Source organism: Streptomyces sp. NPDC033174, from assembly GCF_055577795.1.
Map to the genome: position 1 here is coordinate 370,214 of NZ_JBVIPQ010000006.1, position 55,370 is coordinate 425,583.

Here is a 55,370-nt window from a genome sequence, read left to right on the forward strand (position 1 = left end):
CCGCGGGCGCCCCGGGCCGCTCGCTCCATCTGGAGGTCGAGGGCTCGGGCGGCGGCCACTGGTACATCGCTCTGGACTCGCCCGCCGCCCTGGGCTCACCGGACCGGGCGGTGGCCCAGGTGGCGATGGACGGCGTGGAGTTCTGTCAGCTCGTGGCGGGCCATGTCTCCCCGGAGGAGGCGGCCGCCGGCCAGGACGGCGACCGGGAGGCGATCAGGGACGTCCTGTTCGCGGCCGCGTCCCTCAGCAGGCTGTAGGCCCCCGTGTTCGCCGAGGGGGCCGGGCATGGGTGAAGGGGCCTAGGTGAAGACGACCGTGCGGCGGCCGTTGAGCAGGATGCGGCGCTCCGCGTGCCACTTCACCGCGCGCGCGAGCGCCTGGCACTCCACGTCCCGGCCGACCGCGACCAGCTGGTCCGGGGTGACGTCATGGCCCACCCGCTCGACCTCCTGCTCGATGATCGGGCCCTCGTCGAGGTCGGCCGTCACATAGTGCGCGGTCGCGCCGATCAGCTTCACACCGCGGGCGTGCGCCTGGTGGTAGGGCTTGGCGCCCTTGAAGCTCGGCAGGAAGGAGTGGTGGATGTTGATGATCCGGCCGCTGAGCTGCTTGCACAGATCGTCCGAGAGCACCTGCATGTAGCGGGCCAGGACGACCAGTTCCACGTTCTCGGCCCGGACCAGTTCGAGCAGCTCGGCCTCGGCCTGCTCCTTGGTGTCCTTGGTGACCGGGATGTGGTGGAAGGGCACGTCGTACGAGGCGACGAGCTCGGCGAAGTCGGTGTGGTTGGACACCACGGCCACGATCTCGACCGGCAGCGCGCCGATCCGGTGGCGGAAGAGGAGATCGTTCAGGCAGTGCCCGAACTTCGACACCATCAGCACGACGCGCATCCGCTCGTCGGCCCGGTGGATCTGCCAGTCCATCTGGAAGGAGTCGCCGACGGCGGCGAAGCTGGCGCGCAGCTTCTCCACGGTCACCGGTGCCTCGGCCGAGAAGTGGACGCGCATGAAGAACAGACCGGTGTCCCGGTCTCCGAACTGCTGACTGTCCTCGATGTTGCATCCCGTGATGAACAGATAGCTCGACACGGCGTGCACAATGCCCTGCTTGTCAGGGCTGGAAAGCGTGAGGACGTACTGGTCGGTCATCCTCGCAGGATGCCACATCCCGCCGCGCACGGCGGACGCCGGTCCGTCAGGCGGACCTGTTCATGATCCGCAGGATGTCCAGGGAACGCGGCGGCGCGTCCGGGTCGTCCCCGTCGCTCGCCGCCAGCCGCACGTGCGCCTCGCGGGCCGCCCGTACCGCCTCCGGCCAGCCGTGGTGCTCCATGTACGCGGAGACGGGGGCGTCCGGGCCGACCTGGTGCATGATCCGGAGCACCCGCAGCACGGCGACGTCGACGAGCGCGGCCTCGCCGGAGTCGCGGAAGATCGTCCCGACGTACTTCTCGGCCGACCAGTTGTCGAGCCAGGTGTCCTCCACCAGCCGGTAGACGGCGTCGGTCACGTCGCCGTACCCCTCGTGGCCCGCCAGCCAGGTGTCCTGGTGGAAGACGGGATCGGAAAGCATGTGCAGCGCCGAGCGCACGTTGCTGCGCCAGCGCCACCACGGCATGTCGTTGAGCGGCATGCCGCCCATGGTGGAGGAGCGACGGCCGCGACGGGAAGAGTTCACCGAACTGGACACGTTTCGATCGTACGTTCCCCCCTCGCACCTGCTGACCAGCCCCCGCAATTCACCTTCCTGTCACCCACCGTTGAACCATGCTCACTGCTGCGTTACCCGTGGGGCGGAATTGTGCATGACCATGACCGGTAGGCGACGCCCCTCCACTTCCCGCTCCTCCAGGCCCGTGACCTCACTGCTCGCGTGTACGGCGGCGATGGCGGCCGGCGCGGCTCTCCTCACCGCCTGCGGCGCACTCCCTGGGGCCACGGGGGGCTCCAGGGAGCCCGTCACCGTGATGACCTGGGCCCCCGATGGCACAAAAGCAACCAATATGCCGGGTATGCCCGCCATGGCCCAGGCGTACGCGCGCTGGGTGAACGCCAACGGCGGCATCGACGGCCACGAGCTGCGCGTGCTCACGTGCAACGAGGGGAACACCACCGCCGGGGCGGCCGCGTGCGCACGGCGCGCGGTGAGGGAGAACGTCACCGCCGTCGTCGGCTCGTACAGCCAGAACGGCCGCGCCTTCATGACACCCCTGGAAGTCGCCGGCATCCCCTACATCGGCGGTTACGGCACCACCGACGAGGAGTTCACCAGCTACCTCTCCTACCCGGTCAACGGCGGCCAGGCCGCCCTCATCGCCGGCCACGGCATGCAGCTGGCCGACCAGTGCCGCCGGGTCTCGCTCGTCCGGCCCGACACCATCACCGGCGACAAGATGCCCGACCTCCTCAACTCGGGCCTGCGCCACGGCAGTCACCGCACCGCCGTCGACATCCCGGCCGTCGAGGACGCCGACGAGTACATCGAGCAGGCCCGCCGGGCCCGCAGCCGGGCCGGCAATGAGGACGGCTGCGTCACCGCCGTACTGGGCGAGCACACCCAGAGCTTCTTCGACTCCTTCCGCCGGCTCCCCTCGGACGGGCGGAAGGTCCGCGTCTCCTCGGTCCTCGGCAGCGTCGGTCAGCAGCTCGTGGACCGCACGGGCGGGGCGAACAGCCTCTACGAGGGGGCGTACGTCACCGGTTGGTACCCCGACGCGGGGGACGTGCGCTGGGAGCCGATGCGCAAGGTGATCCGCAAGCACGCCTTCGGCGACAACCGGATCGACCCGGCCGACGCCGGGGTGCAGACCACATGGATCGCGTACACGGTGTTCAAGCGGGTCGTCGAGTCGCTCGACACCGAGACCGTCACTCCGGCCAAGGTCACCCGCGCCCTCGACAAGGGCGTCCGGGTCGACACCGGCGGCCTCACCCCGCCGCTGCGCTGGCGCTATGCGGACATGCTCGGCACCGCCGGGATGCCGAGGCTCGTCAACCACCAGGTGACGTTCCAAGTCGTGCGCCAGGGCCAACTGGTGGCGCAGAAGCCGGGCTTCGTGGACGTCGCCGAGACGGTGGGCGGAACGCCGTAGCGGCGGCCCGCCGCCGCGTCCCGCAAACGCGTCGTCCAGCTGCGTCCTACAACTGCGTCGAGCCGCGCTTGGTCAGGCCGTACCGCTCGGCGATCGCGTTCCACCGCGTCGACGCGTCCTTCTTCGCCGCCGTCGCCTCACCACTCGCCCTGGTGGCCAGCCCCGTCTGCGGCGTGGTGCGCGCCTTGCCGTCCTTGCAGCCCTTCTTGCCCTTCACCTGGCCCGCCCAGGCGGCGTAGTGGTCGTCGGCGGAGGCCGACGCCTGCCAGGCCTTGGTGAGCGCTGCCGTCAGCTCCGCGTTCTGCGGGAGCTTGTCGACGGTGATGCCTTCGAGCCGGGTGACCAGGCTGCGGCGCTGCGCGGCCGCGCCCCGCAGATCGCTTGCCGCCTGGTCGAGGTTGTCGCACTTCTTGATGTTCTCCACCGAACGGATCACCGCCGCACGGCTGTTGTTGCTGTCGGCAAGGAGCTTGTCGAGCTCCTTCGCCTGCTGCTCGGCCGGGTCGACGGCCTTCTTCGTGGGGTCGCCGGACGGCGCCTGGGAGCTGGACGCCACGGTCTGGCCGGCGCCCTTGTCCTTGTCGTCGCCGCCGCTGAGCAGGGCGCCCGCGCCGAGGCCCACGACCGTGCAGCCGATGACGACGGCGGCGATCAGCGCGACGGGCGACTTACGGCGGCCCTCGTCGGGCTCGGAGTCGTAGGGCTGCGGCTCGTACGGCGCGCGCTGGTACTGCTGCTGCGGCGCCTGCTGCTGGTACGCGGGCGGCGGCTGCCGGAACTGCGGCTGCTGCGGAGCCGGCTGCGGCATCTGCTGGGTCGAGTCGCTGCGGAAGAGGCTGTCGAACTCGGCCGGGGGCTGACGCTCGTCGGGCGTGCCGGGCCGGATGCCGTACGGCGCTCCGGGGGGCGGAGTGGGGATGCCCTGTGCCGGTATGGGGGCTATGTACTGGGTGGCTTCGGAGTCGGCGTTCGAGGCGGCGGGCGGCACGAGCGGACCGGTGCCCAGGAACTGGGTGGATTCCGTGGGCCGTTCCTCCGGGGTGCCGCCCGGCATGGGACCCGGCATGGGACCCGGCATGGGACCCGGCATCGGGCCCCCGGCCGGCGGCATCGCGCCGGGGCCGACCGGCGGCAGGTACTGGGTCGCCTCCGCGCCGGACGGCTCGGGCGGGGACGCGGACGCCTGCGGAGGCAGCGGCGACGCGCCCGCCCCGTACGCACCGGACGGCACCGGCGGCAGGTACTGCGTCGCGTCGGCCCCCGTCACCCCGGGAACGGCCTCCGGCGGCAACGGCTGCGCTCCGTAGGGCTGGGCGGGCTGCTGGGCCGGGGGCTGCGCGGGCGGTCCCTGCTGCTCTCCCGGGCCCCACGCGCCGCCCCAGGGCAGGCCGCCGGCCGGCGCGGCACGGTCACCCGCGCCACCGGCCACCCAGGGCTCGCTGCCGTCGGACGGCAGCACGACACCTTCGCGCGCGGGCCGCACCGCCGGAAGCTGCGGCTCCTGGCCCTGTCCGCTTTGCGTCACCGGGACTCCTACCCATCAACCTACGGAATCGTCGGCTCACGCTACCGGGTGCATCCAGGGCTCCGCACACGCGTGTGACCCCGGTAACAAGAACCCCGGGAAGGGCGCTGTTATCAACCCTGCCTGTGCCCCGCGCTCGCGAGCCGGCGCATGCCGCCGCCACCGTGCAGCCACTCCACCGCGTCGTGGAGATCGTCGTCGGACATTGCCGACAGCATCACGTTGCGTGCCACCGCCTCCGCGCCGGCCGGGTGGTACAGCTGACGCCCCAGCTCACGGGCGAGGTGCTGGGTGCGGGCCGTCCGTTCGCGCCGCTCGGCGACGTACTTCTCCAGACGCTGCGGCACCGTGTGGTCGCAGTCGAGGAGCTCGCCGAGGACGACGGCGTCCTCCAGCGCCATGCAGGCGCCCTGGGCGGCGTATTGGAGCATCGGGTGCGCGGCGTCACCGAGGAGCGCGACCCTGCCGTCGGACCAGTCCTCGACCGGGTCCCGGTCGCACAGCACCCATGAACGCCACGACTCGCCGAGCTCCAGGAGCGCCCGGGCCCGCTCGCTCATCCCCGCGAACTCGCCGAGGACGTGGTCGCGGGCGGCCGGCCGGGCCACGACCGCCTCGGTGGCGCCGTCGTCGCGGGTCGCCGCGAGGTTGAGGGAACGGCCGCCGTCGATGGCGTAGTGGACGAAGTGCCACCTGGGCCCGGCCCAGAGGGTGACCGCGTTGGTGCGCAGCTCCGCGGGGACGTTCTCCATGGGGATCACCGACCGGTGGATGGTGTGTCCCGAGACGCGCGGCTCGCCGTCGCCGATCATCCGGCGGCGGATCGCCGAGCGGATGCCGTCGGCGCCGATGACGGCGGCTCCGCCGTGGCGGGCGCCGTCGTCGGTGACCGCCCAGGCGCGCTCGTGGTCCTGCTCGTAGCCGACGACACCGCTGCCGGTGCGCAGCTCGATCCGGTCGCAGGCCCGGGCGGCGTCCAGCAGCGGCTGGTAGAGATCGCCCCGGTGCACGACCGCGTACGGATTGCCGAACCGCTCCCGGTACGCCGCGGTCAGCGGGAGCCGGACCACGCGTTCGCCCGTGGTGCCGTCCATGAGCTGGAGCGCGTCGATGAAGACGGCGCGGGCACGGACGGCGTCCCCGACCCCGAGACGGTCCAGGGCGTGGAAGGCGTTGGGTCCCAGTTGGATGCCGGCGCCGTATTCGGAGAACTCCTCGCGGCGTTCGAGGACGGTCACCCGGTGGCCGCGTCCGGCGAGGCCCACCGCCGCTGCCAGCCCGCCGATCCCTCCGCCGGCGACGATTATCTTCGACATGTTCTGCTGCGTCCCTTCGAACCTGGTGGGCGACGGCATGGCGCGCCGTCGCACGGGGAGCCGGCCCGGGGAGCGGGCCGGCGGTGGGCGGGGGCGCCGGGACGGCAGCGCCTCCGCTCAGGTGTGCGTCGCGGTCGGGCTCAGTCGGCCCGGACCGCGCGCGGGGCACCGATGCGGCTGACCACGACGGCGATCAGGCCGACGGCTCCGCAGCCGGCCAGCAGCCACGGAAAGGAGAAGGCGCTGATCACGGCGCCGCCGATGCCCGCGGCGACCGAGATGCCGAGGAACAGCGCGGCGCTGTTCCACGCCAGTACGGCACTGACCTGCCGCGGGAAGAGCTGGACGAGACGGCTCTGCTGGGCCGGGAAGGCGGCGAACGCGGCGAAGGCGAAGACGAGCAGCGCCAGGCCGACGCCGACGGAGGTCTCGGCGCCGAACGCCAGCGCGACGACGAACTCCAGCACGGAGAGCCCGAGAAGCGCGGCGGTCAGGGTGCGGCCGGCGCCCTTGGTGTCTGCCCAGCGGCCGCCGAGGAAGATGCCGGCGATGGCCCCGACGCCGTAGCAGCCGAGCAGCCACGGAGTGGCGCCGTCCATCGGGGAGGTGTCGAGTGCGACACCGAGGAAGGTGTAGAGGCCGTAGACGGCGGCGGCCCACAGCCCGCACACGGAGACGGCGACGATCGCGAAGCCCTTGGAGAAGGCACCCTCCTCGGCGCCCTCGGGTGCGGGAACGACGGCCGGCCAGGCCTTCAGGTTCACCGCGACCAGGACGACCGCGATGACGCCCATCGCGCCGAAGATGGCGCGCCAGCCGACGTGGTCGACGAGCGCGGCGCCGATCGGGGCGCCCGCCCACAGCGCGGAGAGCAGCCCGGAGACGGTCACGGCCATCCAGCGGGCGCGCCGTTCCGGCGGGGCCATCAGGCTGGTGAGGGCGTACAGCGTGGGGCTGGCCGCGCCGGCCGCCGCGCCGGAGACGACCCGGGTGATGACGACCCAGGTGTAGTCGGGGGCCAGGGCGGTGCCCAGGTTGGCGAGAGCGAAGACGGCCATGGCGAGGACCAGCATGCGGCGCTGTCCGATGCGGCCGGCGAGGCTGCCGAGGAGCAGCGCGGCGAGGAAGTAGGCCACGGAGAAGCTGGTGGCCATGAGGCCCATGCCGTTGGGGGTGAGGCCGTAGTCGTCGCCGATGCTCGGCATCAGCGGCGTGACCATGTAGAGCGCCAGCCCGATCATGAAGTTGGTCGCCCATGCGACGGCCAGGCGTACGCCGCCTCTGGGCGTACCGCCAGTTTCCGTCCCGGCGCTGCCGCTCTTCGTACCGGTGGATGCTGTGTTGCCGGTCATGCCGGATTGCCTTTCTTCGGTGAGGTGGGGGGCGCCGCGCCCCGGGGGCGTCCCGCGGTGGGGCGGGGTGGGCGCGGCGACCCGGTCAGGCGACGGCCGCGGGGGACGGCCGGTCCTCGCCGGAGCCGAGCCGCGCGGCCAGCTCCAGGCGCCGGATCTTCGAGGTCGCCGTACGGGGCAGGTCCGCGAGCCGCAGCTGTACGGGCGGTGCCAGGTCCGCGGGCAGGTCGGCGACGGCGGCGCGCCACCGGTCGAGGTCCAGCGGAAGGTCGTCGCGGGTGCAGAGCACCGGCACCGGCTCCTTCCCGGCGCCCGGGACGAAGACCAGCTCGGTCAGTTCGGGCAGCCGGCCGAGGACGGTGTCCTCGGCCTCCAGCGTCGAGCGCAGGGACGGGATCAGATCGACTTCGCGGTCCAGGAGATGGACGCAGCCCTTGGGGCTGAGGTAGCCGACGTCGCCCGTCCGCCACCACTCGCCGTCGACCTGCCTCCGGTAGCGCTCGTCCTCGCCGTGGTAGGTCAGGGCCCGTCCGGGGGTGCGTACTTCGATGTGGCCCGGGGTGTCCGGTCCCGGCTCGGCGCCGTCGCGGGCGACCACCCGGATCCGCGAGGTCCCCGGCAGCGGGCGGCCCAGGCAGCGGCCGTCGATGTCCGCGGCGCCGCGACGGGTGTAGGGGCGCCCGGCGACGGGCCCGCACTCGCTCTGCCCGTACAGCTGGTGGAAGAGCGGGAAGCGGCGTTCGGAGGCGGCGAGGAGCCGCTGGATCGTGCCGGGGTGGATGGCGTCGAAGGTCGAGCTGAAGTACTTGACCGTCGCGAAGGGTTTGCGCGGGTCGTCGGCCAGGTGCTCCCACTCCATGAAGCTGTTGGGGTGGGTCTCCAGGAGGCCGGGCTCGGTCTTGGCGCAGAGCGCGGCGACGTGCTCCGGGTCGCCCTCGCGCAGCACGATGGCGGGGTTTCCGCGCGGCAGCAGGACGGCGAGCGCCAGGAAGAGCCGCGAGTGCACGAACGAGACGTGGATCAGGGCACGTTCGTCCTCACGGATGGCGGAGGCGAGCCGTTCCTGCGGGCGCAGCCGCCCGAGCAGGGAGCGGGCCGTGTGCACCACGAGCTTGGGAATGCCGGTGGTGCCCGAGGTGTGGGTCATCAGCGCCGGACTCTCGGGCCCGGTGCGCACGGCGTCGACGGCGGGCGCGCCGGCGAGGTCCGCCAGGGACACCGCGCCGGGGTGCCGTCCGGCCGGGACAATCACCGTGCAGGCGAGGTCCGTGAGGTCGGTTCCGGCCAGGTCGCCGGTGAGCTTGGCCGTGTCGGTCAGCAGGTGCGGGCGGCCGAGGCGGCGCAGCAGTACGGCGACGGTGTCGCGGTCGAGCGCGGGCGACAGCATCGCGGGCACGGCCCCGATGCGGGCGGCGGCGCAGGCCAGGATGCAGAGGTCGAAGTTGGCCGACTTGTGCAGCGCGATGTGGTCACCGGGGCGCACGCCCGCCGCCCACAGCCGGGCGGACATGTCGGCGACGAATCCGGCGAGTTCGGCCACGGACATCTTGCGGCGCGCGTCGGGCAGGGCGTCGAGCTGGTGGTCGATCACGACGATCCCGTCGGGACGCCGGACCACTGCCTCGTCGAGGAGGCTGCCCAGCCACAGGCCGGTGCGCTCGTCGCCGCTCACGCGCCGGCCTTGTCGGACAGCCGCTGGGCGAGGGCGGGGAAGAGCCGCAGCGCGTTCCCGCGCTCGACCAGTGCGCGCTGTTCGCCGGTCCAGCCGGTGTGCGCCTCGATGCCCGCCCGGGACTCGGCCACCTCGGGCTGCTTCATGAAGGGGAAGTCGGTGCCGAAGAGGACGTGCGTCGGGTCGACGAGCCGGTCCAGGGTGGGCAGCGCGAACTCGTTCGCCGACATCGCCGTGTCGTAGTACAGCCGGCGCAGCGACCCGATGAGGTCGGCGGGCTGGCGGTCCTTGAGGTGGGCGCCGATGGTGGGCCCGTAGGTGAGGCGCTTGGCCAGGAAGGGCACGGTGCCACCGGCGTGGGACAGGATCAGCTTCAGGTCGGGGAGCCGGTCGAGGACACCGTTGAAGAGCAGGCCGGCGACGGTACGGGTGGTCTCGAAGACGAAGTCGTAGAGCGAAGGCGGCAGATCGAAGGAGCGGACGTCCTTGGCGGGCGGGCTCATCGGGTGGACGTGCACGGGGACCCCTCGCTCGGCGAGCTCGGCGAGGACCGGCTCGAACTCGGGGTCGCCGAGGTAGCGGTCGCCGTAGCTGGAGAAGAGGCCGACGCCGTCGAGCTTCAGCTCGTCGAGGGCGTAGGCGAGTTCTTCCTTGGACGCGGCGGCGTCGGGCAGCGGAAGGACGGCGAACGCGCCGAAGCGGGTGGGCCGTTCGCGGACGATCTCGGCGAACGACTCGTTGACCTCGCGGGCGGCGCGGCGCGTGGCCCCGGCGTCGCCGAAGTGGATGCCGGGCGCGGTGATGGACAGGACGGACGCCTCGATGGCGTTGTCGTCCATGATTTCGAGGCTGCGCTCGGCGGTCCAGGCCGGGTAGTCGACACCGGGCAGCGGCACACCGCTCGGCAGCGCCCGCACGAAGGCCTCGGGCATGGCGTGGTGGTGGATGTCGATCAACCAGGGGCGGGCGCTCATCGTGTGTCCTATCAGCAAGCCGGTACGGATTTCGGAAACTAACTTCCATTTCCGAGGCGCGCCCAGGCTGCTGATAGTTGTAAGCGACAGCAATGATCGATTCAACAATTTGTCAAGTATGGGGGGCCGTTGGCGGCCCCCCACCCCTACGCCGCCTGGATCTCCAGACGGGCCGAGAACTCACGCACCGACGGCTCCCTCCCGTACGGCTCCAACCGCAGCTGCAGATCCTCCAGATACTCCGCACCCCGCATCGACCGCAGCGTGCCGAGCAGCTCCAGCGCCCTCGTGCCGGTGTGGCACGCCTGCTCCACCTCACGCTGCTGCACCTGCGCCGAAGCCAGCAGGATCAGACCGATCGCCCGGCGCCTGGCCCGCGACTCGGGGTGCCCGTCGAGCGAGTCCGCCGCCGCCCGGGCCGCCGCGTCGGGCTGCCCCAGGTCCCGGTGGCAGTGCGCCAGTTCGTCCGAGAGATACGCGTGGTCGAAGTGGGCGATCCACACCGGGTCGTCCCCCGCGTCCGGATCGGCCCGGTCCAGCGCCGCCAGCGCCCTCCCCGCCACCTCCTGGCAGGTCCGGGCGTCACCCAGCAGCGCGTGCCCGCGCGCCTCCGCCGCCAGGAACATCGCCTCCGCACGAGGCGTCACCTGCCCGCGCGCCCCCTCCTGCGCAGCCCTCGCCAACTGCGCGATCTCCCGCGGGTTCCCGAGCTGCGCCGCGAGATGACTCATCGACGCGGCCAGCACATAGCCGCCGTACCCCCGGTCCCCCGCCGCCTGCGCGAGCCGCAGCGCCTGGATGTAGTACCGCTGCGCCAGACCCGGCTGACCGGTGTCCACCGCCATGTACCCGGCCAGCTCCGTCAGCCGCGCCACCGCCGCGAACAGCCGTCGTCCCACCGACTCCCGGTACGACCCCGAAAGCAGCCCCGACACCACACTGTTGAGGTAGTGCACGACCACCGGACGCACATGCCCGCTGCCGAAACGATGGTCGAGATCCACCAGCGCCTGGGTCATCGCGAGCACCGCCTCCACGTCCGAGACGCCCACCCGCGCCCCGGCCGCCCCGGCCGACCGCGCCACCTGCGCGTCCGCGCCCGTGATCAGCCAGTCCCGGCTCGGCTCCACCAGCGCCGACGCGGCGACCGTCGACCCCGACAGGAAGTCCCGCCGGCCCACGTCACTGCGCCACAACTCGCAGACCTGCTCGATCGCGCCCAGCACGGTCGGTGAGAACTGCAGCCCCACGCCCGACGCGAGGTTCTTGCCGTTGGCCATTCCGATCTCGTCGATCGTGACCGTACGCCCCAGCTTCCGCCCGAGCGCCTCCGCGATGATGCCCGGCGCCCGGCCGCGCGGCTGCTGTCCGCGCAGCCAACGGGCCACCGATGTCTTGTCGTACCGCAGATCGAGGCCGCGCTCCGCGCCGACCATGTTGACCCGCCGGGCGAGCCCTGCGTTGGAGCACCCGGCTTCCTGAATGAGCGCCTGCAGCCGTTCATTGGGCTGACGAGCGACGAGAGGCCTGGCTGCCATGACTACCCCCTGAGGCCGTGAGCGATCACTGGCGTGATCACTGCCCGGCGAATATGCGGTCAATGCAGATGTGTACGCACCAATGCCGAAAGTTCGCCCGATCCAGAAAGTTCATAAAACATCGGGCACTACGGGTGGTTCCGGTGGTTCCGGTGGTTCCGGTCGTTCTGGCGGTACGGATGATCAACGACGCGGCGGCCGCATCGACGCCTCACCGGTTCTGGCTACCCGCCCACCGCTCCCCACCCGCACGCGCGCCCCCGCCCGTGCACCCATGCGCCCCATATGCAGGATCGATGCACCGACCCCCGGCGCGCCGCGCCCGTAACCCGAGGTGGTGGCGGGAGTTGTGCTCTTCGTGGAAGAGACCATCGGAGTCACGGAAGCCGCACAGATCCCCAAGCAGCGAGGTGAACAGCTGCTGGACAGCGCCGTGCGGTACGCGGAAGAGCGGCACTGGGACGTGTTCCCCGGCACCTGGCTGGAGGCGGTGGACGGGGCGGAGAAGTGCTCGTGCGGCGCGGACGCCTGCCCCGCCCCCGGCGCCCACCCGGCCAGGCCGGACTGGGCGACGCAGGCCACCGGCAGCGCCGTGGCGGCCCGCCGGCTGTGGGGCAAGACCCCCAAGGCGTCGATCCTGCTGCCGACCGGACGGACCTTCGACGCGCTCGACGTGCCCGAGTCGGCCGGGTTCCTGGCGCTCGCCAGGATGGAGCGGATGGACCTCACCCTCGGCCCGGTCACCTGCACCCCCGACCGCCGGATGCTGTTCTTCGTCCTGCCGGGCGCGGCCGCCAAGGTCCCGGACCTGGTCCGCAAGCTCGGCTGGAGCGCCAGTGCCATCGATCTGATCGGTCGCGGCGAAGGGCACTACGTCGCGGCGCCGCCGACCCGGGTCGGCGGCCACGGTGCTGTCCAGTGGGCCCGCCGCCCCACCCCCGCCAACCGGTGGCTGCCGGACGCGGAGGAGCTGATCAGCCCCCTGGCCTACGCCTGCGGACGCGAGGCAGCAGCGGCGCGCGCTCGCCGACCGTAAGGTTGCCCCCGGGCGAACGGGGACGATCGAAGGGCTGAGCACATGCCTGACGGGACAGTTGGCAAAGAGGCGGAAGAGGCTACGGAAGAGGCGGGCGAAGCGTCGGAAACGACGCCGCCCGCCGTTCGCGTCGAAGGGCTCTGGAAACGGTTCGGGCCACAGATCGCCGTGGCCGGCATCGATCTCGTCCTGCCCTCGGGCCAGTTCATCGGCCTCGTCGGGCCGAACGGCGCGGGCAAGACCACCACCCTGTCGATGGTGACCGGTCTGCTCCGGCCGGACCAGGGCACGGTCGAGGTCGGCGGGCACGACGTCTGGCGCGACCCCGTCGCCGTGAAGTCCAGGATCGGCGTCCTCCCCGAGGGGCTGCGGCTCTTCGACCGGCTGTCGGGCCGCGAACTCCTCGCGTACACCGGGCGGCTGCGGGGGCTGCCCGGCGCCGAGGTCGACAAACGGGCCGCCCAGCTCCTGGACGTACTCGACCTGTCGGGGGCGCAGCACAAGCTGGTCGTGGACTACTCCACCGGTATGCGCAAGAAGATCGGCCTCGCGGCGGCCCTGCTGCACAACCCCCAGGTCCTCTTCCTCGACGAGCCCTTCGAAGGGGTCGATCCGGTCTCCGCACAGACCATCCGGGGCGTCCTGGAGCGTTACACCGCCTCCGGCGCGACCGTCGTCTTCTCCAGCCATGTGATGGAGCTGGTGGAGTCCCTGTGCGACTGGGTCGCGGTCATGGCGGCCGGGCAGATCCGCGCGCAGGGCACGCTGGAACAGGTACGCGGCTCGGCCCCGTCCCTGCAGAGCGCGTTCCTCGAACTCGTCGGAGCGCAGGGCCGCGACGCGGGGGAGTCCCTCGACTGGCTGGGCGGTCCGGCGCGATGAGTACCCGCACCGTCTCCCCCCAGGCGCCCGTCCCGCCCACCACGGCCTCCCTCACCCCCCTCTTCGTCCGGCTGAAGCTGTCGCTGCTGCGCAACGGTCTGCGCCAGTCCTCCAGCCGTACCGCCGCTTACGTCACGTCCGTCGTCCTCACCCTGCTCGCCGCCGCCGGACTGCTCCTCGGACTGGTCCTGCTGCGCGGCAACGCGCACGCCGGAGCGCTCGCCGTGCTGCTCACCGGAGTTCTCGCGGTCGGCTGGGCGGTGATGCCGCTGTTCTTCCCCAGCGGCGACGAGACGCTGGACCCCACACGCCTGGTGATGCTGCCGTTGCGGCCGGGGCAGCTGGTACGGGCGTTGCTGGTGTCGTCCCTGGTGGGCGTCGGCCCGCTGTTCACCCTGAGCGCGGCGGTGGGCTCGGGGGTCGCCCTGGCGCGGGGCGCCCTCGCCGTGACGGTCGCGGTCCTGGCCGTACCCCTGGTCCTGCTGGTCTGCGTGGCGTTGGCGAGGGCCGTCGCCGCGGCCAACATCCGGCTGCTGACCTCCCGCAAGGGCCGTGACCTCGCCGTCCTGAGCGGCCTGATCGTCGCCGTGGGGATCCAGGTAGTCAACTTCGGCGCACAGCGGCTCGGCAGCGGCGACGGGGGCGGCCTGGCGGCCCTCGACCCGGTGGCGGATGTCGTGCAGTGGCTCCCGCCGGCGTCGGCGGTCGGCGCGGTGCGCGCGGCGAGCGAGGGCGCGTACACCACCGCGGCCACCCAGCTCCTGCTCACCGTCGCCGCGTTGGGACTGCTGCTGTACGTGTGGCAGCGCAGCCTCGTCAAGCTCATGACCGCGCCGGACGGCTCGACCCTGCAAGGCGCCGGACCGGCGCGCAAGGAGTCGGCGTCCGGCGTCGGGCGGCTGCTGCCCGAGGGCCGTACGGGCACGGTGATGCAGCGCAGTCTGCGCTACGCGTGGCGCGATCCGAAGACCAAGGCGGCCTGGGTCGCCTCGCTCGCGATCGGGCTGATCGTCCCGCTGTTCAACGCCCTTCAGGGCTCCGGGTCCGTCTACCTCGGCTGCTTCGCCTCCGGGATGCTCGGCATCCTGATGTACAACCAGTTCGGCCAGGACACCTCGGCCTTCTGGATGGTGGCGCAGACGATCTCCACACCGCAGGACGCGTACGTCGAGTTGCGGGCGCGGGCGCTCGCGCTGCTGGCGATCACTCTGCCGTTCACGGCGCTGGTCATGGGCGCGACCGCCGCGGTCCTGGGCGACTGGCGGTCCCTGCCGGACGCGCTCGGCGTCGCCCTGGCGCTGCTCGGCGCGATGCTGGCCACCGGGGCGGTGGCCTCGGCGCGATTCCCGTACTCCATCCCGCAGGACAGCGGCTACAAGAACGTGGCACCGGGGCAGGCCGGGCTGGCCTGGATCTCCATCATGGGCGGGATGGTCGCGGCGGGGCTGCTGTGTGCGCCGGTGATCGCCGTGACGGTCTGGCTGCACGCGGCGGACCTGGAGGCGTGGCTGTGGCTGCTCCTGCCGGCGGGCACCGCGTACGGCGCGGTCATCGCCTGGGCGGGGCTGCGGATCGCGGCGCCGCAGGTGTCGGCGCGGTTGCCGGAAATCCTGACGGCAGTAAGCAAGGGTTGAGCCCGACAGACGGCTGAGGGGCGTGGGTTTCCGGTCGACCGGCTCCCATCTTCACTCTTTCAACACACAATCAATTCTGAATACGCGCAGGTCAGCAGCTCGTACGAGATTGAACCAAGCCGGAGAGTCCACATGCTGGACGCCCCTCCTTGGCCCCTGAAGCCGCCTCTCAACTGCCCGAACGACCAGTCGGTCGGGCATCCGGAACGTATGCGGCCGGAAACCGGCGCTCGATGTGCGATCACCCTCCGCGCCAGCAAGACTCCTGTCCGCAATCGCACCCACACTCGAAAGGGAAAAACTCGTGCGTTACCTCCGCAACACAATCGGCGCCACCACTGCCGCCACCGTGACCGGCCTCGCGCTCCTCAGCACGGCCACAGCGGGCATCGCACACGCCGAGCCCGTGCGGCCGGCCTCCCTCTACGCCCCTTCGGCGCTCGTCCTCACGATCGCCAAGGGCGAGAAGGCCTCGACGGCCACGGTCCAGCGAGCCGTCACTCTGAACTGCGCCCCCACCCCGAGCGGCACCCACCCCGCGCCCGAGCAGGCCTGCGCGGAACTGGCCGCGGTCGACGGCAGCTTCACCCAGCTGACCGCGGGACCGAGCAACGTCCGCTGTACGCGCATCTGGGACCCGGTCACGGTCACCAGCGACGGCGTGTGGCAGGGCAAGCGGGTCCGCTGGTCGGCCACGTACGGCAACCCGTGCGAGATGGTGGGCACCATGGCGGGCGGCACGGTCTTCTCGTTCTGACGCCCTAAGTGGTCCCCGCGGCTTCCGCCACGAGTGCCCGCCAGGACGCCCTGGCCAGGTGCTCGGCCGGACGGCCGGCTCCACGACCGGCAGCCTGCGACCGGCAGCGAGGGCAGTGCGTCTCGTCGCCGACAGGCCGGAAGACATGGTCGTCACCGGGTCCCTCGCAGGCGACCAGAGCTCCCGGAGCGGGCCCCGCCGGACGCGGCGGGGCGATGGGCAGCTTCTGGATCAGGCGATGCCGCAGGAAGCCCACCGCCGAACGGACCCCGTCGCGGGGCAGCGAGGATGTCAGGGCGTGCCGCAGATCGGCGGCACTGACTCCCGCTCGCAGCCACTCCGCAGCCAGCTCGGCAAGACCCCGGACCTCGCGGAAACCCAGCAGGAGTTCCCGGTGGCTGTGCCGCAGCGTCAGCAACACCCTCTCGGCCTCGGCCACTTCCGGTTCCACGGGAGCGGCCGGGGCCGTGACCTGTTCCGGGGCCGGTTCCGGGGCCGCTTGCGGCTCTGGTGCCGGTGCCGGTGCCGGTGCCGGTGCCGGTGCTTCGGGGGGTGGGTGGGGAGTGTTCTTCTCACCGTCTTTGTCTTCCGGAGGAGAACCGCCGAGTTTCCGGCCCGCCGTTTTACCGACCGTCCGTTTACCGGCAGTCGGAGACTCGGACGGTGCGGGATCGAGGGGTACTCCGCTCCTCAGCCGGTTCGCCTCCTCACTCGTGAGAGGGACGTTCGCGAGCAGCTGACCGGTGAGCCAACGCCCGCGCGTCGTCTGCCACTTCCACTCGTGAAGGAACCCGCACGCCACCAGCGCTTCCTTCGCCCGCTGGTACGCCCGGGGCTTCATGCCCAGGTCGGCGGCGTGCTCGCCGAGCGGCTTGGCGCCGGAGCCTTCGGGGAGCCCCTGGACGTGGACGATCAGGATCTTCGCGTCGCTGTTGAGACGTGGATGCCGTACGACATCGTGGGAGATCTGGGTGAAGCGCCGAACCGGCGCGATAACATGCCGAAGCATTTCTGGTGGAAGTCCGTCCACTAGTGGTGAAGGTCCTCGGACGGTGTTGGCGCACCCCCGGGGACCGCTCCTTTTAACGGAGCGTGATGTCGCGGTTACCGTACAGCATGTAGGACCATTTCATGCAACAAGTCCGGTTCCACGAACGGCACTTCCTCCGTCGGCCGCGATCTCCAGTCCAGCGGCCACGTCAGCCCGTCGTACGCGGGCACCCCCACGAAGGCCGCACCCCGCCCGTCCCGGCTCAACGCCCGCGCGGGCGCCGGCCAGGCGAGCGCGGACGCGCTCTGCGGCGGCAGCAGGAAGTAGAGGTACCGCTCCCCCGTCAGCTCACGGACGATCGGGCCGGCCTGGAAGTCGGTGAAGTCCATGAGCCGGTACGCGACGTCCTCGCCGAGAACACCGGGGATACGTACGGCGTCGAAGTGAACGCCCGCATGACGGAGCGAATGCCCGGAGGCGGGAACCCAGGACGGCACCCTGTCAAGTGACTTGCGCTGATTCATGCGGCCAGCTTTGCGGCGCGGCTTTACTGTGACCAGCGCCACACGGTGTTTGTGCGCGGTTGTGCACTTGGGGAGGCTGGGTGTGAACATCGGGAACAACGGGAGTCCGGGGGCGGCGAAGGCCTTCGGACGGCTGCTGAAGTTCCACCGCGAGCGGGCGAAGGTATCGCAGCAGGTGGTGGGCCAGCACACGGGATATTCCAAGTCCCAGGTAGCGATGATCGAGCGCGGGGAGCGGCGCCCGAGGGGCAACTTCGTCGAGGTGGTGGATGAGTTGCTGGGTGCACAAGGTGCACTGTTGGAGGTCGCGGAGGAGGTCACGGCGAGCGGGGTGGCGGCGTGGTTCGAGGATTATCTGGTGGAGGAGGCGAAGGCGGTCGGCGTCCATACGTACGAGACCCACCTGATCCCCGGTCTGCTCCAGGTGGAGGAGTACATGCGGGGCGTCTTCCACAGCGCCGTACCGGCCCTTGACGACGACGAGATCGAAGCGATGGTTTCGGCGCGGTTGGACCGACGCCAGGTGTTCTTCCGCAAGCCCGCGCCGCGCATGACTTTCGTCTTGGAGAAGGCAGCACTCATCAAGCCCATCGCCGGCCGGGCCGCACTCAGGAAGAACCTGCTGCACATCCTCGACATCGGGGAGCTGCGGAACGTCGAGACTCAGGTGATGCCGGAGGGTCGGCAGACCCATGCAGGGCTGAACGGCCCCTTCGTCCTGCTGGAAACCGCCGAGCCCCACAGCCAACTCGTCTATGTCGAGGGGCAGGGCGGCCGGTACTTTCTCAGCGAACAGCCGGACGTCGGTGATGCCTTCGCACGGTATGGCACCTTGCGGGCGCAGGCCCTCGACCCGGAAGACTCCGCGAGACTGATCGAACAGGTGGCACGAGAGCTATGAGCACCGACCTCAACTGGTTCAAGAGCAGCTACAGCGGCGACCAGGGCGGCAATTGCGTCGAGGTCGCCGTCTCCTGGACCAAGTCCTCTTACAGCGGCCCCCAGGGCGGCGACTGCGTCGAGGTCGCCACCTGCCCCCACACCGTCCACGTCCGTGACTCCAAGGACCTCACCCGCCCCGCCCTCACCATGGCCCCCGCCGCCTGGGCCGCCTTCGTCCGTACGGTCGACGCCCGATGACCGGGATCGCGCCCGCCCCCGTACAGGCGCTGATCGTCGTCGACATGCAGACCGCCTTCCTCACCGGAGGGGGCGCCGTGCCCGAGGCGGGCCGGGTGCTCAAGCACACCGAGGACCTGATCGCCCGGGCGCGGGCGGCCGGGGCGGTGATCGTGCAGTTGCAGAACGACGGGCCGCCCGGCGCGGACGACGAGGCCGGGACGCCCGGCTGGGAGCTCCACATCGCTCCCGAGGCGGGTGACTCGGTGATCCGGAAGACCGTGGACGACGGGTTCCACGAGACGCCGCTGCGGGAGCTGCTCGACGCGGCGGGCGTACGGGAGTTGGCCCTCTGTGGCGTGATGTCGGAGATGTGCGTCAGCGCCACCGCGCGGACGGCCCTGGACCTGGACTACCGGGTCGTTCTGCCGCATGACGCCCACGCCACGCAGGACATCCCGGCGGCGCCCGGCATCAGTGACATGGTGCCGGCGCCGGTGGTGTCGCGGGTGGCGGAGTGGGCGTTGGGGGACGAGGTGGAGGTCGTCGCGCGGGCGGCGGACGTGTCCTTCGTGCGCCCCTGATCAGGGGGTGAGGACGCCGTCCAGGAACGGTTCGATCGCCAGGCGCCACGCCTCCGGTCGGTCGTAGTGGACGAGGTGGCCCGCGTCGGGCACCTCCGCGTACTGGCCGTGGGGCAGGACGCGGACCATCTCCTGGGCCTCCGCCCGGCCCAGTTCGCCGTCCAGGCCGCGCACCACCAGGGTCGGGCAGTGGACTTGGGCCAGTGACTCCCAGTGGGCGTCGTGCACCCACGTCTCGCGGGACTTCAGCATCTGGGCGCGGGAGAAGACCGGGCGCCAGCCGTCCGCCCGCTCGGCCATGACCTCGGCGAAGAAGGCGCCGCGCGCCGGATTGGGCCGCTCCACCCAGGGATCGTCCTCACCGAACCACTTGCGGACGTCGGAGAGCGTGGCGAACGGGAGCGGCCACGACCGGAACCAGTCCTCCCACTCCCGCTGGGACGCGGCGCCCAGCGCCGAGGCCCGCATGTCGCAGATGACCAGGGCGCGGACGAGGTCCGGACGCTCGGCGGCGAGCTGCCAGGCCGTGAGGGCGCCCATGGAGTGGCCGATGAGCGTCACCGGGCCGAGGCCGAGCTGCTCGACGGCGGCCGCCGCGTCGGCCACGTACGCCTCGCGGGTGTAGGGGCCTTCGGCCGGCTTGTCACTGCGGCCGTGGCCCCGCTGGTCCAGGGCGACCGCGCGATGGCGCTCGGCCAGCCAGCGGGCGGTGGGCGCCCAGTGCGAGGCGCGGCCCATGAGCCCGTGGAGCAGTAAGACGCCGGGGAGCGCGTCCCCCTCGCCGTACCCCTTGGGTGGCTCGGCGAACTCCCAGGCAGCCAGGCGTACGCCGTCGGTTCCGGTTACGTCGATACGTCGCACCATGTGTCCCTGGCACCCCCTCTTCCGTCCGCGTCGTGCAGCGTCGTCAGACTATCGAACCCGCATTCGAAAATAGGGTCTCGGCGCATAACACCGCTCGTTCGAGTGACCGTCCTCAGGGATTGACGCCCATCGCCGGGGGGAGATCTTCAGCGGGAGGCGGACCGCTCGGGGAAAACGGTCCGAAGGAGCCGACCCTGGGAGCTCGGGGCTCCGGGTCGGCATGGGGGAGGACAGGCCCCGGCGCCCATGGGCGCCGGGGCCCTCCACATCTGCGTACCTGCGCGTGGACCGCTGTCCGTACGACGGGCGCATCGCACCGCTCCCTCCCCGGAGGCGGACCCGACTGGCAAGTCTTGGACCAGCGTGGCACGCGATACGCCCGGCCGCTGCCATTACGGCCGAAACCGCGACTTCCGCGGTACGGCCCAAGGGCTCCGGCCCGCTTCCGGGTGCGGCCCGCGCCAAGGCGGCGGCGTGGGCCCTCGCGCCGGCCTGCCGCCGTCAGCGCTTGGCGACGAAGACGTGCGACGCCACATCGGCCCCCAGCTCCGCGGCCTCGCCGCTGCTGCCGACCAGGACACCGCCGGGCGACTCCGTCACGCTCACCACGGAACCGGGCTGCACGCCCGCGCGCCGCAGCGTGTACATCAGCTGGGCGTCCGTCTGGATCGGCTCGCCGATCCGGCGGACCACCACGGTCTTGCCCTCGGATCCCGCGTCCAGGTCCGCCAGGCTCACCATGCTGTCGTCCAGGAACGACTGGGCCTCCGCCTTCTCGCCCAGCTCCTCCAGGCCCGGGATCGGATTGCCGTACGGCGACTCCGTCGGGTGGCGCAGCAGCTCCAGCACGCGCCGCTCCACCGCCTCGCTCATCACGTGCTCCCAGCGGCACGCCTCGGCGTGGACCTGCTCCCACTCCAGGCCGATCACATCGACCAGCAGGCACTCGGCCAGCCGGTGCTTGCGCATCACGCGGGTGGCCAGCCTGCGGCCCTCGTCGGTGAACTCCAGGTGGCGGTCTCCCGCGACCGTCACCAGACCGTCGCGTTCCATCCGCGCCACCGTCTGGCTCACCGTCGGGCCGCTCTGGTCGAGCCGCTCGGCGATCCGGGCGCGCATGGGGACCACACCTTCTTCTTCGAGCTCGAGGATGGTGCGGAGATACATCTCCGTGGTGTCGATCAGTCCGGACATACGTGCCCCTCGATGCTGTGACATGAAAATCGTCGTGCGATGGCCCTGCCTCAATTCTGACGCATGGCGCTGACAACCGTGCCTCGCCGTGTGCTCGCCGGTGGGATCGCCCGCCGTGAGTACCCCGGAAGACACCGCGGACCGGGGCAGCCGGTATTGACAGAGCAATGGTCCAGACCGCAACGTGATCCGCGACACTGGAGAGACCGAGGAGAAGGAGCTCCAGGCCATGAGCGAGAGCAAGCTGGCCGATCAGTTCTTCGATGCCGCGATCGGCCTGCTCCAGCGCGTGCGGGACGAGGAGTCCGGCGGGATCGCCGCCGCGGGCGCCGCCATCGCCGACGCCGTCGCCTCGGGGGGCCGTCTCTTCGCCTTCGGCGCCGGGCACTCGTCGCTGGCCGCCCAGGACGTCGTCTACCGGGCGGGCGGTCTCGCCCTGATGAACCTGCTCGCCGTGCCCGGTGTGGTCGGCGTGGACGTCATGCCCGCGACCCTCGGCTCCGCGCTGGAGCGGGTCGACGGCCTGGCGGGCGCGGTCCTCGACTCCTCGCCGGCCACCGCCGGCGACGTCCTGATCATCATCTCCCTGTCCGGGCGCAACGCCCTGCCCGTCGAGATGGCGATGAACGCGCGGGCGCTGGGTCTGACCGTCATCGGCGTCACCTCGGTGGCGTACGCGACGGAGACCAGGTCACGGCACGCCTCGGGGACGTACCTCAAGGACCACTGCGACATCGTGCTCGACTCCAAGATCGCCATCGGCGACGCGGAGCTCACCCACGAGGGCATCGAGGCGCCCTTCGCGCCGGCGTCCACCGTGGTCACCAGCGCTCTGATGCAGGCGACGATGGCGGCCGCGGCCGAGGAGATGGTGGCGCGCGGGATCGAGCCGCCGCTGCTCAGGTCCGGGAACGTGGACGGCGGGCACGAGTGGAACGGCCGCGTGATGACCGAGTACCGCGACCGGATCTTCTTCCGCCACTGAGCGCGCCCCTTCACCGGCGGCCCGTCCGTCACCGCGCGCCGGGGCCGTACGGGAAGCGCACCCGGACCGTCAGGCCGCCGCCCTCCTCGTTGGGCGTCGCCGTGGTCGTCGCGTCGTGCGCGCGGGCGATCGAGTCGACGATCGACAGGCCGAGACCGGTCCCCTCGCCGGGGCCGTGGGTGCGGGCCGTCAGGCGCCGGAACGGCTCGAAGAGCAGCGGGACCGTGTCCGGAGGAATGACCGGACCGGTGTTCGTGACCTCGATGCCGCCCGGGCCCGTACGGATCTCCACGCGGCCGTCCGGGACGTTGTGGCGGATCGCGTTCGCGACCAGATTGTGGACGAGCCGGTCCAGAAGGACCGCGTCCCCGGCGACCGTCAGCGGCCCCGCGTGGACCGAGACGCTCACGCCGCGTTCCTGCGCCTCGCCCTCCAGGGCTTCGGCGGCCGCCCGCGCGACCTGGTGCACCGCGACCGGCCGCCTCTCCCGCAGCCCCTGGTCGGACGCGGCCAGCAGCAGCAGCCCGTCGATGATCCGTTCACTGCCGTCGGCGACGTCGATCAGCTTGCTCCGGATCCGGGCCACCCGCTCCTGGTCGGGTGCGCCCGCGAGGCCGATCTCGGCGGCCGCCCGCTGCACGGCCACCGGCGTGCGCAGCTCGTGGGCGGCGTTGGCGGCGAAGCGCTGCTGGGCGGACACCAGCTGTTCCATCCGGCCCAGCATCCCGTCGAAGGTGTCCGCGAGCCGCTTCAGCTCACCGGGCGGCCCGTCGAGCGCGATCCTCTCGTGGAGGTTCTCGCCGGAAAGCCTGCGGGCCGTCTCCGTGATCACTGCGACCGGGCGGAGCACCCGGCCCGCCATCCACCAGGCGAGCGCGACGGACAGGACCGCGTAGACGGCGAGGACGATCACGGAGACCATCAGCAGCCGGTTCAGCGCGGCGCTCTCCACCGCGTCGCTCACCGTCCTCGTGACCGCGAGCGCGTCACCCTTGATCACCCCGGGCGGCAGTGGCCCGGGGCTGGCCGGCTCGGCGGACGGCCAACGGGGTGTGGCCGAGGGCAGGTCCTCCAGCCGCTTGGCCGGCACCGCCGTGGTCACGGCCAGGCTGATCGTCGAGTACAGCCCCTGCTTCACCAGCAGATACACCAGCCCCGTCAGCAGCCCGCCCGCCAGGACGAGCAGCCCGCCGTACAGCGCCGTCAGGCGCCCCCGCTCACTGGTCATCACCCGGCGCACGGCACCACCACCGCCGCCGCCACTGCCGCCATGACGGCCACCACCGACGCCGCCATGGCTCATGACGCGATCCGGTAGCCCTCGCCGGGCACCGTCTCCACCACCGGTGGCTCGCCGAGCTTGCCGCGCAGCTTGCTCAGCGCCACCCGCACCGCGTTGGTGCGGTAGCTGGTGTGCTCCTCCCACACCTGCTCGATCAGGTCCTCGCCGCTGACCACCGCCCCCTCGGCCCGCAGCAGCGCCTCCAGCACGGCGAACTCCTTGCGGGACAGATGCAGGTGCCGGCCGTCGCGGCTGGCCTGGCGGCGGGCGGTGTCCAGCACGATCCCGGCCCGCTCCAGCACGGGCGGCAGCGCGGGCCGGGCACGCCGGCCCAGGGCCAGGACCCGGGCGAGCAGCTCGTCGTACGCGAACGGCTTGGCCAGATAGTCGTCGGCGCCGAGACCGAGGCCCTCCACCCGGTCCCGTACCGTGCCTGCCGCCGTCAGCATCAGCACCCGGGTCATCAGCCGCTGCTCCACCACCCGGCGGCACACGTCGTCGCCGTGCATCCCGGGCAGGTCCCGGTCCAGGACGAGGACGTCGTAGGCCCCGAACTGCATCTTCCGCAACGCCTCGAGACCGTCGGCCGCGACGTCCACGGCGAGCGCGTCGCGGCGCAGCCCCTCGGCGATCATCTCGGCGAGAAACGCCTCGTCCTCCACCACCAGTACGCGCATGGGCCCTGTGTATACGAAGGGGGGCTTTCGCCGGTGTAAGCGAATCCGCTGAGGGAAGCGAAACACCCCCGCACGGCACGCTCCCGCCCATGACGACTCGACAGCGACACCTCAGGCTCGTGGCCGCCACCGCCGTGGCCGCCCTCTCCCTGCTCACCACGGCCTGCGGCGGCGAGAAGACGGCCGGGGGCAAGGAGACCGTGAGCGACGAGGGCAAGCAGGCCGACCAGGCCTTCGAACACCGCAAGTGCCTGCGGGAGCAGGGGCTCGACGTGCCCGAGCCCAAGCCCGGCGAGAAGGGTGTCGGGCTCACCATCGGCGGCGACGGCATGTCCAAGGAGAAGATGGAGAAGGCCTTCAAGGCCTGCAAGGACAAGGCCGGCACGAGCGCCGGCAAGGAGCTGACGCAGGCCGACAAGGACAAGATGATCAAGTACGCGCAGTGCATGCGCAAGAACGGCTTCAACATGCCCGACCCGAAGTTCGAGGGCGGCGGCATGACGGCGGCCCAGCCGATACCGCAGGGCGCGGCGAAGCAGAAGTTCGACCAGGCCAACAAGGCGTGCGAGAGCGTGTCGCGATGACCCGGCGCAGGCTCGTGGTCGCCCTGGTGGCGATCGTCGTGGTCGCGGGCGGCGGGGCGGCCGTCACCGCGCTCACCGCCCCCGGGGAACAGCGGGTGGAGGAGGACTCGGGCCTTCCCCGCGCTACCGCGCCCGTGATCCGCGGCGACCTCAGCAACAGCACCCAGCAGGACGGCACCCTCGGCCACCTCGGCGAGCGGAAGATCAACGCGGGTCCCGCGGGGACGCTCAACTGGATCGCCGGCGGCGGGTCCGTCGTCGAGCGGGACGAGCGGCTGTACGAGGTGGACGGCAGGCCCGTCCGGCTCATGTACGGCGCCGAGCCCATGTACCGGACCCTCAAGACCGGCGACCAGGGCAAGGACGTCCGCCAGGTCGAGGAGAACCTGGCCGCCCTCGGCCTCACCGGCTTCACCGTCGACGACGAGTACAGCGCGAAGACGGCCGCCGCCGTCAAGCGGTGGCAGAAGTCCCACGACCTCAAGCAGACCGGGACGATCGGCCCTGACCAGATCGCCTTCGCCGGCAGCGCCGTACGGATCAAGGAGGCGGGCGCCGCGCCGGGTGATCAGGTGGCACCCGGCAGGCCGGTGCTCACCGTCACCGGATCGGAGCGGATCGTGCGCTTCAAGATCCCTGTCGCCGACGGGGCGTTGGGCAAGGCCGGCACCCCTGTCTCCGTACAGCTGCCGGACGGCACCGAAGCGCCGGGGAAGGTGTCCTCGGTCGGGAGGACCGCGTCGGCGGGCAGCGACCCCCAGGACAGGACCCCCAAGATCGACATCACCGTCGCCTTCGACGATCCCGACAAGGTCAAGGGGTTCGACCAGTCCCCCGTCACCGTGAACCTCACCGGCGAGACCCGGAAGAACGTCCTGTCCGTGCCGGTCAACGCGCTGCTCGCGCTGCCCGGCGGCGGCTTCGGCGTCCAGGTCGTCGAGAACGGCACGGCCCGTGACGTGAAGGTCGAACTCGGCATGTTCGGGCAGGGCCGGGTCGAGATCAGCGGCCCCGGCCTGCGCGAGGGCATGAAGGTCGGGGTGCCGTCCGCATGAGTACCCCCAGCAGTACGGTCGTACGGCTCCGCGGGGTCACCAAGGAGTACGCGGGCGGCGTCCGCGCCCTCGACGGGGTCGATCTCACCGTCGGGGAGGGCGAGTTGCTCGGCATCGTCGGTCCGTCCGGCTCCGGCAAGTCCACCCTGCTGCACCTCGTCGGCACCCTCGACCGGCCCAGCGCCGGGACGGTGGAGATCGCGGGCCATGACGTGGCCTCGCTGACGGACCGCCGGCTCTCCGCGCTGCGCTCCCGGCACATCGGCTTCGTCTTCCAGGCCTTCCATCTCGTGCCCGGAGTCGGCGCGTTGGAGAACGTCGCGGAGGGGCTGCTGTACTCGGGTCTGCCGAGGGCGCGGCGGCGGGCGATGGCCGCGGAGGCGCTCGCCCGGGTCGGTCTCGCGGACCGGATGAAGCACCGCCCCCACGAACTGTCCGGCGGGCAGAAACAGCGCGTCGCCATCGCCCGGGCGGTGGTCGGCAGCCCCGACCTGCTGCTGGCGGACGAGCCGACCGGGGCGCTGGACTCGGCGTCCGGGGAGGCGGTGATGGGGCTGCTGCACGATCTCCACACGGAGGGCGCGACGATCGCGGTCATCACGCACGACACGGAGATCGCGGGGAGCCTGCCCCGGCAGGTGAGGATCCGCGACGGGCGCGTGGTGGCGGACCTCCGGAGCGGGGGCGACGGCGTCCCCCGGGCGGGACTCGGGCCCGGGGCCGGGGAGGTCGCTGTCTGATGGCTCGTACGCGTACAGAACGCACGCATCTGCGGGCGGCCCGGCTCGGGCCCCGCGACATCGTCCATGTCGGCTCGGCCGGGCTGCGCAGCCGGCCTGTGCGGGTCGTCCTGTCGGCGCTGGGGATCGCCATCGGCATCGCCACGATGATCGCGGTCGTGGGCATCTCGGCGTCCAGCCAGGCGCAGCTGCTGCGCCGGCTCGACGCGCTCGGGACCAACATGCTGGTGGCGAAGCCGGGCGAGGGGATGTTCAGCGGCCAGGAGGTCAAACTCCCCAAGGACGCCCCCGGCATGGTGGGCCGGATCAAGGGGGTCGAGGAGGTCGGCGCGACCGGCGACCTCAAGCACTCCGTGCGGCGCTCCGAGAAGATCCCCGAGGCGGAGACCGGCGGTATCGCCGTGAACGCGGCCACGGAGGGCCTGCTGAAGGTCCTGCGGGGCGAGGCGGCGGCGGGCACCTGGCTGAACGGCGCGAACGGCCGGTACCCGGCGGTGGTCCTCGGCGGCGTGGCGGCCGAGCGGCTCGGCATCACCAGGCCGGGGCAGCAGGTGTGGATCGGCGGCCGGTACTTCACCGTCGTCGGCATCCTCGCCCCCCTGCCGCTCGCACCGGACATCGAGCGCTCCGCGCTGGTGGGCTGGGAAGGGGCGCAGAAGCTGCTGGGCTTCGACGGACACCCGACGGCGGTCTACGAGCGGTCGACGGACGCGTCCGTACGCACCGTCCAGAAGCTCCTCGCCCCGACGATCGACCCGCGGAACCCGCAGAACGTGGCGGTCGGCGACCCGTCGGCGGCGCTCAAGGCGAAGGCGGCGACGGAGGGGGCGTTCTCGTCGCTGCTCCTGGGGCTGGGCGGGATCGCGCTGCTGGTGGGCGGGGTGGGCGTGGCCAACACCATGATCATCTCGGTCCTGGAGCGGCGCCATGAGATCGGGCTGCGGCGGTCGTTGGGGGCGACGCGCGGTCAGATCCGGATCCAGTTCGTCACCGAATCCCTGATGCTGTCGGGTCTCGGCGGCCTGGCGGGCGTGGCCCTCGGCGGCGCGGCGACGGGCGTGTACGCGTCCACGGGCGGGCTGCCGTGGGTGGTCCCGCCGTGGGCGGTCGGCGGCGGCTTCGCGGCGACCCTCCTGATCGGCACCGTGGCGGGTCTCTACCCGGCGGTCCGCGCGTCCCGGCTGTCCCCCACGCTGGCCCTCCAGGCGGCGTGACCGCCGGAGGCGGGGCGGGGGTCACCGGCGAGCCGGCCCCCGCCCTCTCCCCGTTTCCCGTTCCCTACTTCCCCGCCAGGTCCAGGCTCGCCGCCACCCTGACCGCGACCGTTTCCGCGTAGGACGCGTCCGGGCGTTCGAAAGGGGGACGGGAGGCGGAGCGGAGGAAGGTCAGGACCCCCAGGGTGCGGGCGCGGCTGCGGAGCACCACGCACAGGGCGTGGACCGCGTCGCGCGGCCATTGGCGGGTGGCCGCCCAGTCCTCGGCCGCCTGGGCGGACGAGGCGCCCGCGCTCGCGCGGACCGGGCCGATGCGGTCCACGGCCTGCACGGCGGGGTGGCCCGACCGGTAGCGCGCCGGGATCCCGCCGCCGGACACCACCGTCACCGGCCCCGGCGCACCCGTCGGCGTCGCGGCGGCACGGACCAGCCGCTCACCCGCGCACAGATCCACCAGCACATGGTCCGCGAAGCCCGCCAGGGCGAAGTCCAGATACGACGTCGCCGCCTCCATCGGATCCTCGCACTCCGCCGCCGCGACCCCCGCCCGGTGCAGCTGACTGGAGCGGAACCGCAACCGGTCCGCCTCCTGCTGCGCCAGCTTCGCCTCGGTCACGTCCTGGAACATCCAGCCCACGCCGAGCGGCACCGGCTCCTCCGCCAGCGGCGACGCCAGCCGCAGGAACCCGCTCCGCCAGCACCGGCGCCGCTCACCGTCACCCGTCCGCAGCGTCACCCACACCTCGGCCGGCTCGCGCGGCGCGCCCTCGGCCAGTACGTACTGCAGGGCGCACTCCAGCTCCTCCACGCCCTGGACGAGGAACTCCCCGAGGGGTCGGCCGAGCAGCGAGGTCCGCCCGGCACCGAGCGCGCGGGCGGCGTGCCCGTTCACCACGGTGGGCCGCAGGTCCACGTCGACGAGGACGACCCCCCAGGAGGCATCCGCGAACAGCGCCTCGCTCAGCGCGATGGACCGCTCCAGGTCGATCTGGGCGTGCACCTCACTGAACGCGCAGTACACCCCGGCGGGCTTCCCGTCCGCCGCCCGCACCCCCGCCGACTGCGTCCGTACGAGCACCCGCCCGCCGTCCTTGCGCAACAGCGCGAACTCGTGCACCTGCCGCCCGGGCGCGTGCATCGCCCCCATCAGCCGTCCCTGCACGTCCTCGGCGTCCGCGCTGCGCACGGCCCACCCGGCGAATCCACGCCGCCCGACGGCCTCCTCGGCGCTCCAGCCGAGGATCCGCTCGGCCTCGCGGTTCCAGTGGGTGACGGTTCCGTCCGCGTCGAGCGCGCAGAGCGCCGCGTCCATCCCGTCGAGCAGCGCGGCCAGCAGATCGGACCCCGTCGCCTCACGCTCGGGCCCCTCGCGCTCGGAGTCCTCGCCGTCCGGCTCGCCCGGCCCGACGGCATGGGCCGTTCCACGCCACGAAGCACTCATCCCGGCACCCCCTGCAGGACGTGTGTCACGCGTGCTACTGCACGCGGGGCCATTCAACTGGAACGTGACCCAGGACACACCCGGTTCAGCGAAATCGTTGCGCCCGGGAAACAGGAGCGCGCCGTGCGGGCGCGCGAGCACCCGCGGCAAAAAAGGGGTTGATGCGGCCCCCGTCGATGCCTAGTGTCGATTTCACGCATGAAAGGAGGTGATCCGGAAGTGATTTCTCACCGGACCAGCGAGGTGACTGCGGGCTGACGCCTGCCGTCGCACTCTGTGCACCCCGGCAGGCCGATCTGCCGAACATCCACGCAGTCACCCGACCCGTGGGCCGCCGGTAAGTCCGGCCGGCTTCCTGTCGTCCCGTACGGCAGGAACCAAAGGCCCACGGGTCGTCTGCGTCTCCGGGCCCGGCGCCGGCGCGGGCGGGTCAGACCGCGACGATCTCGACGCCCTGCTCAAGGCCCTTGAAGTCGTCCGGATTGCGCGTGTAGAGCGGCAGGCCCTCCGCCGCCGCAGTGGCCGCGATCATGAGGTCGATGCGGCGCGGTCCCGGGTCCCGGCCCGCTCGGAGCGTGAGGGCGACCAGCGTGCCGTACCGCCGCGCGGCCTCGCGGGTGAACGGAATGGCGTCGAAGTCCGCCTCCGCGTCGGCGAGCCGCTGGGCCCGCGCCAGGGAGTCCACGGGGTCCTTCGCCATCGCCACCCCCTGCGCCAGCTCGGCGAGGACGACCGAGGGAATCGCGATCTCCCTCGGCAGTCGTGCGGGATCGAGGTCCGGCAGGTCGATGACGGCGCACGTGTCCAGCAGGCCGCGGGCGCGCCTCTCAGTCACGGTTGCGCTCCCACGGATCCGCCTCGGGGCCGAGGCGGTCGTCGCCGCCGAAGAAGTCGTCCGCTTCCTCGCGCATGGCGGCATGGTCGACGCGTGGCGCGGCGCGCCACTTGCGCTGCAGCTCTTCGACCGGGATGAAGCGCCGTCGCGTACTGAGGGGGCGGACCTCGGCGATCTCCATTCCGTTGCGGGTGATATGGAACGTCTCGCCCGCCTCCACCTCGTCGAGGACCGCTTTGGAGCGGGCGGCGAGCTCCCGTTGGGTGATGGTCTTCATGGGGTGAGCGTAGTACGCCGTAGCACGGTGCGCTACGCGGAACGGGGCGGCGCTCCGGCGCCCGTCACGCGAGGCCCAGCTTGCCCGTCCGCTGGACCCGCGCCTCCCCCAGCCGCAGGATCACGGCGGACGCCGCGAGCAGCAGGGCGCTCAGCGCGCCCAGGCCGGTGAGCGGTAGGGCCAGGTCGGCGAGGGTGCGGCCCTCCAGGAGGGCGCCCCGCACCGCCAGCAGGCTGCCGGTGAGAGGGAAGGCCGCTCCGACGACCTGGACGGCCGTGGGGAGCGCGAAGGTGGGCAGGCGGACGCCCGAGACGAACCAGAGGGGCTCGTCGAGGATCGTGTAGAGGAACGCCGAGTCGCGGGAGAAGACCAGCACGCTGTTGAGGAACGCGCCCCAGGCGACCGCCGGGACCAGCAGGGCGAGGAAGACGACGGCGAGCATCCACCAGGACGCGACGGTCAGGGAGCCGAAGCCGGTGAGCGCGGCGACGGTGAAGCAGGTCAGGAGCCAGGCGTTCTGGAGGAGCGCGCCCGCGCCGTTGGCGATCATCAGGGTGAGCCGGCCGGCCGGGGAGAGGAAGAGGAGTTCCAGGGTGCCGGTGGCCCGTTCGAAGGAGAAGTGCCAGGCGGACTGGACGAGGGAGAAGAAGAAGGCGTACGCGAGGGTGCCGGTGGCGAGGAAGGCCAGGAGGCGGTCGGGGTCGGCGGCCATCGGCCAGTTCGCGGCGGCGGGGGACGCGGTGGCGATGGGGCGCAGCGTGTAGTAGGTGGTGGCCAGTTGGAGGACGGGCCAGACCAGCATCGAGAAGACGACGAGCGGCTGGCCGAAGAGGCGGCGGTGCTGTTTGAGGGCCTCGGCCCTGAAGACGCGCAGGGCGTGGCTCATACGGACACCGCCTCGGGGGTGTCCGTGAGGGTGAGGATCGCGTCCTCGAGGCTGGCTTCGGCGATCTCCAGGCCGCCGATCTGGCCGCCCGCCTCGATGATCGCCGCGGCCAGCGGGCCCGCGATGTTGTCCGGGTGCCGCAGGGTGATCAACTCGCCGCCGTCGGCGAGGGGGTGGGAGGTCGCGCCGAAGCGGGTGACGGTGTCGGTGACGGCCGCGCCGGGGTTCGTCACCGTGATGCGTACGGTCCGGTGGCTTCCCGTGGCGGCCTTCAGCTCCGCGGGGCTGCCCTCCGCGAGGTGTCGGCCCCGGGAGATCACGTAGACGTGGCCGCAGAGTTCCTCGACCTCGGCCAGATAGTGGGAGGTGAGCAGGACGCCGGTGCCGGTGGCCGCGAGGTCGGCGACGACGCGGCGCAGATCGCGGGCGATGGGGGCGTCGAGGCCGAGGGTGGGCTCGTCGAGGAGGAGATAGGCGGGGCGGTTGATGAGGCCGCGGGCGATGGCGAGGCGCTGGGTCATGCCGCGCGAGTACCGCTCGACCATGGTGTCGGCGGCGTCGGACAGGCCCACCAGCGCGAGGAGTTCCTCGGTGCGGGCGCGCAGTTCGGGCTTGGGGACGTCGTAGAGCTGGCCGAAGTACCAGAGGTTCTCGCGTCCGGTCATCCGGGTGTAGACCATGCGTTCGCCGCCGGCGATGAGGTTGATGCGGCGGCGTACGGCGCGGGCGTCGTCGACGGTGTCGAGGCCGTCGACGCGGATCGTCCCGGAGGTGGGGCGCAGGAGGGTGGCCAGCATTTTGATGGTGGTGGTCTTGCCTGCGCCGTTGAGGCCGAGCAGTCCGGTGATGCGGCCGGGCGGGATGTCGAGGTCGAGGCCGTCGACGGCCCGCTTGAGCGTGCGGGGACCGAGGATTCCCTTGTCGCGTACGGGGAATTCCTTGCGCAGCGCGCGAACGGCGATGCCGGGTGTGCTCATGGTCAGTACGTCCTTTCGACGGCGCGGGCCTCCGCGCGGGGCAGCAGCTTCAGGCCGGCCAGCAGGTATACGGCGGTCAGGGCGGCGCAGACGCCGAGCCTCGGCAGCAGGTGGGGGAGGCTCTGGCCGCCGGTGAGTGATCCGTGGAGTACGTCGACGGCGGAGGTCACCGGGAGGAGTTCGGCGAGCCACTGGGCGGGCTCGGGCAGGTAGGCGCGCGGGAAGGTGAAGCCGCAGAGCAGGCCGAGGAGCATGAAGACGGTGTTCTGGGAGATGTGGGCCTCGCCCGCCGCGATCATCAGGGCCCCGAGGCCGACGGAGAGCGCGAAGACGGCGCAGATGAGGGCGGTGGCTCCGGCGAGCGCGCCGAGGGGTGAGGAGACGGGGGCGGTGATGCCCAACAGCGCGATCACCACGCCCAGGCCGAGGAATTCGACGAGGCTGCTGACGACGGCGAAGGCCGTGAAGCCGAGGAGGTAGGGGAAGCGGCCGGCGGGGGCGATGAGCAGGGCGCCGAGGGTGCCCTGGCGCTGTTCGGTGATGAGCGCCTTGGCCGACCAGAGGATGAGGCGGACGGTGAACTGGAAGGCGGTCGCGCCCACCGCGATGTAGGCGAGATAGGCGCTGGTGCCGCTGCTTTCGGCGAAGTCGTCGCCGACGCTGCCGCCGCCGATGGCGTCGTAGGCGAGGGCGGCGAGGGCGATGGCGAGTGCGGCGGGCAGGACGGTGCCGACGGCGTAGGTCCATGGGTAGGCGCGGCGGGTCATCTGCCAGGTGCGCCAGGCGGTTGCCCAGGCTGTGGGCACGGATCTCTCCCCCGGAGTCAGTGAGTTTCTTTTGGGAACTTACACTGAGTTTCTATCGGGAACTTACCCGGTGGCGCAAGATGGACCGACGCACCGAGGGAAGGGAACGCCGATGGGCCGAGCAGTACCCGAGCGCGACGCCGCCTGTGCCATCGCCCAGGCCGCGGCCGTGATCGGCGACTGGTGGAGCCTGCTGCTGGTACGCGAGACCGCCCGCGGCCGGCACCGCTTCGACGAGCTCCAGCGCGAGCTCGACATCTCCCGCAAGGTGCTCACCGAACGGCTGAACCACCTGGTCGACAGCGGGGTCCTGGACAAGGTCCCGTACCAGCAGGGGCCCGTCCGGTACGAGTACCGGCTCAGCGACATCGGCCGCGCCCTGCTGCCCGTCCTCGTGTCCATGCAGGACTGGGCCGACCGCTGGCTGCTCGGCGACGGCACACTCACCGGCACCGCCGGGGAGGAGAGCGCCGAGGCGCACCGCCTCCACGACCTGCCCGGCACCCGGCTGCCGCGCCTCACGCTGCCCGCGCACACCGGCGGCGACCTCGACCCCGTGGACCCGGAGGCGGCCGCCACGGTCCTCTTCTGCTACCCGGCCACCGGGCGGCCGAGCCCCCTGCCGGAGAACTGGTCCGACATCCCCGGCACGGTCGGCTGCACCCTGGAGAACCGGCTCTTCCGCGACGCGTACGCCACCTTCACCGCGGCCGGAATCGCCGTGCGCGGCCTCAGCACGCAGCGCCCCGACGAGCAGCGCGCGTTCGCCGAGGCGGAGGACATCCCCTTCCCGCTGCTCTCCGACATGGACAGCCGGCTGTCGGCGGCGCTGCGGCTGCCCACGTTCCGCGCCGGTCAGGCGCTGCGGCTGAAGCGGGCGGTGCTGGTACTGGACCGGGAGCGCACCGTGCGCCATGTGCAGTTCCCGGTCACGGACATCCCGCACGCGGTGGAGACGGCCCTCGCCGAGGGCCGGAAACTCTCCCCGTGACCCCGGGGCTCACGGGGACAGGCGCTCGACCGTCCAGCCCGACTCCCCACCGGTGTCCCGCACGTACCGCAGCCGGTCGTGCAGTCGGTTCTCGTGCCCCTGCCAGAACTCCACCGTCTCCGGCACGACCCGGAAGCCGCCCCACTCCGGCGGCACCGGCACCTGCTCGCTCTCCGGGTAGCGGGCGGCCAGCTCCTCGTACCGGCTCAGCAGCTCCTCGCGGGAGCCGATCGCCGACGACTGGTGGCTCGCCCACGCGCCCAGCTGCGAGCCGTGCGGACGGGTGCGGAAGTACGCGGCCGTCTCGTCGCGGCCGGTGCGTGCCGCCGTACCGGTGATGATCACCTGGCGGGCCAGCGGATGCCAGGGGAAGAGCAGCGAGACGTGCGGGTTGGCGGCCAGCTCATGGCCCTTGCGGGAGGTGTAGTTCGTGTAGAAGACGAGGCCCGCCTCGTCGTAGTGCTTCATCAGCACCGTGCGCGACGACGGCCTGCCGTCGGGCGTCGACGTCGACACGACCATGGCGTTCGGTTCGTGGATGGCGGCGGTCGCGGCCGCCGCGTCCTTGAACCAGCGGGCGAACTGTTCGATCGGGTCGGGCGCGAGGTCCTCCACGTGCAGCTCCGTGGTCCGGTACTGCTCACGCATGTCAGCGGGATCGAGGGCGTCTGTCACACCCCCATCCTGCCGCAGGGCGCAGTCTGCCCGGCACCGAGTGCCGCTAATCCTTGTTGAGCGGAATGGCGCAGTGTGCCGGTTGTCACGCTTCCCCGCATCGGCAGAACCCGCCAAACTCTCCGCTGGGCCACTGTGGCCCCCCTACGACGCGGTGGGGGTGACCGCTCGCCGCACGGGGCATCACCCCCCAACGAGCTTGTTCGTCTGTCGTACCCATTTCTGAGGAGCCGCCTGATGTCCGACTTCGTACCCGGACTCGAAGGAGTCGTCGCGTTCGAAACGGAGATCGCCGAACCCGACAAGGAGGGCGGTGCCCTCCGTTACCGGGGCGTCGACATCGAAGACCTGGTGGGCCATGTGTCCTTCGGGAACGTCTGGGGCCTGCTGGTCGACGGGGCGTTCAACCCCGGCCTGCCGGCCGCCGAGCCCTTCCCCATTCCGGTGCACTCCGGTGACATCCGGGTGGACGTCCAGTCCGCGCTGGCGATGCTCGCGCCCGTCTGGGGCCTGAAACCGCTCCTGGACATCGATGCCGAGCAGGCCCGCGACGACCTCGCGCGCGCCGCCGTCATGGCCCTGTCGTACGTCGCCCAGTCCGCGCGCGGACAGGGCCTGCCGATGGTCCCGCAGAGCGAGATCGACAAGGCGGAGTCCGTCGTCGAGCGCTTCATGATCCGCTGGCGCGGCGAGCCGGACCCCAAGCACGTCAAGGCCGTCGACGCCTACTGGACGTCCGCCGCCGAACACGGCATGAACGCCTCCACGTTCACCGCCCGCGTCATCGCCTCCACCGGCGCCGACGTGGCCGCGGCGCTGTCCGGCGCCGTCGGCGCCATGTCCGGCCCGCTGCACGGCGGCGCGCCCTCCCGGGTCCTCGGCATGATCGAGGAGATCGAGCGGACCGGCGACGCCACCGCGTACGTCAAGCAGGCCCTGGACAAGGGCGAGCGGCTCATGGGCTTCGGCCACCGGGTCTACCGCGCCGAGGACCCGCGTGCCCGCGTGCTGCGCCGCACGGCCAAGGAGCTCGGAGCGCCGCGCTTCGAGATCGCCGAGGCCCTGGAGAAGGCCGCGCTGGAGGAGCTGCACAACCGCCGCCCCGACCGCGTCCTCGCCACGAACGTCGAGTTCTGGGCGGCGATCATGCTGGACTTCGCCGAGGTCCCGGCGCACATGTTCACCTCGATGTTCACCTGCGCCCGGACGGCCGGCTGGTCGGCCCACATCCTGGAACAGAAGCGCACGGGCCGCCTGGTGCGCCCCTCCGCGCGCTACGTCGGCCCCGGCACCCGCAACCCCCGCGAGGTCGAGGGCTACGGGGACATCGCGGGCTGACGCTCCTGGAGCAGCAGGCCCGCGTGGTGGCGGGCGGCGACCAGGGGATGAGCGCGCAGCTTGCCCTTGAGTTCATTGCGGCCGTACTCGGCGAACAGCGGGTTCGCCGGGTCGGCCGTGACCCCGGGCGCGTTCCGCGCGTACGGGAACGGCACGCGCTCGATCCTGGCGTCCAGGCGCGGGTTGTAGAAGAACGGCACCGAGAAGCGCTCGGTGGCCCCGGGCGGGCTGACCACCCGGTGGTTGGTGGCGAGCAGATAGCCGTCCGTGGCGACTTCGAGGAGCTCGCCGAGGTTGACGACGAAGGCGCCGGGCAGCGGCGGAACGTCGTGGAAGAGACCGTCCTCGCGCTGCACCTGGAGGCCACCGACCTGGTCCTGCAGCAGCAGGGTCAGGAAGCCGTAGTCCTTGTGCGCGCCGACGCCCTGGTCGGCGCCGTCGTTCGCGCTGCCCGGGTAGCGGACCATCTTGAGGTGCGGATGGGCGCGGGGGCCGAAGGCGTCGTCGTAGAAGTCGGCCGGGGCGCCGATGGCCACGAGGAGCTCGCGCAGGAGCCGCTCCGCGACGCCGCTGAGCCGTTCGACCCAGTTCAGGGCGGCGGTGCGCAGCTCCGGGAGGGCGTCGGGCCACTGGTTGGGGCCCTGGAGCCACCAGTAGGGGGCCTCGCCCGGGCCGGGGACGTGCGCGGGGCGCTCGGCGCCGATGTCGAGCTGGTCGCGCCAGTCGCGCGAGCCGCCGGTGCGCTCGTCGCCGATGCGGGTGTAGCCGCGGAAGTGCGGCGAGTTGATGTTGTCGATCGCCAGCCGGTCGGCCTCGGGAAGCGCGAAGAAGGCCCGCATCGCCCGCATCAGGGCGTCGGTCTCGGCGTCCGTGACGCCATGTCCGACGAGCTGGAAGAAGCCGACGTCATGGGCCGCGCTGTGCAGCTGGGCGTGGAGCAGCCGGCGCGCCTGGGGGGACTGGTCGACGGCCGAGAGATCGATGATCGGAAGCTGGGAGTACGACTGCGAGTCCGTCATGGTTGCATCCGCGGGGTGTACGGGTGCCCGGGGCGGCGCCATGGGGTGGGGCGGGGCTCCGGGTGCCTGATGGAGAGGGGGGCTTCGAAGATCAGGTGGAGCGTCGACAGCCCATGCTCGTAACGCGGACGAAGTCCACGTGGCGGCGGCGTACGAGCGAAAGCATGCCCTCAGATTACTGCGCGGCGCGCGGATGGCTAGTGACCCGGATCACACCCCTGCCCGGGCCTCCGGGTTCAGTCCAGCGCCTCGTCGAGGAGAGCGGCCCACTGTGCCACCACGCGCTCCCGGCGGGCCGTGTCGTCGGTCAGGAGAGTGGCCAGGCCCAGACCCCGGGCCATGTCCAGAAGTCCCTGGACCGTCTCGCGCACACCCGGGCGGGACTCGTCCGCGCCGAGAAGTTCGACGGCGATCCGGTGCGACTCACGGCCGACGCGGGCCTCCAGCTCGGTGACACGCGGGCGCAGCTGCTCCTCGTTCGAGGCGGCGACCCACAGGTGCAGGGCCGCGCGGAACAGCGGACCCGTGTACAGGTCCACCAGAGCGCCCACGACGGCCGCGCGGTTCTTGGCCGGAAGGGTGCGCAGGGCATGCGAGCGTTCCTCGGCGACGTATTCGACGGCCGCCGTGAAGAGGTCCTCCCGGGTCGGGAAGTGGTGCTGGGCCGCGCCGCGCGAGACGCCGGCCCGTTCGGCGACCACCGAGACGGTCGAGCCCGCCCAGCCGTGTTCGGCCAGGCAGGACACGGCCGCCTCCAGGAGCCGTTGCCGGGTCGCCCGGCTGCGGTCCTGTTTGGGGCTGGTCACCACACCCATGCGGGGTCCCGTCGTTCGAGGAAGGCCGTCATCCCCTCGCGCGCCTCCGCCGAGGCGAAGAGCGTCGCGGAGCGCTGGACCAGGTCCTCCGCGTCCCGCTCGAAGGCTGCCAGCACCCTAGCCGTGACCAGGCGCTTGGACTCCGCCAGCCCCTGCGGGGAGGCCTTGCGCAGCCCGTCCAGGATGCCGTCCAGCGCGTCGTCGGTGGCCGTCACCAGGCCCATCCGTACCGCCTCGGCCGTGTCGAAGCGCTCCCCGGTGAGGTAGTAGCGGGCGGCGGCCCGTGGCTCCAGCTTCGGCAGCAGCGTGAGCGAGATGACGGCCGGCGCCACCCCGATCCGTACCTCCGTGAGCGCGAAGTCCGCGTCCGGCGACGCCACCGCGAGGTCGCAGGCGCCGACCAGGCCCATACCGCCGGCCCTGACGTGCCCGGCTACCCGGGCCACCACCGGTTTCGGCAGCTCGACGATCCGCCGCAGCAGCGCCACGAAGGCGTACGGACTGGGCGGCGCCTTCAGATCCGCGCCCGCGCTGAACGTCGAGCCGGTGTGCGTGAGCACCACGGCCCGCACCGCCTGGTCCTTGGCGCACTCCTCCAGTGCCCCGGCCAGCTCGGCGACGAGCTGCGCGGAGAGCGCGTTGCGGTTGGCCGGTGAGTCCAGGGTCAGGGTGGTGATGCCGCGCTCGTGGGCGCTCTTGACGTACGTCATGCGCTGTCTCGCTCCCCTTCTCGGTCCCTCAGCTCCCGACGGAGGATCTTCCCCGAAGCGGCCCGGGGTACCGCTCCGATGAACTCCACACGCCGGATCTTCTTGTACGGGGCGACCTTTCCGGCCACGAAGCCGATCAGGTCGTCCGCGGTGAGGCCGTCCGCGGTGGGCCGGCGCACCACGAAGGCCTTCGGGATCTCGTTGCCGTCCTCGTCCAGGACCCCGATCACCGCCGCGTCGGCGACCTGTTCATGGGTGAGCAGCAGCGCCTCCAGCTCGGCGGGGGCCACCTGGAAGCCCTTGTACTTGATGAGTTCCTTGACCCGGTCGACGACGAACAGCCAGCCGTCCTCGTCGACCCGCCCGATGTCTCCGGTGTGCACCCACCCGTCGGCGTCGATCATCGCCGCGGTGGCCTCGGGCCGTCCCAGATAGCCTTTCATGACCTGTGGGCCGCGGATCGCGATCTCGCCCTCCTCGCCCACCCCGGCGTCCCTGCCGGGGTCGTCGATGGACAGCAGCCTCATCTCGGTACCCGGGAGCAGCTTTCCGACGGTGCCCGGCGGCGGCGCGTCGGCGTCCAGCGGGACGACGTGCGTGCCGGGCGACAGCTCGGTCATCCCGTACGCCTGGCGCACCGGCGGCAGGCCGAGGCGTGCCGAACAGGCCTGCGCGAGCGCGGCGTCCAGCGGGGCGGCGGAGCAGACGATGTACTCCAGCGACGACAGGTCGTGCCGCGCCACCGACGGATGCTTGGCGAGGGCCAGGATGATCGGCGGGGCCACGTACAGGCCGTTGATGCGGTGCTTCTCGATCGCGGCGAGGAACTGGTCGAGGTCGAAGCGGGGCAGTACGACGACGGTGGCGCCCTGCCGCAGCGGGGCGTTCATCAGCGCGGTGAGGCCGTAGATGTGGAAGAACGGCAGCACGGCGAGGATCCGGTCGCCCGGACCCATGGGTATCAGCGGGGAGAGCTGCGCCAGGTTGGTGGCGATCGAACGGTGGGTGAGCATCACGCCCTTGGGGATGCCGGTCGTCCCGGAGGAGTACGGCAGGGCGGCGATGTCCTCGGCCGGGTCGATGGCGACGGACGGCTCGGGCGCGGTCGAGCCGAACGCGCCGGGCGCGTCGCAGACGAAGATCTCCTCGATCCCGCCGACGAGTTCCGAGGCTCGCCGGGCCACGTCGAGGAGCGGTGAGACGGTGACGATCCAGCGGGCCGCCGAGTCGCGCAGCTGCTTGGCGAACTCCTCCGCCGTGGACAGCGGATGGACGGTGGTCACCGAGGCGCCGGCTCGGGTGGAGCCGTAGAACACCGCCGGGTAGAGCACGGAGTTGGGGCTGTGCAGCGCCACCACATCACCCTTGCGGACGCCCGCCTCGGCGAGCGAGGCGGCGATCCGCCGGTGATGCGCGTCGAGCCGCGCGTAGGTGACGGCGGTGCCGGTGACGCCGTCGACCAGGGCGACCGCGTCGCCGTACTCGGTGGCCGCCCGGCCGAGTACGGCGTCGTGGATGGGAAGGGAAACGGCCGGCACATCCGCGTACTCGCTGGAGAACACCGCTGAAGACATGAACAGCCCCCTCGGAGAAGGATCGGACGGCCAGAATCGTGCCTCTCAGTACGACTTGGGGAGACCCAGGGACTGGTGGGATACGTAATTGAGGATCATTTCGCGGCTGACCGGTGCGATCCGGGCGACGCGGGACGCCGTGATGAGCGAGGCGAGCCCGAACTCACGGGTGAGGCCGTTGCCGCCGAGGGTGTGGACGGACTGGTCGACCGCCTTCACGCAGGCCTCCGCCGCTGCGTACTTGGCCATGTTCGCGGCCTCTCCCGCGCCGATGTCGTCGCCCGCGTCGTAGAGGGCGGCGGCCTTCTGCATCATCAGCCGGGCGAGCTCCAGCTCGATGTGGGCCTGGGCGAGCGGGTGTGCGATGGCCTGGTGGGCGCCGATGGGGGACTTCCAGACCTGTCGCTCCTTTGCGTAGGCGACGGCCTTGCCGATGGCGTAGCGCCCCATGCCGATGGCGAAGGCGGCGGTCATGACCCGCTCGGGGTTGAGACCGGCGAAGAGCTGGAGCAGCCCGGCGTCCTCTCCCCCACAGCCTTCGGCGTGGGAGGCGCCCCCACCCACGAGCGCGTCGGCGGGGAGGTGGACATCGTCGAGGACGAGTTCGAACTGCTTCTCGTGCGCGGCCAGTTCCATGTCGATCCGGCGCCGCTCGAAGCCTTCGGCGTCCCGCGGGACGATGAAGAGACAGGGCCTGAGGGACCCGGTGCGGGCGTCCGAGGTGCGGCCGACGATGAGGGTGGCGTCGGCGATGTCCACACCGGAGACGAAGACCTTGCGGCCACTCAGGACCCACCCGTCCTCCGTCCTGCGGGCGGTGGTGGTGATCCGGTGCGAGTTCGAGCCCGCGTCGGGCTCGGTGATGCCGAAGGCCATGGTGCGGGTGCCGTCGGCGAGGCCGGGGAGCCAGGCGCGCTTCTGCTCGTCGGTGCCGAAGCGGGCGATGACCGTGCCGCAGATGGCGGGCGAGACGACCATCATGAGCAGCGGGGCACCTGCCGCGCCCAACTCCTCCAGGACTATGGAGAGCTCGGCCATGCCGCCGCCTCCGCCGCCGTACTCCTCCGGCAGGTTCACGCCCAGATAGCCGAGCTTGCCGGCCTCCGCCCACAGCTCCTCCCGGTCGAAGCCCCTGCCGTGGCGCTGCCCGAGGGCGGAGACGGCGGCGCGCAGCGCGGTGTGTTCGCGGCTCTCGATGACATGGCTCATGAGGTCTGCTCCTCCTGTGCTTCGTTCTGTACGACGGCGAGAAGGGCACCGACCTCGACCTGGCGGCCGGGGGCGGCGTGGAGCGCGGTGAGCGTGCCGGAGGCGGGAGCGGTGATCCGGTGCTCCATCTTCATGGCCTCCAGCCAGACGAGCGGCTGCCCGGCGTCGACCCGGTGGCCGACCGCGATCTCGGCGACCCGGACGACGGTGCCGGGCATGGGCGCGAGCAGGGATCCGGGCTCGGTACGGTCCCGCGGATCGGCGAAGCGGGGGCGGGCGGTGAGCCGGTGGGCGCCGACGTGCACGACGTCGCCGTGGCGGGCCACGTCGAAACGCCGGACGACCCCGTCGGCCTCCAGGCGCACGCGCCCCGGCGCGGCCTCGACGACCCGGATCCCCTCCGGAGCCGTGACCACGTACCCGTCCCTGCTCCGGCGGTACCGGACCTCGTGGTCCCCGTACACCTTCACCTGGTCCTGCGACGCCACGTTCCGCCACGCCCCGAGTCCCCCGCCCGCGGCCGCGTCCGCGAGAGCCGCGGCGACGGCGGCGTGCGCCTGACCGGCGGCATCCGGGCGGGTGAGCGCGTCGAGGTTCCGCTCGTAGAACCCGGTGTCGAGGCGCCCCTCGACGAACTCCGGGTGCCGCAGCGACCGCACGAGCAGCTCCCGATTGGTGACGGGCCCCTCGACCCGGGCCTGTTCCAGGGCGTGCGCGAGCTTCCGTACGGCCTGCGCCCGGGTCGGTGCCCAGACGATGGCCTTGGCGAGCATGGGGTCGTAGTGGACTCCGATGTGGTCCCCGGAGGCGTAGCCGGTGTCGAGGCGCACGCCGGGTACGGACAGCCGGTGCAGGGTGCCGGTCTGCGGCGCCCAGCCCTTCGCCGGGTCCTCCGCGTACAGCCGGGCCTCCACCGCGTGGCCGCGGGCCACGGGCGGCTCTGCGGGGAGCTCGCCACCCTCCGCGACACTGATCTGGAGCGCCACCAGGTCGACATCGAACACGGCCTCCGTGACGGGGTGTTCGACCTGGAGACGGGTGTTCATCTCCAGGAAGTGCGCGCGGTCGCCCGCGACCAGGAACTCGACCGTCCCCGCGCCCACGTATCCGACCGCCCGCGCCGCCCGTACCGCCGTCGCGTGCAACCGCTCCACCAGCGCGTCCGACAGGCCAGGGGCCGGGGCCTCCTCGATCACCTTCTGGTGGCGGCGCTGCAGCGAGCAGTCGCGGGTGCCGAGCGCCCAGGCCGTGCCGTGCCCGTCCGCGAGTATCTGCACCTCGACATGGCGGCCGCCCTCCACGTACGGCTCGACGAAGACCTCGCCGTCCCCGAACGCGCTCAGCGCCTCCGCCCGGGCCGCCTCCAATTCGGCGTCCAGCGAGGCGAGTTCCCGCACGACGCGCATACCGCGGCCACCGCCCCCCGCCGCCGCCTTCACGAGCACCGGCAGGTCCGCCGCCGTGACCTCCGTCAGCGGGGCGAGGCCCATCAGCTCCTTGGCCCGCGTCTTCGACGCCATCGCCTCGATCGCGGCCGGCGGCGGCCCGATCCACACCAGCCCCGCGTCCGCCACCGCCGCCGCGAACTCCGCGTTCTCGGACAGGAAGCCGTACCCCGGGTGGACCGCGTCCGCGCCCGCCGCGAGCGCCGCCTTCACGATCAGGTCGCCGCGCAGATATGTCTCGGCCGGCGTCACCCCCGGCAGCCGTACGGCCGCGTCGGCCTCCCGGACGTGCAGCGCGGAGGCGTCCGCGTCCGAGTACACCGCCACCGTCCCGATGCCCAGCTCACGGCAGGTGCGGAAGACCCGGCAGGCGATCTCGCCCCGGTTCGCGACCAGGACGGAACGGATCAACGACTGAGTCGACTGAGTCATCAGGGGCCTCACATTCGGAAGACGCCGTAGCCGCCGCGCGCGCCTTCGACGGGGGCCGTGTGGATCGCGGACAGGCACAGCCCGAGGACCGTGCGGGTGTCACGGGGATCGATGACCCCGTCGTCGTACAGCCGCCCCGACAGGAACATCGGCAGTGACTCGGATTCGATCTGCTGCTCCACCATCGCGCGCAGTCCCGCGTCCGCCTCGTCGTCGTACGGCTGCCCCTTCGCCGCGGCCGACGCGCGCGCGACGATCGACAGGACACCGGCGAGCTGCTGCGGCCCCATGACCGCCGACTTGGCGCTGGGCCAGACGAAGAGGAAGCGCGGGTCGTACGCCCGCCCGCACATGCCGTAGTGCCCGGCGCCGTACGACGCCCCCATCAGGAGCGACAGATGCGGGACCTTCGAGTTCGCCACCGCGTTGATCATCATCGCGCCGTGCTTGATGATGCCGCCCTGCTCGTACTCCCTGCCGACCATGTAGCCGGTGGTGTTGTGCAGGAACACCAGCGGGACGTCCCGCTGGTTGGCCAGCTGGATGAACTGCGCCGCCTTCTGGGACTCGGCGCTGAAGAGCACGCCCTGCGCGTTGGCGAGGATGCCGACCGGGTAGCCGTGCAGCGACGCCCATCCGGTCACCAGGCTCGTGCCGTACAGCGGCTTGAACTCGTCGAAGTCCGAGCCGTCCACGATCCGCGCGATCACCTCACGCGGATCGAAGGGCGTCTTCAGGTCCCCCGGGACGATCCCGAGCAGTTCGTCCTCGTCGTACGTGGGTGACATGAACGGCCCGGGCGCGGGGCGCGCCTTGCGGTGGTTCAGACGGGCGACGATCCGACGGGCCTGGCGCAGCGCGTCCGGCTCGTCGACGGCGTAGTGGTCGGCGAGCCCGGAAGTGCGGGCGTGCATCTCGGCGCCGCCGAGGGACTCGTCGTCGCTCTCCTCGCCGGTCGCCATCTTCACCAGCGGTGGCCCGCCGAGGAAGACCTTCGACCGCTCCTTGATCATCACGGTGTGGTCGGACATGCCGGGGACGTACGCCCCGCCCGCCGTCGAGTTGCCGAAGACCACCGCGATCGTGGGTATCCCGGCCGCCGACAGGCGCGTGATGTCCCGGAACAGCGCCCCGCCGGGGATGAAGATCTCCTTCTGCGACGGCAGGTCGGCGCCGCCGGACTCCACGAGGGCGATGCACGGAAGCCGGTTGGCGTACGCGATCTCGTTCGCGCGCAGGGCCTTCTTCAGCGTCCAGGGGTTGGAGGCACCGCCCCGGACGGTCGGGTCGTTGGCGGTGATCAGGCACTCGACCCCCTCGACGGTCCCGATGCCGGTGACGATGGACGCGCCGACCGGGTACTCGCTGCCCCAGGCGGCGAGCGGCGACAGTTCGAGGAACGGCGTGTCGGGGTCGACGAGCAGCTCGATGCGTTCGCGGGCGAGGAGCTTGCCGCGCGCCCGGTGCCGGGCGACGTACTTCTCGCCGCCGCCCGCGAGCGACTTCGCGTGCTCCGCGTCGAGCGCGGCGAGCTTGTCGAGCATGGCCGCGCGGTGAGCGGCGTAGTCGGGTCCGCCGGTGTCGAGGGCGGAGGCGAGCACGGTCACAGGAGTTCCTCCGGGATGTCGATGTGCCGCGAGCGGAGCCATTCACCGAGGCCCTTGGCCTGCGGGTCGAAACGGGCCCGGGCGGCGACTCCCTCCCCGAGCAGGCCGGTGACGACGAAGTTCAACGCCCGCAGCTCCGGGAGCACATGGCGTACGACGTCCAGGCCGGCGGCCTCCGGGAGGAGCGCGCGGAACCGGTCGACGGTCAGGGCGTGGGCCAGCCAGCGCCAGCTCGCGTCGCTCCCGGCCCAGACGCCGACATTGGCGTCACCGCCCTTGTCGCCGCTCCTGGCTCCCACGACCAGACCCAGCGGCGCCCGGCGGGTCGGCCCCCCGGGGAGCGGCGCGGGGAGCGGGGGCTGCGGGACGGCCTCCAGCGCGGCGGTGTGTACGGGGGCGGGGATCACCTGGCGCGACCCGTCCGGCAGCACCGCCGTGTGAGTGACCTCCCCCGCCGGGACGTACGCGGCCTCGAAGACGCCGTACGGCGATCCCTTCCCCGGCGGCGCGGTGACATGGAATCCGGGGTAGCTGCCGAGCGCCAGCTCGATCGCCGCGCCACTCAGCGCGCGTCCGACCGCCTGCGGGTCGGAGTCGCGCACGACGAGCCGCAGCAGCGCGCTCGCGGTCTCCTCCGTGGCGGCGTCCGCCCGGTCGGTGCGGGCCAGCTCCCACCGCACATGGTCAGGACGGGACTTGGCGCGCGCGAAGGCGTCCTCGATCTGGTCCTTCACCAGCGCGGCCTTGGCCTCGATGTCGAGCCCGGTCAGGACGAACACGACCTCGTTGCGCCAGCCGCCGAGCCGGGTCAGCCCGGCCTTGAGGGTCGGGGGCGGGGCCTCGCCGCGTACGCCGCTGATCGCGACCCGGTCGGGGCCCTCCTGGGTGAGCCGCACGGTGTCGAGGCGGGCGGTGACGTCCGGCCCGGCGTACCGGGCGCCCGCCGTCTCGTACAGCAGCTGCGCGGTGACCGTGCCGAGGTCGACGACCCCGCCCGTACCGTCCTGCTTGGTGATCACCGAGGTGCCGTCGGCGTGGATCTCGGCGACGGGGAAGCCCGGGCGGCGCACGTCGTGGCCGGTGAAGAAGGCGTAGTTGCCGCCGGTGGCCTGGGTCCCGCACTCCAGGACGTGCCCGGCGACGACCGCGCCCGCAAGCCTGTCGTACTCCTCCGGGCCCCAGCCGAAGTGCCACTGCGCCGGGCCGGTGACCAGGGCGGCGTCCGTGACGCGGCCGGTGACCACGACATCGGCGCCGGCGTGCAGACAGGCCGCGATCCCGCCGCCGCCGAGATACGCGTTGGCGGTGAGCACGCCGTCGGGCGCGGGGAGCTGATCGCCCTCGACATGCGCGATCCGGACGGGCAGACCCAGGCGGTCGGCGAGCGTGCGCAGGGCGGCGGCGAGCCCGGCCGGGTTGAGCCCGCCCGCGTTGGTCACCAGCTTCACGGCACGCTCCCGCGCGAGACCGAGGCCCTCCTCCATCTGCCGCAGGAACGTGCGCGCGTACCCCGCGCCGGGGTCCTTGAGGCGGTCGCGGCCGAGGATGAGCAGGGTGAGCTCCGCGAGATAGTCACCGGTGAGGACGTCGAGTTCGCCCCCCGTGAGCATCTCGCGCACGGCGTCGAAGCGGTCACCGTAGAAACCGGAGGCGTTCCCGATGCGGAGGGGGGCCGGTGCGTGCGGCGGGGCCGAATCGTCGGGGAGGCCGCCTCCGGTGCCGGGCCGGCCCGGGATCGGGTCGTCGCCGTGACGCCCGCCGGTCACCGGCCGCTCCGGGGTGCGCGGCCGGGTCCTGCCGGGCCGGCGAAGGCCTGGGCGATCTCCAGCCACCGCGTGGCGTCGGCGCCCTCGGCGCGCAGGGCCAGGTCGTCGCGGTGCGCCCGCTGGGTGACGAGGAGACAGAAGTCGAGGGCCGGGCCGGTGACGCGCTGGGAGGCGTCGGGGGGCCCGAACAGCCACTCCTCACCGTCGGGGGCGACCAGCTCCACGCGGAACGGCTCGGCGGGCGGCTCGATGCCCCGCACGAAATAGGCGTAGTCCCGGGCCCGTACCCCGATCCACGCCACATGCCGCAGCCGGTCGGTCGGTTCGCGTACGACTCCGAGCGCGTCGGCCACGTCCTGGCCGTGGGCCCAGGTCTCCATGAGGCGGGCCGTACCCATGGAGGTCGCGCTCATGGGCGGCCCGTACCAGGGGAAACGGGCACTGGCGGGCGCGGCGCGCAGGGCCTCCTGGAGCTGCTCGCGGCCGGCGCGCCAGCGGGCGAGAAGCTCGGCGGGCGGCAGGGCGGCGCCCGTCTCCGCGCCCTCGTCGACGAAGGAGTCGGGGGCGGTGGCGGCCTTCCGCGCCTCGGCGGCGAAGGCGTCGGGATCGGTGACGGCGAGGAGCGCGGCGCCGTCGGTCCAGGCGAGGTGGGCGATCTGGTGGGCGACGCTCCAGCCGGCGGCGGGAGTGGGCGTGGCCCACCGCTCCGGACTCGAACCCGCTACCAGGGCGTCGAGCTCCTGGCTTTCGCTGCGCAGATCGTCGAGGACGACGGCAGGGTCGGACACGGTGCGCTCCCCTCGGGACACGGCTGTGTGCCGAGGAGCATGGCAGCGCCCGGAGAAACAATCAAGCGTGCTTGCTTTACTTTTTGGCCGTCCCTGCCGGGCCCCGGGACCGCCACGCCCTCCTGGAGCGCCCCGTCCTCGCCGGCATCTGGGAGCGGACCGCGCCCATGCTCGCTGCGATGACCAGGGCGATCGCCACGGCGTCGGTGGCACTCAGCGCCTGATGGAGGACCAGGAACCCGGCGGTCGCCGCGATGGCCGGTTCCAGACTCATCAGAACGGCGAAGGTGGGCGCCGGGAGGCGGCGCAGCGCGAGCAGTTCGAGGGTGTAGGGCAGGACGGACGACATGAGGGCGACGGCCAGGCCGAGCCCGATGGTGGAGGGCGCGAGCAGCTTGGAGCCGGACTCGGCGAGGCCCAGGGGCAGGGTGAGCACGGCACCGACGGCCATCGCGAGAGCGAGCCCGTCGGCCTGCGGGAAGCGCCTTCCGGTACGGGCACTGAAGACGATGTACGCGGCCCACGCGGCGCCGGCGGCCAGCGCGAAGGCGGCGCCGAGAGGATCGAGCCGGCCGAAGCCGCCGCCGCCCAGGAGGACCACGCCGGCAAGGGCCAGGCCGGCCCACACCACGTTGATCAGGCGGCGCGAGGCGACGACGGAGAGGGCGAGCGGGCCGAGGACCTCCAGGGTGACGGCCACGCCGAGCGGGATCCGGGCGGTGGACTGGTAGAAGAGCAGGTTCATCGCGGCCATCACCGCGCCGAAGACGAGGACGGTCGTCCAGTCGGAGCGGGTGTGACCGCGCACCTTGGGACGGCAGACGACCAGCAGGACGACCGCGGCGAGAACGAGCCGCAGGGTCACGACACCGAGAGCGCCCGCGCGGGGCATGAGCAGAACGGCGACGGCGGAGCCGAACTGCACGGAGAGACCGCCGGCGACGACGAGGGCGACGGAGCCCAGGGCGCCGCCGCGAGGGGCGGACGGCGCGTCCGGCTGAGCGGCGACGACCTCGGGCAGGGCGACGGCGGATGCGGCGGAGGGTGTGGGGGCCGGGGCCGGGGCGGACGCCGGGGCCGTGCGGGGATTGTTCGCCGTCACCGGAACGCTTCCTTCAAGATCAGTTCATCGGGGTGGACCTTCAGTCCAAGATACTGCACCAGGGGGTGTGGAGGGATTTCTCGCGGCGGGCCGGGTCCGTCGGATGCGGACGGGCCCCCCGACGAACTCCACCGCCCTCGAGCCCTACTCCCCGAGCTGCCACGGCAGCCCCGCCGCGTGCAGGACCGTCAGCCCCGAGACCGCCCTCGTCAGGGCCACGTACAGGCGCCGGAGGCCCGTACGTTCGTCCGGCTCCGCGTCGACGACCGCCGCCGGCTCGTCCAGGACCACGTAGTCGTACTCCAGACCCTTCGCCAGGGACGCCGGGACCAGCGTCAGCCGGGATTCCTGGGTCGTCTCCTCGCCCGGGGACAAGGGGGAGAGGCCCGCGGCCTCCAGGGCCGCCGCCAGGGACGGGATGCGCGGGTCCGCGGCGATCAGGCCGATCGAGCCCTCGTGGCGCAGCGACGCGACACAGGCCGCCACGACCGCCGCGTCCAGGTCCTCGACCCGCTCGACCGCCCGGATCTCCAGGGACCCCGGCGTCTCGCGGACCGAGGAGACGGGGGCCAGGCCCGGGGACATGTGGGGCAGCAGGCGCGACGCGTACGCGATCACCTCGCGGGGTACGCGGAAGCCCGCCGTCAGCTCCTCGACCACCGCGTCCGGCTTGCCCAGGTGCCGCAGCGCCTCCGCCCAGCTCTCCGTCGCCCAGGGCGTCGTGCCCTGGGCCAGGTCGCCGAGGACGGTCGCCGAGCCGGTCGTGCAGCGGCGGCCCACCGCGCGGTACTGCATCGGGGAGAGGTCCTGGGCCTCGTCGAGGACGACATGGCCCAGGGAGTGCGTCCGTGCCACCAGGTCCGCCGCCTCGTCGATGAGGACCGCGTCCGCCGCCGACCACTTCGCCGACTTCACCGACCGGCCCGGCTTCCGCCACAGTAGGAGCTTCTGCTCGTCGTCGGTGAGGATGCCGTCGGCGTGCGCGGCCAGGAACTCCGGCTCGGAGAGGAGACGCAGGACGAGCTTCGCCGGGTCCACCGGCGGCCAGAGCATCCTGACGGTCGCCTTCACCGCCGCGTTGCGCGCCACCGCGTCCTGGACCCGGTCGTCCGGCGCCTCGCCGGCCTGTTCCATCCGGACCAGCACCGCGTGCGCGATGCGCTGCGGGAGGGCCTCGCGAGCCGCCCCGTAGCGGATGTCCCGGTCCAGCAACTCCTGGACGATCTCTTCGAGTTCGTGGGCGGGGACGCGCCAGCGGCGCGATCCCCTCACGACCATCAGCGGTTCCTCGGGCAGGGTGACGTGGGAGCGCAGCGCCCGCCGCAGCACCTCCGCCATCCGTTCGTCACCCTTGATCACCGCCGTCGCGGCCTCGTCCGTCCCCCGTACCTCGACATGCGCGACCAGGTCGGCGACCGTCGCCTGCTGGACCTCCAACTCGCCCAGCGCGGGCAGCACTTGCTCGATGTAGTGGAGGAAGGAGTCGTTCGGTCCGACGACGAGGGTGCCGGTTCGGGCCAGCCGCTCCCGGTGCGCGTACAGCAGATACGCCACCCGGTGCAGGCCGACGGCGGTCTTGCCGGTGCCGGGCCCGCCCTGCACACAGACCGTGCCGGACAGGCCCGAGCGGACGATCTCGTCCTGCTCGGGCTGGATCGTCGCGACGATGTCCCGCATCGGGCCGACACGCGGGCGTTCGATCTCCGTCTGGAGCAGCTTGCTGGTCCGCGCGGCCTCCGACGGGTCGGTGAGGTGTTCGTCCTCGTACGCCGTGAGCTCGCCCCCGGTGTAACCGAACCGCCGCCGCAGCGCCACGTCCTGCGGGTCCTGCTTCGACGCCCGGTAGAACGGCTGCGAGACCGGCGCACGCCAGTCGATCACCATCGGGTCGCCCCCGGCGTCGTGGACGTGACGGCGGCCGATGTAGAAGCGCTGACCCTCCTGTGTCGTGTGGAGGTAGTCGAGGCGGCCGAAGAACAGCGGGGTGTGCGCGAGGTCGGCGAGCGCCTTGATCCTCTCCTCGATCTGGGCCTCCAGGACGACGGCGTTGACCCAGTTCGCCGTGACGTCGCGGATGTCGAGGGCCTGGACGTCCTCCCGCATGGCGCGCAGCGCGGCGCGGGAGGAGGTGAGGTGGGCGCGCTCGTGCGCCAGGGGATCCTGCGGATCCAGGGGGTGCTCGGGGTCGTGCGCGGGCACGGCTCTGCCTCCGGTTCGGGGTTGCGTGGATGCACGTCGTGGCTGCCGCCGGTTTCCGTCCGGACGGCGGCGCTCCGCGAAGGAGGCGGGGGAAGCTGGCGATTCTAGCCCTCGGCCACGGCCGGGTCGAACCGTTTTACGGGCCGTCCGGGGGCCGTCCGGGGGCCGCCCGTACGACCCGTAGGGGACGCCGTATGCCTGGAGTCGTACGCGGGCGGCGCCGCGGTTCAGTCCTCGGACCGACGCCGTTCGGGGCCCCGGGGACCACCATGGAGTCATGAGCACAGCAACCTTCACCCACGCCCCCGGCGCCACGGCCACCGGTGCCGGCCCGCGCCCCGCCCACCGGGTCGGCAACGCTCTGCGCGCCGCCAAGGTCTTCGTCCGCGCCGCCTTCAGCGTCGCCGTCCTCGGGGAGTACGCCGAAGAGGCCGGGGTCAGGCACCGCCACTGAGGCCGCCGCCCGTCACCACCGAAGAAGGCACCCATCCTCAGGGCCGCCACCGAACCGGGCAACCCGCTCGCAGGGCCACCCCCGCCGCTCGCCGCGCCAGGCACCGCCCGCCGATCTGAGTACCCGCACTCCCCCGGCTGAGTACGCCCGCCGAGGCCCGCGTCCTCCTCGCCCTGATGTGATCAGGGCATGACGACGACGCCCGACCCCGCTGCTCCGCAGGCCACCGACACCGCCACCGCCCCCGTCTCTCAGGCCGCGCTGCGGTTGACCGCCCTCGGTGGCCTCGCCCTGCTCCTCCTCTCCTTCATCGCCACCTGCGTGATCATTCTGGAGGACTCCATCGGCGGCGACGGAGTCGCCGGTTCCGCCAGCACCGCCGCCATGTGGGCCGTGGGCCTCGGCAGCGTCATCGGCGTTCTCGCCGCCGCCGTCCCCCGCGACGCGCTCGACATCGGACCGCGGGCCAAGGCCGTCCTGATCCAGTACGTCCTGGCCTTCGTCGCCCCGGTCGTCGCGCTGCTGGACTGAGCCCGGGCCCCGGGCCGTCCCGCGATGCCCGGCGCCTCAGCGCAGCAGCTCGTCCGCGTCCACGATCCGGTACGCGTACCCCTGCTCCGCCAGGAACCGCTGCCGGTGCGCCGCGAAGTCCTGGTCGATCGTGTCCCGCGCGACGACCGAGTAGAAGTGCGCCTGGTGCCCGTCCGCCTTGGGCCGCAGCACCCGCCCCAGCCGCTGGGCCTCCTCCTGGCGCGAGCCGAAGGTGCCCGACACCTGGATCGCGACCGTCGCCTCCGGCAGGTCGATCGAGAAGTTCGCGACCTTGGACACGACCAGGACCGAGATCTCGCCGTTGCGGAAGGCGTCGAAGAGCTTCTCGCGCTGCGCGTTGGAGGTCTCGCCCTTGATGACCGGAGCGTTCAGGTGCTCGCCGAGCTCGTCGAGCTGGTCGATGTACTGGCCGATGACGAGGGTCTGCTGGCCCGCGAACTTCCGTACCAGCGCCTCCGTCACCTTCCGCTTCGTCGCCGTCGTCGCGCAGAAGCGGTACTTCTCCTCCGCCTCGGCGGTCGCGTAGGCAAGCCGCTCCGTCTCGGTGAGGTTGACCCGCACCTCCACACAGTCGGCCGGGGCGATGTAGCCCTGCGCCTCGATCTCCTTCCAGGGCGCGTCGAAGCGCTTGGGGCCGATGAGCGAGAAGACGTCGGACTCGCGGCCGTCCTCGCGCACGAGGGTCGCCGTCAGGCCGAGCCGGCGACGCGCCTGGAGGTCGGCGGTGAACTTGAAGACGGGCGCGGGCAGCAGATGCACCTCGTCGTAGACGATCAGGCCCCAGTCGCGGGAGTCGAAGAGCTCCAGGTGCGGATAGACGCCCTTACGGCGGGTGGTCAGCACCTGGTACGTGGCGATGGTGACCGGCCGGATCTCCTTCTTCGTACCGCTGTACTCGCCGATCTCGTCCTCGGTGAGCGAGGTCCGCTTCACCAGCTCGTGCTTCCACTGCCGGGCCGAGACGGTGTTGGTGACGAGGATCAGCGTCGTCGCCTTGGCCTGGGCCATGGCACCGGCTCCGACCAGCGTCTTTCCGGCGCCACAGGGGAGGACGACGACACCGGAGCCGCCGTGCCAGAAGCCCTCGACGGCCTGCTTCTGGTACGGACGCAGGGCCCAGCCGTCCTCGGCCAGGTCGATCCGGTGCGCCTCGCCGTCCACGTAACCGGCGAGGTCCTCCGCCGGCCAGCCGAGCTTCAGCAGGGTCTGCTTGATCTGGCCGCGCTCGGAGGGGTGCACGGCGACCGTGTCGGGGTCGAGCCGGGCGCCGACGAGCGGCTGGATCTTCTTCGAGCGGAGGATCTCCTCCAGGACCGGACGGTCGGTGCTGGTGAGGACGAGGCCGTGGGTGGGGTGCTTGGAGAGCGTGAGGCGGCCGTAGCGGGCCATCGTCTCGGCGACGTCGACGAGCAGCGCGTGTGGCACGGGGTACCGGGAGAACTCGACCAGCGCGTCCACGACCTGCTCGGCGTCATGGCCGGCGGCCCGGGCGTTCCACAGACCGAGCGGGGTGACGCGGTAGGTGTGGATGTGCTCCGGCGCCCGCTCCAGCTCCGCGAAGGGAGCGATGGCGCGGCGGCAGGCGTCCGCCTGCTCGTGGTCCACCTCGAGCAGGAGTGTCTTGTCGCTCTGGACGATCAGTGGTCCGTTCACGCCTCACCCTTTCCGTACGGCCGCCTCGTCCGGTCGCCGGTCGGCCAAACATCCAGTGTCGCTCATCGCGTACGCGGAGGGGTACGGGCGCGTGCGCGATCAGCGGCACGGGCGGGTAAGGGAGAGAGCGCGGGCGCGTACGGGGCCGCGGAGGGGCGCGGAAATCCGGCCACGCCCGGGTGCGCGAGGGCCGCGTCCGGGCTCCGAGGGCGGTCGCCGAAGGGGGAGCCGGCCTCCCACAGAAGGCGGTTCCCATGCAGGTCAGCACGGGTGCTAGGTTCCCTCAGCACTTCACACGCGGCATGTCCGCATCATTGGAGGGGGAACCTCATGTCTCAGCCACTCGCCAGCCGCAGAACCATCCTGACCGGCCTCGTCGCCGCCGCCGGGGCCCCGCTGCTCGCCGGCTTCAACGCCTCCCCGGCCGCCGCCGCCGGGGGCGACCTCTACGCCTCGAACACCGACCTCTACCGCGCGACCGTCGAGGGCACGGACTTCGGCCGCCGCTTCAAGCGCCACGAGCTGGCCGACAACGACAGGACCGGCACGCCCCGGCCGATGCTCACCACGATCCTGGCCGTCCACGGCGGCGGCATAGAGCCGGGCACCACCGAGCTGTGCCTGGCGATCGCCGGTTACAGGCCGAGCGATCTGGGCGTCACGCCGGGAGCCCCGGTGTACGACTACTGGATGCTGGAGGGGCTCCGCTCCAGCGGCAACCAGGACCTCCACGTCACCTCCTCGCACTGCGACGACCCGACGGCCCGCTCCATGGCGGCGGCCAGCGCCAACGTGCTGAGCCTGCACGGCTGCACGGCGAGCGCCGCGGGCGCGCCCGCGGACAAGCCCGAGGCGGTCGTCGTCGGCGGCCTCAACGGCCCCTTCCGCTCCCTGCTGGCCGGCAAGCTCGCGCAGGCGGGCTTCCAGGTGCTCGGCGGCGACCCGGAGGACCTGAACGGCGACCTGGCGGCCAACGTCTGCAACCGCACCCTCCTCCCCGGCGAGGGCGGCGGGCAGCTGGAGCTCACCACCGAGCTCCGCAAGAGCCTGTTCGCCCCGGACAAGTTCAGCGGCGCCACCAACCGCGCCAACAACACCAACGAGCGGTTCGACGCCTTCGTGGCCGCCTGCCGCGCGGCCGTCGCCGCGCACGAGGCGGCGCTGCTGGCGCGTCCCAGCCTCTTCACCGCCTAGGGCATACGGGGCGGGCGGGGCTCAGGCCGGGTCCTCGGCGAGCTCCGCCACGCCCGTGATCCGGTGCAGCGGATACGTGCGGACTTCGTCCGCGGTGTGGTCGTACGCCGTGACGAACCCGCCCTCCACACGGACCGGCGCGATCACCCGCTGGCTGGCGGCGCCCTCGGCGTTGACATAGCCGATCCAGAGGACCGAACCGGTCATCGCCGCCGCCTGGACGGTGGCGAGGGTGTCGGCGGGGGACGTCCGCGGCAGCTCGCCCGGGGTGTGGCCCGGGGTCTGAGGGGCTTCCTTCCGTACGACCGTCGAAGCCAGGTCACCGGCGCGGATCGCCCTCACGGCGGCGCCGAGGAGCGTGGCGTCGGGGGTGGGCGGGCCGTCCGGCACGGGAGCCGGGGCGGTCCGCGGCGGGGTGCGGTAGGCGTGGGCGCGGGTGATCAGCACGTCGCCCTCGGCGGACTCCGCGGCGGGCGCGTAGCCCATCGACCGCAGTCCTTCGAGCAGGGCCCCGGGGCCCGTCTGGGCGGCCAGCACGGTCGGCGCGAGGCGGCGCAGCCGCAGGGGCGCGGACCGCTTGTCGGCGAGGATCTCGCCGAGCACGGCGTCGTCGTCGCAGCGGACGTACGCGGAGGCGGCGCCGATCCGCAGGTGGCCGTGTCTGCGGGCCACGTCGTCGATGAGGTACGCGAGGGGCTGCGGCACGGGCGTACGCGAATGCGCCGAAAGGAAGTCGTGCAGGTCGGACGCGGCCTGACCCGAGTCGAGGGCCCGCCGTACGGAACCGGGCGTGAAGCGGTACACGGTCGCCCCGCCCTTGGACTCGACGTCCGCGAGCACGGCCAGCATCTCGGCGAGCGGCCGCCGCAGAGGCCCCGGGGCCACGGCGGTGAGGTCCGCCTGGAGCAGGACGTGGTCGACGGGCTCGGGCAGCAGGGGTGCGAGGGCTTCGGCGGCGAGACGGGCCCGGAGGGCGAACTCGGCCTGCGAGGCGGGGATGCCCGGATCGGCGAGGGCCCGGGCGTCCGCCGC

General features: G+C 72.3%; 54 protein-coding genes (2 of these 54 running past the window's edge). 20 read left to right on the top strand and 34 right to left on the bottom strand.

Annotation, left to right across the window (positions count from 1 at the left end):
* Positions 1–257: the 3' end of an anti-sigma factor family protein gene (locus ACZ5VC_RS21435; RefSeq protein WP_469121610.1), read on the top strand. It extends 1,072 nt beyond the left edge of the window; 257 of the gene's 1,329 nt are visible here — the last part of the coding sequence; the start codon falls outside the window, past its left edge; it ends in the stop codon at positions 255–257.
* Positions 258–299: 42 nt separating this feature from the next.
* On the opposite strand, the gene purU is transcribed toward ACZ5VC_RS21435, so the two are convergent.
* Both purU and ACZ5VC_RS21445 read right to left on the bottom strand, forming a co-directional pair.
* Positions 300–1,151 (bottom strand): formyltetrahydrofolate deformylase, encoded by an 852-nt coding sequence (gene purU / locus ACZ5VC_RS21440; protein ID WP_469121611.1) that lies wholly within the window; start codon positions 1,149–1,151, stop codon positions 300–302.
* Positions 1,152–1,197: 46 nt separating this feature from the next.
* On the bottom strand, positions 1,198–1,644 hold the full coding sequence (locus ACZ5VC_RS21445; RefSeq protein ID WP_469121736.1) for an SCO4402 family protein: 447 nt from the start codon (positions 1,642–1,644) through the stop codon (positions 1,198–1,200).
* Positions 1,645–1,813: 169 nt separating this feature from the next.
* Here ACZ5VC_RS21445 and ACZ5VC_RS21450 point away from each other — a divergent pair, with 169 nt between their 5' ends.
* Positions 1,814–3,094, top strand: coding sequence for an ABC transporter substrate-binding protein (locus ACZ5VC_RS21450; RefSeq protein WP_469121612.1), 1,281 nt, complete (start codon positions 1,814–1,816; stop codon positions 3,092–3,094).
* Between the two features lie 46 nt (positions 3,095–3,140).
* Here the strand turns inward: ACZ5VC_RS21450 and ACZ5VC_RS21455 are convergent, their stop codons facing one another.
* The 6 genes from ACZ5VC_RS21455 to ACZ5VC_RS21480 all read right to left on the bottom strand — a co-directional run bounded on the left by ACZ5VC_RS21455 (position 3,141) and on the right by ACZ5VC_RS21480 (position 11,471).
* Complete coding sequence (locus ACZ5VC_RS21455) at positions 3,141–4,619, bottom strand: hypothetical protein (protein WP_469121613.1); 1,479 nt, start codon at positions 4,617–4,619, stop codon at positions 3,141–3,143.
* 113 nt (positions 4,620–4,732) lie between these two features.
* Positions 4,733–5,935, bottom strand: a complete 1,203-nt coding sequence (locus ACZ5VC_RS21460) for a 3-hydroxybenzoate 6-monooxygenase (RefSeq protein ID WP_469121614.1) — start codon at positions 5,933–5,935, stop codon at positions 4,733–4,735.
* A gap of 140 nt (positions 5,936–6,075) precedes the next feature.
* Positions 6,076–7,287 (bottom strand): MFS transporter, encoded by a 1,212-nt coding sequence (locus tag ACZ5VC_RS21465; RefSeq protein ID WP_469121615.1) that lies wholly within the window; start codon positions 7,285–7,287, stop codon positions 6,076–6,078.
* An 85-nt stretch (positions 7,288–7,372) separates the two neighbouring features.
* Positions 7,373–8,959, bottom strand: a complete 1,587-nt coding sequence (locus ACZ5VC_RS21470; RefSeq protein ID WP_469121616.1) for a class I adenylate-forming enzyme family protein — start codon at positions 8,957–8,959, stop codon at positions 7,373–7,375.
* Positions 8,956–9,933, bottom strand: a complete 978-nt coding sequence (locus ACZ5VC_RS21475; RefSeq protein WP_469121617.1) for an amidohydrolase family protein — start codon at positions 9,931–9,933, stop codon at positions 8,956–8,958. The genes ACZ5VC_RS21470 and ACZ5VC_RS21475 overlap by 4 nt, the downstream gene beginning before the upstream one ends.
* A gap of 146 nt (positions 9,934–10,079) precedes the next feature.
* The gene (locus ACZ5VC_RS21480) at positions 10,080–11,471 is read right to left on the bottom strand and encodes a transcriptional regulator (protein WP_469121618.1); all 1,392 of its coding nucleotides are present in this window, start codon (positions 11,469–11,471) and stop codon (positions 10,080–10,082) included.
* Positions 11,472–11,820: 349 nt separating this feature from the next.
* Here ACZ5VC_RS21480 and ACZ5VC_RS21485 point away from each other — a divergent pair, with 349 nt between their 5' ends.
* The 4 genes from ACZ5VC_RS21485 (at position 11,821) to ACZ5VC_RS21500 (ending at position 15,780) form a co-directional block, all read left to right on the top strand.
* Positions 11,821–12,507, top strand: a complete 687-nt coding sequence (locus ACZ5VC_RS21485) for a bifunctional DNA primase/polymerase (RefSeq protein ID WP_469121619.1) — start codon at positions 11,821–11,823, stop codon at positions 12,505–12,507.
* A 42-nt stretch (positions 12,508–12,549) separates the two neighbouring features.
* Positions 12,550–13,389 (top strand): ABC transporter ATP-binding protein, encoded by an 840-nt coding sequence (locus tag ACZ5VC_RS21490; protein ID WP_469121620.1) that lies wholly within the window; start codon positions 12,550–12,552, stop codon positions 13,387–13,389.
* Complete coding sequence (locus tag ACZ5VC_RS21495) at positions 13,386–15,023, top strand: transporter (protein WP_469121621.1); 1,638 nt, start codon at positions 13,386–13,388, stop codon at positions 15,021–15,023. The genes ACZ5VC_RS21490 and ACZ5VC_RS21495 overlap by 4 nt, the downstream gene beginning before the upstream one ends.
* Positions 15,024–15,327: 304 nt before the next feature.
* Positions 15,328–15,780: a subtilase-type protease inhibitor gene (locus tag ACZ5VC_RS21500; protein ID WP_469121622.1), complete on the top strand. Its 453-nt coding sequence runs from the start codon at positions 15,328–15,330 to the stop codon at positions 15,778–15,780.
* A gap of 4 nt (positions 15,781–15,784) precedes the next feature.
* Here ACZ5VC_RS21500 and ACZ5VC_RS21505 read toward each other — a convergent pair whose 3' ends face one another.
* A complete protein-coding gene (locus ACZ5VC_RS21505; protein ID WP_469121623.1) occupies positions 15,785–16,219 on the bottom strand; it encodes a hypothetical protein in 435 nt (144 codons plus the stop codon).
* A 342-nt stretch (positions 16,220–16,561) separates the two neighbouring features.
* Here ACZ5VC_RS21505 and ACZ5VC_RS21510 point away from each other — a divergent pair, with 342 nt between their 5' ends.
* Positions 16,562–16,813 carry a hypothetical protein gene (locus tag ACZ5VC_RS21510; protein ID WP_469121624.1) on the top strand — a complete coding sequence of 84 codons (252 nt, stop codon included), beginning with the start codon at positions 16,562–16,564 and terminating at the stop codon, positions 16,811–16,813.
* Positions 16,814–16,884: 71 nt separating this feature from the next.
* Here the strand turns inward: ACZ5VC_RS21510 and ACZ5VC_RS21515 are convergent, their stop codons facing one another.
* Positions 16,885–17,295, bottom strand: coding sequence for a hypothetical protein (locus ACZ5VC_RS21515; protein WP_469121625.1), 411 nt, complete (start codon positions 17,293–17,295; stop codon positions 16,885–16,887).
* Positions 17,296–17,377: 82 nt separating this feature from the next.
* On the opposite strand from ACZ5VC_RS21515, the gene ACZ5VC_RS21520 reads away from it, so the two are divergent.
* Genes ACZ5VC_RS21520 through ACZ5VC_RS21530 form a run of 3 tightly spaced genes read left to right on the top strand, consistent with a single transcriptional unit; the run spans position 17,378 to position 18,998 of the window.
* The gene (locus tag ACZ5VC_RS21520) at positions 17,378–18,196 is read left to right on the top strand and encodes a helix-turn-helix domain-containing protein (RefSeq protein WP_469121626.1); all 819 of its coding nucleotides are present in this window, start codon (positions 17,378–17,380) and stop codon (positions 18,194–18,196) included.
* Complete coding sequence (locus tag ACZ5VC_RS21525) at positions 18,193–18,435, top strand: DUF397 domain-containing protein (RefSeq protein ID WP_469121627.1); 243 nt, start codon at positions 18,193–18,195, stop codon at positions 18,433–18,435. Before ACZ5VC_RS21520 ends, ACZ5VC_RS21525 begins: the two co-directional genes overlap by 4 nt.
* Entirely contained in the window at positions 18,432–18,998 is a 567-nt protein-coding gene (locus tag ACZ5VC_RS21530) for an isochorismatase family protein (RefSeq protein ID WP_469121628.1), read from the top strand. The genes ACZ5VC_RS21525 and ACZ5VC_RS21530 overlap by 4 nt, the downstream gene beginning before the upstream one ends.
* Here the strand turns inward: ACZ5VC_RS21530 and ACZ5VC_RS21535 are convergent, their stop codons facing one another.
* Positions 18,999–19,862 carry an alpha/beta fold hydrolase gene (locus ACZ5VC_RS21535; RefSeq protein WP_469121629.1) on the bottom strand — a complete coding sequence of 288 codons (864 nt, stop codon included), beginning with the start codon at positions 19,860–19,862 and terminating at the stop codon, positions 18,999–19,001.
* 501 nt (positions 19,863–20,363) lie between these two features.
* Positions 20,364–21,056, bottom strand: a complete 693-nt coding sequence (locus tag ACZ5VC_RS21540) for a metal-dependent transcriptional regulator (RefSeq protein WP_468712031.1) — start codon at positions 21,054–21,056, stop codon at positions 20,364–20,366.
* Between the two features lie 229 nt (positions 21,057–21,285).
* Between ACZ5VC_RS21540 and ACZ5VC_RS21545 the strand changes: the two genes are divergently transcribed.
* A complete protein-coding gene (locus ACZ5VC_RS21545) occupies positions 21,286–22,041 on the top strand; it encodes an SIS domain-containing protein (RefSeq protein ID WP_469121630.1) in 756 nt (251 codons plus the stop codon).
* 28 nt (positions 22,042–22,069) lie between these two features.
* Here ACZ5VC_RS21545 and ACZ5VC_RS21550 read toward each other — a convergent pair whose 3' ends face one another.
* Complete coding sequence (locus ACZ5VC_RS21550; RefSeq protein WP_469121737.1) at positions 22,070–23,269, bottom strand: sensor histidine kinase; 1,200 nt, start codon at positions 23,267–23,269, stop codon at positions 22,070–22,072.
* A 71-nt stretch (positions 23,270–23,340) separates the two neighbouring features.
* The gene (locus ACZ5VC_RS21555) at positions 23,341–24,000 is read right to left on the bottom strand and encodes a response regulator transcription factor (protein WP_469121631.1); all 660 of its coding nucleotides are present in this window, start codon (positions 23,998–24,000) and stop codon (positions 23,341–23,343) included.
* Between the two features lie 89 nt (positions 24,001–24,089).
* Between ACZ5VC_RS21555 and ACZ5VC_RS21560 the strand changes: the two genes are divergently transcribed.
* From ACZ5VC_RS21560 to ACZ5VC_RS21575, 4 genes are read left to right on the top strand one after another with little or no spacing between them, the layout of a single operon-like run.
* Positions 24,090–24,584 (top strand): hypothetical protein, encoded by a 495-nt coding sequence (locus tag ACZ5VC_RS21560; protein WP_469121632.1) that lies wholly within the window; start codon positions 24,090–24,092, stop codon positions 24,582–24,584.
* On the top strand, positions 24,581–25,639 hold the full coding sequence (locus ACZ5VC_RS21565; protein WP_469121633.1) for a peptidoglycan-binding protein: 1,059 nt from the start codon (positions 24,581–24,583) through the stop codon (positions 25,637–25,639). The genes ACZ5VC_RS21560 and ACZ5VC_RS21565 overlap by 4 nt, the downstream gene beginning before the upstream one ends.
* Positions 25,636–26,379 (top strand): ABC transporter ATP-binding protein, encoded by a 744-nt coding sequence (locus ACZ5VC_RS21570; protein ID WP_469121634.1) that lies wholly within the window; start codon positions 25,636–25,638, stop codon positions 26,377–26,379. The genes ACZ5VC_RS21565 and ACZ5VC_RS21570 overlap by 4 nt, the downstream gene beginning before the upstream one ends.
* Positions 26,379–27,593 (top strand): ABC transporter permease, encoded by a 1,215-nt coding sequence (locus ACZ5VC_RS21575; protein ID WP_469121635.1) that lies wholly within the window; start codon positions 26,379–26,381, stop codon positions 27,591–27,593. The genes ACZ5VC_RS21570 and ACZ5VC_RS21575 overlap by 1 nt, the downstream gene beginning before the upstream one ends.
* 64 nt (positions 27,594–27,657) lie before the next feature.
* Here the strand turns inward: ACZ5VC_RS21575 and ACZ5VC_RS21580 are convergent, their stop codons facing one another.
* From ACZ5VC_RS21580 to ACZ5VC_RS21605, 6 genes are all read right to left on the bottom strand, one after another.
* Positions 27,658–29,034, bottom strand: coding sequence for a PAS domain-containing protein (locus tag ACZ5VC_RS21580; RefSeq protein WP_469121636.1), 1,377 nt, complete (start codon positions 29,032–29,034; stop codon positions 27,658–27,660).
* A 430-nt stretch (positions 29,035–29,464) separates the two neighbouring features.
* Positions 29,465–29,869, bottom strand: coding sequence for a PIN domain-containing protein (locus ACZ5VC_RS21585; protein ID WP_469121637.1), 405 nt, complete (start codon positions 29,867–29,869; stop codon positions 29,465–29,467).
* The gene (locus tag ACZ5VC_RS21590) at positions 29,862–30,146 is read right to left on the bottom strand and encodes a type II toxin-antitoxin system Phd/YefM family antitoxin (RefSeq protein WP_469121638.1); all 285 of its coding nucleotides are present in this window, start codon (positions 30,144–30,146) and stop codon (positions 29,862–29,864) included. Before ACZ5VC_RS21590 ends, ACZ5VC_RS21585 begins: the two co-directional genes overlap by 8 nt.
* 64 nt (positions 30,147–30,210) lie before the next feature.
* Complete coding sequence (locus ACZ5VC_RS21595; RefSeq protein ID WP_469121639.1) at positions 30,211–31,032, bottom strand: ABC transporter permease; 822 nt, start codon at positions 31,030–31,032, stop codon at positions 30,211–30,213.
* Positions 31,029–32,009, bottom strand: a complete 981-nt coding sequence (locus ACZ5VC_RS21600; RefSeq protein WP_469121640.1) for an ABC transporter ATP-binding protein — start codon at positions 32,007–32,009, stop codon at positions 31,029–31,031. Before ACZ5VC_RS21600 ends, ACZ5VC_RS21595 begins: the two co-directional genes overlap by 4 nt.
* A 2-nt stretch (positions 32,010–32,011) precedes the next feature.
* Positions 32,012–32,815 carry an ABC transporter permease gene (locus ACZ5VC_RS21605; protein ID WP_469121641.1) on the bottom strand — a complete coding sequence of 268 codons (804 nt, stop codon included), beginning with the start codon at positions 32,813–32,815 and terminating at the stop codon, positions 32,012–32,014.
* A 112-nt stretch (positions 32,816–32,927) separates the two neighbouring features.
* Between ACZ5VC_RS21605 and ACZ5VC_RS21610 the strand changes: the two genes are divergently transcribed.
* Positions 32,928–33,806 (top strand): winged helix-turn-helix transcriptional regulator, encoded by an 879-nt coding sequence (locus ACZ5VC_RS21610; RefSeq protein ID WP_469121642.1) that lies wholly within the window; start codon positions 32,928–32,930, stop codon positions 33,804–33,806.
* Positions 33,807–33,815: 9 nt separating this feature from the next.
* Here ACZ5VC_RS21610 and pdxH read toward each other — a convergent pair whose 3' ends face one another.
* A complete protein-coding gene (gene pdxH, locus ACZ5VC_RS21615) occupies positions 33,816–34,481 on the bottom strand; it encodes a pyridoxamine 5'-phosphate oxidase (protein ID WP_469121643.1) in 666 nt (221 codons plus the stop codon).
* A 237-nt stretch (positions 34,482–34,718) separates the two neighbouring features.
* Between pdxH and ACZ5VC_RS21620 the strand changes: the two genes are divergently transcribed.
* Positions 34,719–35,819: a citrate synthase 2 gene (locus tag ACZ5VC_RS21620; protein ID WP_469121644.1), complete on the top strand. Its 1,101-nt coding sequence runs from the start codon at positions 34,719–34,721 to the stop codon at positions 35,817–35,819.
* Here the strand turns inward: ACZ5VC_RS21620 and ACZ5VC_RS21625 are convergent.
* The 11 genes from ACZ5VC_RS21625 to ACZ5VC_RS21675 all read right to left on the bottom strand — a co-directional run bounded on the left by ACZ5VC_RS21625 (position 35,798) and on the right by ACZ5VC_RS21675 (position 50,485).
* On the bottom strand, positions 35,798–36,838 hold the full coding sequence (locus ACZ5VC_RS21625; protein ID WP_469121645.1) for an isopenicillin N synthase family dioxygenase: 1,041 nt from the start codon (positions 36,836–36,838) through the stop codon (positions 35,798–35,800). The genes ACZ5VC_RS21620 and ACZ5VC_RS21625 overlap by 22 nt on opposite strands.
* Before the next feature lie 236 nt (positions 36,839–37,074).
* The gene (locus tag ACZ5VC_RS21630) at positions 37,075–37,653 is read right to left on the bottom strand and encodes a TetR/AcrR family transcriptional regulator (protein ID WP_469121646.1); all 579 of its coding nucleotides are present in this window, start codon (positions 37,651–37,653) and stop codon (positions 37,075–37,077) included.
* A complete protein-coding gene (locus ACZ5VC_RS21635) occupies positions 37,641–38,363 on the bottom strand; it encodes an enoyl-CoA hydratase family protein (RefSeq protein WP_469121647.1) in 723 nt (240 codons plus the stop codon). Before ACZ5VC_RS21635 ends, ACZ5VC_RS21630 begins: the two co-directional genes overlap by 13 nt.
* The gene (locus tag ACZ5VC_RS21640) at positions 38,360–39,937 is read right to left on the bottom strand and encodes a 4-coumarate--CoA ligase family protein (RefSeq protein WP_469121648.1); all 1,578 of its coding nucleotides are present in this window, start codon (positions 39,935–39,937) and stop codon (positions 38,360–38,362) included. The genes ACZ5VC_RS21635 and ACZ5VC_RS21640 overlap by 4 nt, the downstream gene beginning before the upstream one ends.
* Before the next feature lie 45 nt (positions 39,938–39,982).
* Positions 39,983–41,146: an acyl-CoA dehydrogenase family protein gene (locus ACZ5VC_RS21645; RefSeq protein WP_469121649.1), complete on the bottom strand. Its 1,164-nt coding sequence runs from the start codon at positions 41,144–41,146 to the stop codon at positions 39,983–39,985.
* Positions 41,143–43,002 (bottom strand): acetyl/propionyl/methylcrotonyl-CoA carboxylase subunit alpha, encoded by a 1,860-nt coding sequence (locus tag ACZ5VC_RS21650; RefSeq protein ID WP_469121738.1) that lies wholly within the window; start codon positions 43,000–43,002, stop codon positions 41,143–41,145. The genes ACZ5VC_RS21645 and ACZ5VC_RS21650 overlap by 4 nt, the downstream gene beginning before the upstream one ends.
* A 29-nt stretch (positions 43,003–43,031) precedes the next feature.
* On the bottom strand, positions 43,032–44,630 hold the full coding sequence (locus ACZ5VC_RS21655; protein ID WP_469121650.1) for an acyl-CoA carboxylase subunit beta: 1,599 nt from the start codon (positions 44,628–44,630) through the stop codon (positions 43,032–43,034).
* A complete protein-coding gene (locus ACZ5VC_RS21660; RefSeq protein ID WP_469121739.1) occupies positions 44,627–46,291 on the bottom strand; it encodes an acyclic terpene utilization AtuA family protein in 1,665 nt (554 codons plus the stop codon). The genes ACZ5VC_RS21655 and ACZ5VC_RS21660 overlap by 4 nt, the downstream gene beginning before the upstream one ends.
* A 101-nt stretch (positions 46,292–46,392) precedes the next feature.
* On the bottom strand, positions 46,393–47,184 hold the full coding sequence (locus ACZ5VC_RS21665) for a TIGR03084 family metal-binding protein (protein ID WP_469121651.1): 792 nt from the start codon (positions 47,182–47,184) through the stop codon (positions 46,393–46,395).
* A 76-nt stretch (positions 47,185–47,260) separates the two neighbouring features.
* Positions 47,261–48,205: an EamA family transporter gene (locus ACZ5VC_RS21670; RefSeq protein WP_469121740.1), complete on the bottom strand. Its 945-nt coding sequence runs from the start codon at positions 48,203–48,205 to the stop codon at positions 47,261–47,263.
* A gap of 225 nt (positions 48,206–48,430) precedes the next feature.
* Positions 48,431–50,485 (bottom strand): HelD family protein, encoded by a 2,055-nt coding sequence (locus ACZ5VC_RS21675; RefSeq protein ID WP_469121652.1) that lies wholly within the window; start codon positions 50,483–50,485, stop codon positions 48,431–48,433.
* 277 nt (positions 50,486–50,762) lie between these two features.
* Between ACZ5VC_RS21675 and ACZ5VC_RS21680 the strand changes: the two genes are divergently transcribed.
* Both ACZ5VC_RS21680 and ACZ5VC_RS21685 read left to right on the top strand, forming a co-directional pair.
* A complete protein-coding gene (locus ACZ5VC_RS21680) occupies positions 50,763–50,939 on the top strand; it encodes a hypothetical protein (RefSeq protein ID WP_468712007.1) in 177 nt (58 codons plus the stop codon).
* A gap of 189 nt (positions 50,940–51,128) precedes the next feature.
* Positions 51,129–51,470 carry a hypothetical protein gene (locus ACZ5VC_RS21685; protein ID WP_469121653.1) on the top strand — a complete coding sequence of 114 codons (342 nt, stop codon included), beginning with the start codon at positions 51,129–51,131 and terminating at the stop codon, positions 51,468–51,470.
* Between the two features lie 36 nt (positions 51,471–51,506).
* Here ACZ5VC_RS21685 and ACZ5VC_RS21690 read toward each other — a convergent pair whose 3' ends face one another.
* A complete protein-coding gene (locus ACZ5VC_RS21690; RefSeq protein WP_469121654.1) occupies positions 51,507–53,144 on the bottom strand; it encodes a DNA repair helicase XPB in 1,638 nt (545 codons plus the stop codon).
* A 330-nt stretch (positions 53,145–53,474) separates the two neighbouring features.
* On the opposite strand from ACZ5VC_RS21690, the gene ACZ5VC_RS21695 reads away from it, so the two are divergent.
* Entirely contained in the window at positions 53,475–54,338 is an 864-nt protein-coding gene (locus ACZ5VC_RS21695; RefSeq protein WP_469121655.1) for a poly-gamma-glutamate hydrolase family protein, read from the top strand.
* 21 nt (positions 54,339–54,359) lie between these two features.
* On the opposite strand, the gene ACZ5VC_RS21700 is transcribed toward ACZ5VC_RS21695, so the two are convergent.
* Positions 54,360–55,370, bottom strand: partial view of a helicase-associated domain-containing protein gene (locus ACZ5VC_RS21700; RefSeq protein ID WP_469121656.1) — the 3' portion only. 1,539 nt of this gene lie beyond the right edge of the window; the window shows 1,011 of its 2,550 coding nt (coding positions 1,540–2,550); the start codon falls outside the window, past its right edge — the gene reads right to left on this strand; it ends in the stop codon at positions 54,360–54,362.

Coding starts and splice junctions, on each gene's coding strand:
- purU (WP_469121611.1), bottom strand. CDS start 1,151: ATGACCGACCAGTACGTCCTCACGCTTTCCAGCCCTGACAAGCAGGGC.
- ACZ5VC_RS21445 (WP_469121736.1), bottom strand. CDS start 1,644: ATGGGCGGCATGCCGCTCAACGACATGCCGTGGTGGCGCTGGCGCAGC.
- ACZ5VC_RS21450 (WP_469121612.1), top strand. CDS start 1,814: ATGACCGGTAGGCGACGCCCCTCCACTTCCCGCTCCTCCAGGCCCGTG.
- ACZ5VC_RS21460 (WP_469121614.1), bottom strand. CDS start 5,935: ATGTCGAAGATAATCGTCGCCGGCGGAGGGATCGGCGGGCTGGCAGCG.
- ACZ5VC_RS21465 (WP_469121615.1), bottom strand. CDS start 7,287: ATGACCGGCAACACAGCATCCACCGGTACGAAGAGCGGCAGCGCCGGG.
- ACZ5VC_RS21475 (WP_469121617.1), bottom strand. CDS start 9,933: ATGAGCGCCCGCCCCTGGTTGATCGACATCCACCACCACGCCATGCCC.
- ACZ5VC_RS21480 (WP_469121618.1), bottom strand. CDS start 11,471: ATGGCAGCCAGGCCTCTCGTCGCTCGTCAGCCCAATGAACGGCTGCAG.
- ACZ5VC_RS21490 (WP_469121620.1), top strand. CDS start 12,550: ATGCCTGACGGGACAGTTGGCAAAGAGGCGGAAGAGGCTACGGAAGAG.
- ACZ5VC_RS21495 (WP_469121621.1), top strand. CDS start 13,386: ATGAGTACCCGCACCGTCTCCCCCCAGGCGCCCGTCCCGCCCACCACG.
- ACZ5VC_RS21515 (WP_469121625.1), bottom strand. CDS start 17,295: ATGAATCAGCGCAAGTCACTTGACAGGGTGCCGTCCTGGGTTCCCGCC.
- ACZ5VC_RS21525 (WP_469121627.1), top strand. CDS start 18,193: ATGAGCACCGACCTCAACTGGTTCAAGAGCAGCTACAGCGGCGACCAG.
- ACZ5VC_RS21530 (WP_469121628.1), top strand. CDS start 18,432: ATGACCGGGATCGCGCCCGCCCCCGTACAGGCGCTGATCGTCGTCGAC.
- ACZ5VC_RS21535 (WP_469121629.1), bottom strand. CDS start 19,862: ATGGTGCGACGTATCGACGTAACCGGAACCGACGGCGTACGCCTGGCT.
- ACZ5VC_RS21540 (WP_468712031.1), bottom strand. CDS start 21,056: ATGTCCGGACTGATCGACACCACGGAGATGTATCTCCGCACCATCCTC.
- ACZ5VC_RS21545 (WP_469121630.1), top strand. CDS start 21,286: ATGAGCGAGAGCAAGCTGGCCGATCAGTTCTTCGATGCCGCGATCGGC.
- ACZ5VC_RS21550 (WP_469121737.1), bottom strand. CDS start 23,269: ATGACCAGTGAGCGGGGGCGCCTGACGGCGCTGTACGGCGGGCTGCTC.
- ACZ5VC_RS21555 (WP_469121631.1), bottom strand. CDS start 24,000: ATGCGCGTACTGGTGGTGGAGGACGAGGCGTTTCTCGCCGAGATGATC.
- ACZ5VC_RS21560 (WP_469121632.1), top strand. CDS start 24,090: ATGACGACTCGACAGCGACACCTCAGGCTCGTGGCCGCCACCGCCGTG.
- ACZ5VC_RS21565 (WP_469121633.1), top strand. CDS start 24,581: ATGACCCGGCGCAGGCTCGTGGTCGCCCTGGTGGCGATCGTCGTGGTC.
- ACZ5VC_RS21570 (WP_469121634.1), top strand. CDS start 25,636: ATGAGTACCCCCAGCAGTACGGTCGTACGGCTCCGCGGGGTCACCAAG.
- ACZ5VC_RS21575 (WP_469121635.1), top strand. CDS start 26,379: ATGGCTCGTACGCGTACAGAACGCACGCATCTGCGGGCGGCCCGGCTC.
- ACZ5VC_RS21580 (WP_469121636.1), bottom strand. CDS start 29,034: ATGAGTGCTTCGTGGCGTGGAACGGCCCATGCCGTCGGGCCGGGCGAG.
- ACZ5VC_RS21590 (WP_469121638.1), bottom strand. CDS start 30,146: ATGAAGACCATCACCCAACGGGAGCTCGCCGCCCGCTCCAAAGCGGTC.
- ACZ5VC_RS21595 (WP_469121639.1), bottom strand. CDS start 31,032: ATGAGCCACGCCCTGCGCGTCTTCAGGGCCGAGGCCCTCAAACAGCAC.
- ACZ5VC_RS21600 (WP_469121640.1), bottom strand. CDS start 32,009: ATGAGCACACCCGGCATCGCCGTTCGCGCGCTGCGCAAGGAATTCCCC.
- ACZ5VC_RS21610 (WP_469121642.1), top strand. CDS start 32,928: ATGGGCCGAGCAGTACCCGAGCGCGACGCCGCCTGTGCCATCGCCCAG.
- ACZ5VC_RS21620 (WP_469121644.1), top strand. CDS start 34,719: ATGTCCGACTTCGTACCCGGACTCGAAGGAGTCGTCGCGTTCGAAACG.
- ACZ5VC_RS21625 (WP_469121645.1), bottom strand. CDS start 36,838: ATGACGGACTCGCAGTCGTACTCCCAGCTTCCGATCATCGATCTCTCG.
- ACZ5VC_RS21630 (WP_469121646.1), bottom strand. CDS start 37,653: ATGGGTGTGGTGACCAGCCCCAAACAGGACCGCAGCCGGGCGACCCGG.
- ACZ5VC_RS21635 (WP_469121647.1), bottom strand. CDS start 38,363: ATGACGTACGTCAAGAGCGCCCACGAGCGCGGCATCACCACCCTGACC.
- ACZ5VC_RS21640 (WP_469121648.1), bottom strand. CDS start 39,937: ATGTCTTCAGCGGTGTTCTCCAGCGAGTACGCGGATGTGCCGGCCGTT.
- ACZ5VC_RS21645 (WP_469121649.1), bottom strand. CDS start 41,146: ATGAGCCATGTCATCGAGAGCCGCGAACACACCGCGCTGCGCGCCGCC.
- ACZ5VC_RS21680 (WP_468712007.1), top strand. CDS start 50,763: ATGAGCACAGCAACCTTCACCCACGCCCCCGGCGCCACGGCCACCGGT.
- ACZ5VC_RS21685 (WP_469121653.1), top strand. CDS start 51,129: ATGACGACGACGCCCGACCCCGCTGCTCCGCAGGCCACCGACACCGCC.
- ACZ5VC_RS21695 (WP_469121655.1), top strand. CDS start 53,475: ATGTCTCAGCCACTCGCCAGCCGCAGAACCATCCTGACCGGCCTCGTC.